Consider the following 56,518-nt stretch of genomic DNA (forward strand, 5'->3'; position numbering starts at 1 on the left):
GTCTGACCAGTTTTTTTTCAACAATTCTCTAAAAGCCTCTTGACAAAAGACTTACAGTCTTAACTTGTCACCAATGGAGCTGTTGAGTTTGACATTTTAACTCTGCGGTGCGTTCCTCAACGCGAATTTCTAATTCTTCTTTAGCTTTTTTTAGGGCAGCTTCTGCTAATTGGCGCTCGACAATTTCCGATGCTAGGAGTCGGTTGGCAAATTCTAGATGTTGCGTTTGAGACTTTAACTCTGCGGTGCGTTCCTCAACGCGAATTTCTAATTCTTCTTTAGCTTTTTTTAGGGAGGCTTCTGCTAATTGGCGCTCGACAATTTCAGCTTCTAGGAGTCGGTTGGCGGATTCTAACTGTGCGGGACTGGGAAGTGCTAGGGCTTGAGGCATTAAGTCTACCAAAAGTATGGCTGTAGCTAATGAAATAAGGGCAGTAATTGCTTTCATTGTTCCTGAAAGCCAATAGTTAGGATGCCAAAGTGTCCAGAGTTCAAATATGTGAGTGATGCCACAGGCGACGATAAAGGCTCCAAACAGGGCAAAGATCCAATCAAAAGGCAAATCTTCGCGTTTGGAAATAAAATAAACCAATGTAATCGGAATGGAAAAATACGCGAGTGCAATGATAGAATCTGAGGCAATGTGAAGCCCGACTAACGGGGTATGCCAGAGATAGCAGTGGCCGTGAGGAATAAATGGCCCGGAAGTAAAAAAAGTTTTCCACATTTCCTGCATAATATTTCCTTTGAGTTGTGAGAAAATGGACTCGGACTGGTGTCAATTAATTTCAACCAGGGGTTTCTTTCACCTGCGGCTTAATCACCTATGCGTTCATATTCTCTGCTAGCTTCAGCAAAAATCAATCTGTATCTGGAAATCATAGGCGATCGCCCCGACGGATATCACGAACTGGCGATGGTACTTCAAAGCATAGATTTAGCCGATCGAATTGACTTGCGCGCGATCGGTACGGACACGATTCGCGTGCGCTGCGATCACCCGCAAGTCCCTCCTGATAAGAATAACCTGGCCTACCGGGCGGCGGATTTGTTGGCGAAGCAATTCCCCGATGCTTTGGCGAAATACGGCGGAGTCGAGATTGCGATTCACAAACAGATTCCTGTGGCGGCGGGGCTTGCCGGGGGTTCTGCAAATGCGGCCGCGGTTTTAGTGGGGATGGATTTGCTGTGGCAATTGGGACTTACTCAGTCGGAGTTGCAAGAGTTGGGAGGAACTTTGGGTTCGGATGTGCCTTTTTGCATTGGGGGAGGTACGGCTTTGGCAACTGGTCGCGGGGATAAACTGTCGCCATTGCCCGATTTGGCAGGCTTTTCTGTGGTGTTGGCGAAGTACCGCAATCTCAGTATTTCTACTGCATGGTCGTATCAAACTTATCGCCAGCAGTTCAGTAGTTCCTATTGTGCAGCGGAAGATTTGGCGTGCCGCCGGGAACGGCTGCATTCGGGCCCGATGGTGGCGGCGATCGCCCAAAAAGATCGATCAAAAATTGGTCAATTGCTGCATAACGATTTAGAAAAAGTTGCTTTGCCCGTGTACCCGCAGGTGTTGCAGTTGCGGGAGGCTTTTGAGTCGGCGGGGGTTTTGGGGACGATGATGTCGGGTTCCGGGCCGACGGTGTTTGCGCTGGCGGAGTCTCCAGAGCAGGCTCAGCAGGTTGTGGAACGGGTTAAAAGTGCGATCACTTCTCCCGATTTGGATTTTTGGGTAGCACAGTTTAGCAATACTGGGATTCGGATTTTTTCGGAGGAAAATGATCTAAAAGCGCCGATTCCGAGGGTGTAACTCGAAGATGGTGCGATCGCGATCGCCCGTTAAACCTGTCTAACAGGCGAGGATCAAGGTTAATCTAACTTTTCGCAGAGTCTATTGAGATCGAGGAACTGATAATATGTGATGCAACACCGATTTTAGTTTTGGTGAATTAACCAGAAATCTAAAATCTAAAATCTAAAATCTAAAATCGCCATGACTGATTTAACTAATCCAAATTCTACTTCTAAACCTCTGAGTTCGGCTGGAGATGCAACCTCTGCATCTTCCACGCCGCCGACGATTTTGCGGTGCGTGATGGGTTCCCTGATCGCGGGCGGCTTTGCGGCGGCTTTGTACGCGCTAACTTTGTCGATCGTCCAAACTTTTGCAAATTCCCCGATTCATTCTGACAATGTGACTGCGATTAATATTGGCGCGGCTGTGCGAACTTTAGTTATGGGGATTGTGGCTTTGGGTGCGGGTGTTTTTGCTTTTGCATCTTTGGGTTTGATGCTGCTGGCTGTGCAACTTTTAATTCAAAAGTTGCTTAAAAAACCCACAGGTTGAAGTTTACAGGTTGAAACCATCTGGATACACAAATTCTCCTCCGCAAGGCAAAGACTGAATAGTAAGATCGAAGCAATGGAATTATTTACTATCGGACACTCCAATCTGAGTATTGAAGCGTTTGTTTTGCTGCTGCAACAACACAGAATTACGGCGGTTGCGGATGTGCGATCGCATCCTTTTAGCCGCTATTTACCTCATTTTAATAAATCCGAAATTAAAGCTTCTCTGTCAAGTTTTGGCATTCAATATGTTTTTTTAGGCAAAGAGTTGGGCGCGAGACCAGAGGATTTAAGCTGTTACGATACTAGCGGCAAAGCTTTATACGATCGCATAGCAGCAACTCCTCTATTTTCCGCAGGAATTCAGCGCCTGCTAAAAGGCGCCGCCAATTATAAAATCAGTTTAATGTGTGCGGAAAAAGACCCGATTACTTGTCATCGGACTATTTTAGTTTGCCACAAGTTGAAAGATTTTAACTTGCAGATTAATCATATTCTGTCCGATGGCAATTTAGAAGCGCACCAGCATTTAGAAGAAAGACTTTTGAGCAAGTTTAACAAAGGAAAAAAAAATAATGAGCCAATTCAGCTAAGCTTGTTTGAATTAGAGCCTCAAGTTAAACAGGAAGTAGTTGATTTAGAAACCGCTTATTATCGTCACGGATTGGAAATCGCTTATGTCACAAAAGAAAGCAATTAATTTATTTACAATTGGTTTTACTCAAAAAAGTGCGGAGGAGTTTTTTGGGATTTTGATGAAAGCGGGAGTCCGCAGGGTAATCGATACACGGCTGAATAATGTATCACAGTTAGCAGGTTTTGCTAAGCGGAAAGATTTAGAATATTTTCTGCGAACCATTGGTAATATTGAGTATGTTCATGTGCTGGATTTAGCGCCGACTCAAGATATTTTGGATGATTATAAAAAGAAAAAGGGAGATTGGGATGTTTATGAAAAGAAGTTTTTGGAGTTGATGGGCGATAGACAAATTGAACACAAGGTTTCCTCGGATATTTTAGACTGCGGGTGTCTGCTTTGTAGCGAACCAAAACCTCATAATTGTCACCGCCGCTTAGTTGCTGAATATCTCAGCGATAAGTGGAAAAATGTCACAATTAATCATCTTTGATTTAGTGAAAATATTAGATAAGTGTGGGATGAATCTAAAATCTACAATCTAAAATCTAAAATCGAATGACTCGGATAATTTGTCTCGCTAATTCCTGGAAACGCGGCGACAGGTGCATCGCCGGAATTAATGAACTTCAAGGTAAGTGGGTGCGTCCGGTTTCCGACTTACCAGATGGCCAAATTCCTAAAGAAATGCGGCAGATAAATAGACTTGAACCCGCGTTGTTAGATGTTCTAGAAATTCCTCTGGCAAAGACGGGGCCGGACTTTGACTTTGAGTGTGAAAATCTTTCTGTTTTACCGGGAAAATGGCGGCAAGTAGGGAAAGTTCCGCCAGCATATTTGCTGAAATATTGCCAGAGTCAAGAATATATTTTGCACAACGATTTGCGATATGTTACGGTGGAATATATGCAGTCTTTGCCAAGGTGCGATCGCCTAACTTTGCAATTAGTCAAAGCAGTAAGATTTACGGTAAAAAAGTTAAGTCAAAGATTTGAAGGGGGTAATAAATGGGAAGGATCTATTGTCACGCATCAGGGTCAAAGATTGACTGCAACAATTACCGATCCGGTGTTTATTAGAAAGTTAGAATTGGGGTATCGACCGCAAAAAGCTTGTTTGGTAACAGTGAGTTTGAGTATGCCTTGGCGGCCCGATGATTGGGAGGGGGATGACCCTTGTTGGAAGTTGATTGCGGGTGTGGTAGAGTTGCCGGAAGATGTTGTTGATGATGAAATTTAGTTTTGACCAAAATGGGCGATCGATTATTTATTTCTTTTTATTTACCGCAAAAACTCTGTTCGTGGTATAATTCTGCGGGACTGTAGCAGGAAGGGGTGCTTTTTGATGAAAGCAGAATTTTATTTTGACTGTCACAAATATATTTGCAGTTTAGTTCAAGTAGATTTTGTCAAAGAATTAAAAATAAAAAATCATCAAGGTTTTGTTTTGGCTGTTAAGCAAGGACAAAAGATTGGACTGTTGGGAAAAAGTCGCCATAATGCTAAACAAGTTGATGTATCTAAGCCGCATTTTTATAATGTAATTAAAGCGGCTATGAGCGCTTTGGAATTAGAAACTAAAAATGAGGTGATATTAGAGAGAAATCGAACTCTTGCTGATGCCGAAGAAATGATTCAGCAGCAAAACCGAGAAATTCGCGTTCTCAACGAACAGATTAGAATGCTTGCAACTAAGGTTGAGGAATTGTCAAGGGAAAAGCAGCAGTTATCCATGCAGCTAGTAGACAAGGAAATCAGAGAAACTGCAATTAGTCAAGAACTTGATGATTTCCCTGCTTTCGAGGAAGATTTAGTGGGGGCGGAAATTGAGCAGGAGCTTGAAGAAACTGAAATTAGTAAAAAAATCGAAGAATCGTCGGTTCAAACTTCTGGGTTGGACGTGCAGTTAATAGAAAATCTACCGGATTATGAGGGAATTGATGAAAAGGAACTAATGACCGAAAGCGATGTTAAAAGTGTCACTGTAGAAATTAGAGAAGAAGTAGAATTTCAAGGAGGCGAAACAGAAATTAAGCGGCTGCCTAAAAGAGGTTCCCAGAGAAGGATGAGAAAGAAATAATGAGCATATATATTTTCTAGAGTGTGAGGCGCTATTTATAGCGAAAATGTGCGCCATATACACGCTAAATATAGAGTTTATGCGTATCTATTGTGCATTTTTTATTCCTCGCTCTGTGGCAAATCTTTTCTAATTATTGTCGGAAACCAACTGACGGCTGCTCTTTGTCCGATTGCCCTGCTTTGTTCAATAAATCCGGGTACTTCTGCGATCGCCAAAAATGGAAAAGCTAAACTTTGAGCAGCACGATTGTATTTTCCATCAGGGCGAACGCATCTAAATTTTATGTTAACAGAATATGGTATATTGGAGCAGAGTTATTGAGCATCTAAAAAATATTCAATTAGAGCTTAGCATTATGAAACTCAAACCTAAAATCACCATTGCCGACCATTTTTCCGACTTAGAAGATCCCAGAATTGAGCAAACGAAGCATCATCAATTAATTGATATTATCACCCTTTCAATTTGTGCTGTGATTTGCGGTGCTGATACATGGGTGGATATCGAAAGTTACGGGCGTGCTAAATACGAATGGTTAAAGAAAATTTTAGAATTGCCGAATGGCATCCCTTCGCATGACACAATTGCGCGAGTATTTTCTCGCCTCAAACTTGAGCAATTTCAGAAATGTTTTTTGAGTTGGATTCAATCTATTAGCTGCTTGAATCCCGGAGAAGTAATCGCACTTGATGGCAAAACTCTTCGCCATTATTACTCACGGGGAGGAGACAAAAAAGCGATTCATATGGTCAGTGCTTGGGCGACCAGTCAAAGATTAGTTTTATGACAAGTTAAGGTTGATAAAAAGTCTAATGAAATCACAGCTATTCCGGCTTTACTCAAAGTATTAGAATTGAAGGGAAGCATTGTCAGTATTGATGCTATGGGCTGTCAGAGATAAATTGTGAAGTCAATTGTCGAACAAGGAGGAGATTACGTAATCACCTTAAAAAAGAACCAACCATCCCTGTATGCCAGAGTAGAAGAGTTGTTTAAACAAGCAATTATACAAGGATTTTCGGGATTTACACATACAGCTCATGCGACGAAGAAAGAGAATAATCACGGTCGCTAAGAAATCAGACATTACAACCATGTTAAGTGACATCAAAGAGCGGATAGATCCCGACAATCAATGGGAGAAGCTTCATAGTATAGGTATGATAGAATCCGTAAAAATAGTGAAAGGAAAAACAACTATTGAAACTCGTTATTATATTAGTAGTTTACCAAATAATGCTCAAAGATTTGGTGAATCAGTCCGCAGCCATTGGGGAATTGAAAATTCTTTACATTGGGTATTAGATGTGGGTTTTCGTGAAGATGATTGTCGAATTAGCAAAGATAATGCTCCGCAAAACTTTGCTATGATTAGACACATCTCGCTTAATCTTTTGAATCAAGAAAAAACCTCAAAAACCGGAGCCAGAAATAAGCGACTTCCAGCCGGGTGGGATGATGACTATTTGACTAAGATTCTCGCTGTTGCAGTTACCTAAATTCTCACAAATAACTCATTAATAACTATTATACAACTTGTAAACAGTGGTTGTAATATTTTTATTGTCTCAAAATTAGCATTAAGTAAAAACCACCATGAATTAGTTCCTATTTTATCTAAAAAGTCATTACAAAGCGTATCGGTAGTTTCTAAGAATGGTGAATTTATCTCAAAATATACTCACCACTGATGAACAGTGTTCAATAAGATGCGTTCCCCCTGGGTCAACCGGAAGTTGAGGATGAGCCGGAAGCTAAATAAGCAGCCTGAATTTTAGTCTTGTTTGTAAGGTGCGTCAGGCTTGAAGCGAGTACGAAATAATTAGGTTTTACCTCTGACGCACCCTACGAAATGCGTAAGTCCTGTTTAAGCGTAAGGCACCGGATCTTTCAGCCCCAATTCCTCAAAAGCCACCAGCCGCAGGCGACAAGAATCGCAAACACCGCAGGCATTTTCCCCGCCTGCATAGCAAGACCAAGTTTGCTCCCAAGGTACTCCTAATTTGTTGCCTAATTGAATAATTTCTGTTTTTTTAAGTTCGATCAAAGGTGTTACAATATTAATAGGTTCTCCTTCTCTTCCCTGCTTTGTTCCTAACCGAAATACTTCCTGCATTGCTTGGATGTAATCGAGGCGGCAGTCTGGATAGCCGGAATAATCTAAAGCGTTGACGCCGATGTAAATGCGATCGGCTTCTAGAGTTTCTGCGTAGGCCAGGGCAAAGCTGAGAAAGATCGTATTTCTGGCAGGAACGTAGGTAATGGGGATGTTTTGAGACATTTCTGCAAGATTGCGCTCGATCGGCAATTCCATCTCATTATCCGTCAAAGCCGAACCGCCCCAAAGCGTTAGGTCAAAGTTTACCACCTGATGTGCCTTAACTGCGGCCGAAAGTGCGATCGCCTTTGCTGATTCCAACTCCCGCCGATGTCTTTGCTTGTAGTCAAAGGAAATAGCGTAACACTCGCAGCCGTCGGCTTTGGCTTGATACAAAACTGTTGAGGAATCCAGCCCTCCCGACAATAAAATAACTGCTTTCACTTAAAACATCCTCACTCGAATTAGCTTTTATATTTATATCAAAATAGTGGCGAATTGACAATATACCAATGCTAAATGCTTTGTAAAACCTACATATTACACCATTGTCAAGAACGGGCATCTTGCCCGTTCCACAAAACTCAATTAACTGTTTCCCGGCTCTGCATACTAACGAGTAGAAAGAAAATTCATCTTTTGTGGAACAGGCATCTTGCCTGTTCTTGATATTCGTACAAAATGTCAGATTTCCGTTGCTAACAAGTCGTCTAGTTCGCGGTAATCGGGCAAAGTTGTCTCAATTTTAATGCCCTGCCGCAAAACTGTGCGATCGCCCTGCGCTCTAGATAACAATTCGCTGAAATTCCGAGCCTTAAACAAAATCAAATCAGCAGGTAAACCCACTGCAATTCGTCCTAAATTCGGCAATCCCATTAAATCTGCTGGAGTCTTTGTCACTGCACAGGGCCAGTCTCCATAAGGCCTATCTAAATGAGCGATACGGACTGCCATATTAAAAACTTCTAAAACATCGTGATCGCCAAATCCGTAAAACGGATCGCGACAATTGTCGCTAGCAACTGCAACGGGAATTCCTGCTGCTTTGAGTTCGTGCACTAGCGTCACTCCCCGCCAGCGCGGTGTATGCTCAGATTCTCGGTCTTGCAGGTAAAGGTTGCACATCGGCAAGCTGACAATGCCAATATTTGCTTCCTTGACTAATTCCATAGTTTCTGTTACTAAATCTGAGGGTTGTACGGCTAAACTACAGCAGTGTCCGCAGATAATTTGACCGGAAAATTTATGGCGGATGGCGGTTTTTGCGACTTCCCGCAGTGTTACTGAATCTGGATCGTCGTTTTCGTCGGTGTGGAAGTCGAGGTTTAAATTTCGTTCTTTGGCTAAGGCAAAAACTCGATCGAGTTGTTTGTCTAAGTCGGGATTCATATAGGCGACGCCGCCGAGAATCCCGCCGATTTGGGCTATGCGATCGGCTAATTTTTCGCCGGCGGGTGTCAGGTAATAGTCGAGGGAAACCAAGGAAACTGCTTGCAAGATCAGCCGATCGCCCCATTCGGCTTGCAGCGCTTCAAATACTCCCAAACTAACAGTTCCCTGTTCGCCCGCGCTGTCGATGTGAGTGCGGATAGCCTTGGTTCCGTGGGCGTAGCTGCACTTTAGTCCGAACTCCATTCGCCGGTAAACATCGTCTGCATTCCAGTTTTTTTGAGCGTCAGCGCCTACGGCTTCGATCGCGCTGGCAAAAGTTCCATCGCGATTGGGCGATCGTTCCCAAATGTGACCTTTGTCTATATGAGTGTGCATATCCACAAAACAAGGCCAAACTAAGCCGCCCTGCAAATCTATAACTGGGATATCTCCAGAGGAGGATACAGGTTTTGTACCTGCTGGAGTAATGTGGGTGATCGTCCCTGCTGCAATTTCCAAATCCACCAAACAAAAATTGTTCTCACTCCCCGTTGTCGCCACAGTAGAAGCTGAGGGCGCGATCGATTTCATCTCTAGAAGAGACGCGGGCACGCGAGCATTTTTGAGGAAATAATTAGATGTACTTGGCAACATTAATTTTGTGAGTTAGTATTTTCCTAAGAATTTAGCGCAACCGCAAAAACGCTACCGACAATCATTGTCTGTTGAGCGTCAGTTGTTTTATCGGTAACAAATGCTACCTTCTCAGTCTAACCATTTAGACATAAAATTGTACAACGCCGATCGATCGGGGGCCGAGCGCCAACAAGCCGAGCATCTACAAACACTGATTTGCAAATAAACCTAGTGTTCGATCTGCTTGCATGGGTGTACTCTACCAGCTCAGCTAATGGTAATAAATTGTGGTAGTTCCACTGCCCTTAGCAACTGTACAAATCATGAAACTGAAACTATGCAAAAATTTACAAATTGCCCAGTTTGCAGCTCCCAAAAAATCAGCTTCCTGTACACAGCGGGGACAGCCCGCCACCCAAAAGAGGCTCCTAAATGGTCAGTTTACGGATGCGAAGATTGTGGCTTAGTATTCGTAAATCCACGCCCGACATGGGATGAACTGAGCGATTATTACCCCGAAGGCTGGCAGTGCTACAATACTTACGTACCAGACGAAGAAGACGTAGTAAAAAAAGCCAAAAAACTCAATGAATACCGACACATTCCTATCCCTGTAGGCAAGCGGCTGTTAGACGTAGGATGCGGGGGAGGTTCCATTATCCAAGTCTTCAAAAAACTCGGAGTTGAGGTGGCAGGAATTGAGCCTAGCTCCTCAGCAGCAGCAGCAGCCAGGGAATGCGGTATCGATGTTTTCACTGGCACTGTAGAAGAATACGTTGCAGAAAAAGGTACTGACGAAAAGTTTGATGTCATACTCTGTTCACACGTTTTGGGAGCAACGCCTTTGCCTGCAGAAACACTCGACTGCATGAGACAATTGCTGGCTCCAAACGGTTACATTTGGGTGGCTGTACCGAACGCGGACAGCCCATACGCGCGGCAACTGGGCTGGCGCTGGCACAGCACCGATTATCCTTACAATCTGATCGGTTACACTCCAAAAACCTTGGCTCTAGCCGGCGAAAAGGCAGGTTTGGCAATTCAGCGAAATTACACCTACTCTTTGCCGGATAGCCTTCGTTACTCTATCTGTTTGTGGCTGCGCTATCGGTGGTTTGTACCGCACAAAGTTACCCGATTCTTCCTTTCTGAAGAACGTGTTGAGCGCATGGCGAAGGAATTGGACTCGCGCGGGGAAGGTGAGGCAATTATAATGGAATTCTGTCACCCTCAAAGCCTGGATTAAGACGTTTTTACCAAAAGTATTTGATTTGAGATTTGAGATTTGAGATTGAGTGCACGTCGGCGGCTCAGAATCTCAAATCTTTTTTTTCGCGCATATCTTAAAACTTCAAAGTTGGCGTTTGGCAGTTGTGCTGGCTTTGGTGTTGGCTATACTGGGAAAGATTGAACTCTGGACTTATATCAAATCCGACGAAAACCTCCTATTATCGTGAAACCCAAGCCGAGAAAAGGTTGTGTGTGGGTAGCGCGATTGTTTCAACCCTGGAGGTGTGTACTGTTGGTATCATAAATCACTGCTTCAAATTGCAATTTCACTTTCAACTAACAGCAGCATCCATAGTAAGAGCCAAAAACAACTGTGTCAAAACCCAAGCATATAGTTTTAACATCCCATCCCGACAGATCCGGCACAAAACCTCATCCCATCCACTGGGGAGAAATCGATCCGCTGAAACGGGGGCCTGTGATTGGTAGCCTTACCAAATCGTCTCACCGGAATGCGATCGGCACTCATTCGGGTTCCTACTCAGTTTATCGCGCGCTAGCAGTTGCTTCTGGCGCACTCCAAGCAGATCACCGCCCCGATTTTACCAACACCTCTCCGGCCGCACACATCGGGCCACACGCGAGTTGGGGCGATCACAATTTGATTGTTTCTCTCGATCCCTTTGGGGGTTTGGTTAGCGAAGTTTATACTTCATTTCTCCAGCAGGGATATGATATTCGACCGACAATTGCTGTCACTAAAGCTCACATTAATATGCCGGAATTGCAAGATGCCATCGCTAAGGGGCGAGTGCAAATTGATGGCAAAATAGTCAAAGCAGGTGGCAATTTAGCAGTAACTAAAGTTGCGATCGACCCGGTTTGGTATTTGCCGGGAATTGCTCGGCGGATTGGGGTTCAAGAAAGCGTTCTCCGCCGTGTTCTGTTCGAGCAAACAGGCGGAATGTTCTCGGATTTAGTGACGCGGCCGGACTTACACGTTTTCTTGCCACCAATTGGCGGAACTACGGTTTATATTATTGGCGATGTCGCGAATATTTCGGACCCGGATAAGCAGTTGGCGGTACGTGTACATGATGAATGCAACGGTTCAGATGTTTTCAGTTCCGATATCTGCACTTGTCGCCCTTATTTGGTACACGGGATGGAAATTTGCATCCAAACGGCCCAATCAGGCGGTTCTGGGGTAATAGTTTACTTCCGCAAGGAAGGGAGAGCTTTGGGGGAAGTGACTAAGTTTTTGGTGTACAATGCCAGAAAACGGCAGGAAGGCGGCGATCGCGCTGATGCCTATTTTACACGCACTGAATGTGTGGCGGGAGTTCAAGATATGCGGTTTCAAGAACTAATGCCAGACGTGCTGCACTGGTTGGGGATCTCTCGAATAGACAGTTTAGTTTCGATGAGCGATATGAAATACAATGCGATTATCAATTCTGGCATTCAGGTGGTCGATCGCATCCCCATTCCTGAAGATTGGATTCCCGCAGACGCACAAGTCGAAATCGTCGCCAAAAAAGCCGCCGGCTACTACACGCCTGACCCTGTGCCAGATGCTACAATTCTTGCAGAAGCGATCGGACGCGATTTAGGAGATTAAGAGGGCAAAGACGCGACCGATGGGACGCGAACAATCGCGTCTTTGCTAAATGAAATTTATTGCTGGTTTTTGATCAGTCAGGGTAGGTTATGGCTAATTTGCGTTCTAGTGTGATCGTAAAAACAGATATTTGTGGATATACCGCCAGAGTCAAAAAATTATCTCAGTCGGACTTAAGTAGTTTGTTAAACGAGCATAAAACTTTTGTTTCAGATATTAGCGCCAGAAATGAAGGCAGCGTGATCAAAGGGGAAGGTGATTCATTTTGGATAATTTTTCCCAGCGTCACAGCAGCGGCAGTAGCAGCCATAGAAATGCAGCAAGAATTGAGAGCGCAACAATCTAGCAAGGCGAACGACGAACGATTGGCTATTCGCGTGTCGATTACATTAGGAGATGTCTTGCATCAAGATAAAGATATCTTTGGCGATACGGTGAATTTAACAGCGCGCATAGAATCTGTAACTCCGCCGGATGAAATATATTTGTCCCAAGCAGCATGGCTGGCGCTCAACAAAGCAGAAGTGCAAACGTCTTTTGTCAACGAGTTTTCTTTGAAAGGGATGAGCGAACCTGAAAAAGTATACAAAGTTGACCAAAGTTACAAAACGCGAATCATCAAGAATCAAGCAATCATTAAAGCAGATTTGAGAGGTTTTATAGCTTATCAAGAATCTAATTCTATCAAAGATGTGGAATATTTGCTCACCAACTTTGATACTTTTGAAAAAACAATTTGCGAAGAATACGGTGGCACCATTCGGAGTATTGTTGGGGATTCGCATTTGTTGACTTTCCCGGAAGCTCACTCAGCCTTAGCGGCAATGGAAAGTCTGTGCGAGAATTGGAAACTTTTTATTGACGCCAATCAAATACCTTGTGGCTTGTCGGTGGGAGTTGCTAAGGGAAATTTATATATATTTCGGTCTTGCACTTACGGAAAAGATATTCACATAGCCGACAGACTGGAAGATTTAAGTAAAATAGTAACTCCGGGTAGAGAAAGAAATTCGGTGATAGTTTCCGATCAAATAAAACGCGAAGTCAGCGGATCGAAGTGGGAATATAAGCTGATAAAAATCGATAAAAATGTGATTTTAGATAATCTTTTAGATTACACTCAGTTTGACTTTTTTCAAGAAAACGATGTTTATCGGTGTTTGGTTACATGAAGTTGCAAAATATTGAACTTGAGATTGTAGAATATCTGAGAACGCCGGCTGCTATTCGCCAAAAGTGCGATCGGCTTTTTGATTTAGCTCGCCAGGACAAACTCCGCTACTTCCGCGTCGATTTATCCCAACTCGACAAAGCAGCAAATTATGTAATTGACACAACGCGCCAACAGTATCCCGATTTTAACATTCCCTTTCACAGTCGCTGGCGACATTTTGAAGCTGGCAACTTGTCGCGACTCGCCGAATTGAATGCAGCTTTAGCAGAATTTGCACTCATAGAGCAAGCTAAAATCAAATTTGATTTAGCAATTATCAGCGTTTTGCTTGATGCCGGTGCTGGTGCAGATTGGCAGTATTGCGAACCTGAAACCGGACAGGTTTACCGCCGTTCTGAAGGGTTAGCAATAGCCAGCTTGCGGATGTTTTGTCAAGGTGTTTTTTCCAGCAATCCCGCTTTTCCTTGGCAAGCTGATTTTCGCGGACTTTCTCAATTAAAACTAGAAACCTTAGCTGCTGGATTTCAGGTAAGTCGAGACAATCCGCTAGTTGGTTTAACAGGCAGATTAGAATTATTGCAGCGTTTGGGAAATGCGATTTGCCAGCATCCATTATTATTTGGCAGCGAAAACCCGCGTCCCGGTAATTTGGCAAAATACTTGCTCGACAGTCGGGTTTATGAAACCAAAACTGTGAATGCTGCGGTTGTGTTGAGCGCTGTTTTGACAGGTTTTGGGGAAATTTGGCCGGGAAGATATGCAATTGGTGGAGTCAATTTAGGCGATGTTTGGCAGCATCCGGCTTTAACAGGAGAAAATCTGGGAGATGAATTCGTGCCGTTTCACAAACTCTCGCAGTGGTTGACTTATTCGCTGTTGGAACCCCTGCAAGAACTTGATTTAGAAGTCACGGGATTGGATGAGTTAACGGGATTGCCGGAGTACCGCAACGGCGGTTTGTGTTTGGATATCGGGCTGCTGCGGGCAAAAGATTCGGCTATTTTTGAACAGAGTTACTTGCCGGGTTCGGAAGTTATAGTAGAATGGCGATCGCTGACTGTGAATCTTTTAGATAAAATTGCCGCAGCTATTCGAGAAAAGCTGCATTTGAATAAGACAGAATTGCCGCTGGTGAAGATTTTGCAAGGAGGAACTTGGGCGGCGGGGCGAAAAATTGCGGGGGAATTGAGGGCTGGTGGAGTGCCACCAATTCAGATTGAAAGTGACGGCACTGTGTTTTAGAGAGAAGAAGGAAGTTCGGCAACGGATTCTATAACGGATGTAACGGATGTCAGGAAGAAGAAAAAGGGAAGTTCGGCAACGGATTCTATAACCGATGTAACGGATGTAACTCACATCTTGCACCATTCTCAAGAACGGGCTCTCCGGCCCGTTCCACAAAGAGTAGATTTTCTTGTGGAACAGGCATCTTGCCTGTTGCTGACAATGGTGCAAGATATCAGATGTAACGGATGTCAGGAAGAAGGAAAAGGGAAGAGGGAAGAGGGAAAAAGCAAGAGGGAAGAAGCAAGAAGGAAGAGGGAAAATGATTCCCTCTTCCAACTTAAAATTCAAAATTCAAACCTGAAAACAATACCTCACACTACACTCCCAACAAGCTGCTTAGCGACAAGTGCGATATTTGACGTGATAAACTAAACCGCGATGGGCCAAATCGAAGGAGTCAACGGTGGCCATGCCGGCACCGCGGGCTGTCATCGAAGCATTTACTCTCATATTTACACTGTCGCCGCAGCGAGACCAAACATTAGCTACAGTGGCTAAGCTATCTCGAACATTGTAGTTAGTTTCGCCGCTGAGATTCCGATTAAAAACTGGGCCACGGGCGCCAGCGAAAAAGTATTCTGCCCGCAGGTTGCCTGTGGTTTTAGGAGCGACGTAGCCGCGGTAATCAGCATCGTAGATAGAAATTTGGTAGCCTTGGGGTACTTTGATGGGAATGCTCAGATTGCAGCTTTTCCGGCTTTCTGTTGAGACATTTCCCAGGGCTGCAAACTTGTCAAATAGGATGGTGAGTTCTTGACCGTCGGGGCTGACGCTGACGCTGGCGGAGCGATCGGGGCAACCGCTACCGCCGTAGCTTGCACCTAAAATTTGAACGGCCGCCGGATTAGCCAAGGTGGGGCTGATAGAAGCAGTCATTAATGCCGTAGCTAGCAATAGTTTTACAAACTTCATGGATGTTCTCCTTAATAAGTTCAGTGGTGTGTTAGGAGCACCCTAAAAAAATAGAACTGAATTTAGGTAATCTGTTTTCAACTTGGATATTGCCGCCTTCATGTTGCAAGATGAAAAGCCAGTCAAGCCAAGCTTATAACCTCATGTGCAGTTCCTATTCAGGTTTTTTCGATTAGTGAATTAATCGAAAAAATAGGTTTTATGTTGATACTTCTTAAGATTCATATCTGTTGGTAAAAGTTCCGGAAGATTTCGGTGCGAAACTCCGGATCTGTGTTATTGGGTTGGGATGGAGTGCGAGACAGCGAAACCAGTGGGGAGGCTTTTGAACCCGGATCTGCGTTCTTAGGAAGAGTGCGGGAAAGAGAGGAAACGAGATAATGACATATTTGCGTATTTTCAAACCTCGCATACTTAGTGTCGCACTGGGCGGATGAAAGGCAATTGTCGGAGCGAATTTTATGCGCGCATTCGTGTTTTTAATAGGGGCTTGATATAAGTATTCCTGGAGGGAAGGGGGGCAGAGACCGGGTTTTTTTCGCGTCAAGAATGCCTCAATGGCTGATAAGTTAGAATTAAGCAAATTAATTATTCAAAAAAATGAGTGCTAAAGTTACTGTCATCGACCATCCTTTGATACAGCACAAGTTAACTCTCATGCGGCAAACTCAAACGAGCACGGCGAAATTTCGCCAACTGCTGAAAGAGATTGGAATGCTGCTAGCCTATGAAGTGACGAGAGATTTGCCGCTAAAATACGAACTAATAGAAACGCCGATCGCCAAAATGAATGCACCTGTGCTGGCTGCAGAAAAGAAAATTGTGATTATTTCGATTATGCGCGCTGGTCAGGGACTGTTAGATAGTATTTTAGAGCTGATTCCGTCTGCGAGGGTAGGACATATTGGTTTGTACCGCGATCCGACAACTCGGATGGTGATTGAATATTATTTCAAAGTTCCCCAGGATATCGAACAGCGAGATGTTTTAATTGTCGATCCGATGCTGGCTACTGGTAATTCAGCAGTGGCGGCAGTGGATAGGCTGAAAGAAGTTAATCCGAAGTCTATTAAATTTTTGTGCTTGCTGGCAGCGCCGGAGGGAGTGGGGCACTTTCACGAACAACACCCTGACGTGCAGATTTATACGGCTGCTGTTGACGAGTGTTTGGACGAGCACGGCTATATTGTACCTGGACTGGGAGATGCGGGCGATCGACTTTACGGCACTATGTGAATTCAATCAAATTATTTTCTGCTGTATATGCCAATACATTCATTTAAAAATAAGTTTACTAACATAATCATTGGTTTGATAGTGCCATACAATGTAAATTGTAAAATTTTAATGTCAGGAAAAGCCTATATATAACAATGGTTGTAGGGCTTTCTTACATTAAATTCGTAAATTGCATAATCTAGATGTATTTACTGCATTTGATGGTTAAATTCTATGCCTTTAGTGTAATTAATTGCCAGAATTAGTTATTAAAATAGATGTATGATGCTAACCGTTTGCGATCGACTACTAACATTTTTTTGACGAGGGAAAAAACAATGGAGACTACAGCACAGAAAGAAGCCCCAACTCAGCCTGTTGAGGAAGTGAAAATTCAGAATATCAACAGTTTGGAGTTTGAGCTTTGGGCTAAAGCAGTGAAACGGCAGATGATTGCAGCACTCTCTAAAAAGGGCGCGATTTGACATCTCTGGGTTTTTTATGCACAGGTTGTGTTAATTAATTAAATTAACAAAATTTTTGTCTGCATTGTTGTCCGAGTTCGAGAGGAGTAAGGGTAAGAGTTTTGAGATTGCGCTGCTTTCGTAGTTGCGGGAGGGGCAAAAGAAATAATTTTCCTTTTTCCTAGTTTTGGACGTACAGGTGGAAGGAAGCCGGGTTTTTTTACGAAAATACTTCTGTTGCGATCGGCAGAAATGGTAAAAAACCCCGGTTTCTTTGTGTCAAGAGTGTCTCCGGGAGTGTTCTATAGCAATCCTTGCAGGAGTCGTAAATTTTTTACCCCACCCCAACCCTCCCCTTATCAAGGGGAGGGAGTAAGAAATTCACAAATGATGCGAGGATGGCTATATCTGCCGAATGCTTTCGACCAGATTACGATCGCTTGTCAACCGCCGCCAGCAAGCGCAGACTTCCGTCTTGAATCTGCACTGCTTTCACCGTTCCCACAGCAACTCTTTGTTGACCGTTAGCCATCGCTACCTCAATTTTAATCTTGGGGTCAGCCTGTAATCCTAGCCGCCCCCAGAGCCACTTGACTTGGGTAGCAGGAAAAGAGCTCACTTCTACATCAGAAAATGGTGAATTAACCCAGCGGCTACCGTCGTAAAAACTCGCTACCTGCACCTGATACCAAACTTGTTCTCCTGCCAATTTTAACTCATTGTTCGGTTCTGGTTCCAGCCACTCAGCGGGATTGACACTGTTAATTAAAGTAGCAGAACCCATAATTTGACTCTTGTGGTCTTCTAAACTTTCCGCCTGAGAAACTGCTTCCTGAAGTTTGTTGACCAAATTCCGAATTCGAGTTCTTGTTTCGCTGTCAGTATCTGATTGCTGGTCGAGCCAATTCATCGCCTCACGAGTTCCGTCTTGAGACGCTACAATCAGGGCGCCCCAAGCCTTGACATCGGCGTCAGCGGCATTTACTCTCAAGGCTGCATCGATGCGGTTCCAGATCCGCCCGCTGTCATTTTTGAGGGTGGTGGCTATTTCGTGACTGTTACTCGGATCGGCTTCAAATACTTGCAAAGCTTCACTCCAGCGGCCGTCGATCAATTCTGCGAGAACTTGTTGACCGGGACTGGCCCAAGATGCGATCGCCTGAGCACGAGTAATTTTAGCGTGAAATTCGATCGTTTCTAGCTGAGCTTGCGCGACAGCCGGCCAATTTTTGCCAGCTTTCCCCTTCGCCACACGCATGACATTTAATGCTGGAGACCACAGACCGCTTTTGGCAAGTCGCAGCCCATTTTTGTAAGTCTCGTCATTGAAGGCAAATTCTTCTAAAGAAATCGCGGTTAACTGAACTGGGTTGGGCAAAAATTTGCGCGGGCCAATTTGATAAAGGGTAAATTGTGGCTCTAAACCAACTGTTTGGTCGATCGCCAACTGCGGGTTTTCGCCCTTAACAATTTGCTGCCAATTCGGCGGTTGTCCAGCCGCACTGGCCCACTCCAACAGCGGCATTAAATGATTTTGGCTGGGGTTGTAGCGAACGACTTGTCCGTAGGGAATTTTCTTTTCGCCCTGCTTTAGTTGACCACTGACATTAAACCAAATGCCGGAGGCGGGGGGCTTTCCGTCAAATCGCCGCAGTTCTGTTAGGGGTAGGGACTGATTGGAGGCTTGATTGTTAGATGTAGAGTCAGCTAAAGAAGCAATGACAAAAGATTCCGCAGGGCCTTCTAGATTCACAGAACTTGCTAGCTGAAAATACTGCTCTTTATCGGAACTGCGATCGGGAAGCTGCACCCGCTTGTACACCCGAAGTTCGACAATTTGACGACAAGGATTTTTGCAAACAGTAGAAGCCTTAACAGTTCTTTCTACCATTACCGGCAATAGCAAATCGGAAATAGAATTATCGCGGGATTGATCGACGGGAAGCGGCAGGGCTTCTCCGGTTACGAATCCCAATTTGCGGATGCTGGCTTTGATTTGATCGAGAGTTTGGATCGAATCTCTACTACCTGTAGGCAGGCGCGACCATTCCGGCACAAACTGAGAGATCAACTTGTTGCCATTGGGATCGACAATTAGCTGATAACTCAGCCAAGCGCCGCCTCCCATTAAAGCTGCACAGCCACACAAGACGCTGAGGGCTGTCAAATTAGTTATCAGTCTTTTCCAGGGATATCTGGCGCGAGTTCGGGGAGTAGGTATTGGACGCTGGGACTCTTGAAGATTTTTGGGGCGTCGGGTTTGGCGACGGCGTCTTGTCGGGGGAGGAGCAACTTTGGGATTTTCTGGGGGTTTGGCTCGATTTTTTGAGGGGTTAATTTTGTGTTCCATCATGCCATTTTAGAATTTAGATTTTAGAATTTAGAGTTTAAAATTGCAATAGCCGATCGTACTGCCGACCTATGATATCCCAAGTGTATTGGCTGTCAACGAGCGATCGAGCGTTGACAGAGATCTCCTGTCTTAGCTGCTGATTTTCAAACAAACTGGCGATCGCCTCAACATACTCGTGAACTTCGTTCGCCCGCAAGGCCCTTGTCGGTTGTGGGCCGCCATCGACGACTAAACCCTCCAAACCTCGATCGCTAGCAACCACGGGAGTTCCCGCAGCCATCGCCTCCAAAGTTTTATTTTTAATCCCAAAACCAATCCGCATTGGCACCACACAAACAGCAGCTTGATGCAAATATTCTGCCACCCTTTGCACCCGACCTACTACTTGAATTCCCGGAAGTTCCCCCAAGGCGATCACTTCCGGGACTGGCGAAGCCCCGACTAGGATGAGGGTAGCATCGGGATACCGCTGCTGCAAAGGCGGCATTATTTGCAAACTGAGAAACCTCGCCGCGTCAATATTGGGCAAATTGTTCATTGCGCCTGCAAAAATTAAGGTGTGTCCTCCCGGATCGATCGATCGATAGGGAAATTGAGTTAAATCCACGCCGTTAGGAATTACATCTATGGGAGGTACAAAAAAATCTTGTTTTCCTCGCACTCGAACCGGAGGCAACAGTAATTCGAGGAGTTGCTCTCTGTCTGTGGATGTTGTCGCGACAATGCGGGAGAATTTGGCACAGTAGCGTTTTTCGTAGCGGGCGAGTAGGGGTAAATTTAGTCGATCGCGCAGGGGTTTTTCGGAGGTGCCGGTTGCTAACATTTCCCTGCAAGTTCCCCAAACGGAACTGTGAATGTTTGCTACTGTCAACAGTTTTTGCCGCCATTCTGGACGCACGTAAATCTCGTTAACGCTGTGTTCGCAGGTGACAGTATCGCATTTGCCTGCTGTTACCAATTCGTCTGCCCAATTCTGCATTGCTTGGGAGTAGCTTGAGAGTACGTTTGGAGGTGTCCCGGACAACAAAAATCGACTGAATCTGTGGAATTTTCCTATTATTTCAGAGAACCCCCCCTCAGTCCCCCCCTTATTAAGGGGGGGAGGTAAAAATCCTTCCTCAGTCTCCTGCTGGAGTCTTAGCCCCCCCTTAGCAAGGGGGGGTTGGGGGGGTGTCTGCGGATGGGGAAAAACTGCCAATTCTGCAACTTGCTGGCGCAATGCGTCGATTTGTGCATTGGTGACATCGGGCGATCGTACAGTGCCGAGAATTACCTCATGCCGCTGGCTCAAGTATTGTAATAAATTAAACGTCCTTACCTGAGTTCCTCCGCGGCTTGGCGGATAGGGAAAAGTCGAGGAAAGCATCAAAATCTTCATGGGATGTGGAATAAATAAAGTTGCCGCTTGCGCGATAAAATTAATTGATAAAATCTTTTTAACAATCTTCGCACCTATGGACGAATTATCTGTTAAGGCGCTGCTCGAAGACTTGAAAAAGCCCGACGAAATCGTGCGCGATCGGGCAACTACAGAACTCTGGCGCACTTGGTTTAACCAGAAGGGTGAGTATGGGATGCAAATTCTCAGGCGATCGCAAGTTTCGCTGGATGCAGGCGATGTTCACCACGCTTTGGATTTGCTGACGAAATTGATTGCGGAAGCGCCGGATTTTGCGGAAGCTTGGAACCGACGCGCCGTACTTCACTATACTCAAGGAAATTATAAAAAGTCGATCGAGGACTGCGAAATTGTCCTCAAACTGAACCCGGTACATTTTGGGGCGTTGCACGGTCTGGGTTTGTGCTACGCTGCCTTGGGAGAATACCTAAATGCTATTCAAGCTTTTCGTCGCGCTTTGGAAATTCAACCTTTTGCTTTGGTGAATCAAAAGTTAATTCTCGAATGTACGGCTCGTTTAAATTAAAATACATAGGGCATTGGGCATTGGTGGTTTATTTCCCTGGACTGAAGTGCGAATTTTTTCCACAATCTAAAATTGAAAATAGTCGTAGTGCCGAAAATTAGCGTTTGCATTCCTACTTACAATCGAGTGCATCTGCTGGCTTGTGCGATCGCCAGCGTGCTAGCTCAAACTTATACAGATTTTGAATTAATTATCTGTGATGACGGTTCTACTGACAGCACTCCTTTGTTGATGTCGGAATTTGTCGATCGCGGGATTCGTTACATTCGCCACCCGCAGAATATCGGCAAAAGTAATAATATGCGATCGGGCTTTGCGGCAGCAAGGGGCAAATATTTTATCAAGTTTGACGATGACGATCGCCTGAGCGCGCAATTTTTAGAGCGGACATCTGCTATTTTAGATAAAGATCCCAGCATCGATTTTGTCAGTACAGATCACTGGGTGATTGACATTAACAATTATATTGATGCAAACCAGACGAAACTCAATTCGCAGCGGTGGGGGCGCACCGAGTTGTCGGCTGGAATTATTGAAGATTTGCTATCGGCAGTGTTTCTGAGACAGAGTTTGCAAATAGGGGCAACTTTGTTTCGCCGCCGCGCGCTGGAAGAAGTAGGATTTCTGCGGCCGAATTTGCAAAATTGCGAAGATAACGATTTGTTGGTGAGACTTGCGATTGCGGGCAAAAAGTGCTATTACTTGCCGGAGCTGTTGATGGAGTATCGATTTCACGCAGGACAGCAAGGAGTCGATCGGGCAATTCCGTATTTAAGCGATAAATTGCGCTATTTAACAGGCTACGAGTTTGAGTCGGAGACGTTGGAAACTGTCAGGCTCAAAAGGATTGCAGAAACTCAATTAGCGCTAGGTTTGCGACTGATTGAGGTGGGTGAAACTGCAAAAGGACGCCTGATGGTGCGAGCTGGAAAGTCGGTTTCTGCGGCGAAAATGTGGGCGGGTTTGGGATTGTCGTTGCTGCCCGTCGAGTTGCGTCCCAGGGCGTTTGAGCTTGTGCGAGAGTTGATGAAATAACCATCAATAATAATTATTCATTATCAGCCGCGGATAATATATTAATTTTAATTAGAGTACGGGGTTTTGTCTGGCCTTGAGATTTGATCAGATTATGCTAGAGCAAGAACTTGCCGGGGATTGTTCCGAGAGTTTGCAAAAAATAAAAATTCGATATGACACGTTTTACATTAAATTAAGAAATTAAGAAATACTGAAAAATTAAGTATTTACGAGTTTGACATCGATCGGGCACGACTACAGACCTTTCCTTGGGTCTGCCCTGCTTGTGCTATCTGTCAGGGGATTAGGAAAAACTTTTGCCCTGACACTGGGGTTAAGGAATCAAAGTCAGCATTGTTAAATTCTGTCTAGTTTATTAATGCACCACTCATGTCAATAACTAATCAGATTCGTTTTAATAATCTCAAGGGCGACATCTTCGGCGGTGTCACGGCTGCCATCGTCTCGCTGCCCCTTGCCCTCGCCTTCGGGGTCGCTTCGGGAGTCGGGCCGATCGGGGGACTGTACGGTGCCATTTGCGTTGGCTTCTTTGCGGCGCTGTTTGGTGGCACCCCAACACTGATTTCTGAACCCACCGGGCCGATGACTGTGGTGATGACTGCGATCGTCGCATCCCTTACCGCCAGCAATCCCGAACAAGGGCTAGCAATGGCATTTACCGTTGTGATGCTGGCGGGGCTGTTTCAAATCATCTTTGGTATTTTCAAGCTAGGGAAATACATCACCCTGATGCCCTACAGCGTGATTTCCGGCTTTATGTCGGGAATTGGCGTGATTTTGATCATTCTGCAAATTGCACCGTTTCTGGGTCAAGCCCCTCCCAAGGGCGGTGTTTTGGGCACTTTTATGGCAATTCCGCAGTTGCTGGCCAACGTAAATCCGCCGGAAGCAATTCTCGGTGCCTTGACGGTGGCAATTATTTTCCTGATGCCCAAAAAGCTGAAGAAAATTGTGCCCCCGCAATTGATAGCGCTGATTGTCGGCACGGTAATTTCCATGACTGTGTTTCAGGGCACCGATATTCGCCGGATTGGGTCAATTCCGGTGGGACTGCCCCCCTTGCAATTGCCGACTTTTTCCCCCGGTCAAATCACGGTGATGTTTGTGGATGCGGTGATGCTGGGGATGCTGGGCTGTATCGATACCTTGCTGACAGCGGTGGTGGCGGACAGTCTGACGCGGACCGAGCACAAGTCCGATAAGGAGTTGATCGGTCAAGGAATTGGCAATATCGTGTCGGGGATCTGCGGTGGCTTACCGGGCGCCGGGGCAACGATGGGAACTGTGGTCAATATCCAAACAGGCGCGACTTCGGCGTTGTCGGGTTTAACTCGGGCGTTGGTGTTGCTGGTGGTGGTTTTGGGGGCGGCGAAGTTAACTGAACCGATTCCGATGGCGGTGTTGGCGGGGATTGCGCTGAAGGTGGGGATTGATATCCTTGACTGGAGTTTCCTGAAAAGATCGCACAAAGTATCTGTTAAGGGTTCCCTGATCATGTACGGGGTGCTGTTTTTGACTGTGTTTGTGGATCTGATTGTGGCGGTGGGTGTGGGCGTCTTTATTGCCAATATCCTGACTATCGAACGGTTGAGTAGTTTGCAGTCTGCAGGAGTGAAGCTAATTTCCGATACGGATGATGAGGTTCTCCTCAGTCAGGAGGAGAAGCAACTCTTGGATCAGGGTAAGGGGCGCGTGTTGCTGTTCTGCTTGAGCGGCCCGATGATTTTTGGGTTGTCGAAGGCGATTTCCCGCGAACACAATGCTATGAAGGATGCGGATGCTTTGGTGATGGATTTGAGTGCTGTGCCGATGCTGGGGGTGACGGCTTCGCTGGCGATCGAAAATGCGATCCGCGATGCCTGTGATAAGGGTTTGCAGGTTTACATTGTCGGTGCGAGCACGAAAATTCAGCAGCGCTTGCAGAAGTTGGGATTGTTGGATCTGATCGCGCCAGAGCATTTCCTGAACGATCGTACCGCAGCCTTGCGACAAGCCGTCGCTGTGGTGGACAACAAAGGTATTCCCTTGGGAGTGCCGGTGTAACAAGGCGCGAATTCGCCAAAATAGTAGTGGTTTAGCAGGAGTGCCAGTTTCTCCTGCTATTTTTATGGCTCGATCGCCCCTTTCATATCGTTTCCGGTTGCATCAGTATTGTTCAAATGTCGAAACAGTCAGTTGTCCCGAAAGCATAATTTTAGTCAACAGCCAACAGCCAACAGTCAATCGATTTTAGATTTTAGATTTTAGATTTTAGATTTTAGATTGAAGCCTTGACCCCACGGATAAATTCGGGGGTTTGTTTATCGGATACACGTTTTTTATTTCTGGACGGATGAATCCGGGGGCTTGTATCCTGGATGCTTTCGGTCAACAATCAGGTCTGAGTGCAACCGGAATTGATATCAATTCTTGATTTTCGTCAGTCCCCTCTGGTGGGATCAGAGGCAAGTTTAGACGAGATTTTAACCGCCGAGTCTTCTGGCGTGTCGCTTTACAACAAGAAATTATCCGATTGATATAGCGGGTAGCCACGGAATATCTGTAATGCCTGGGTTGTAGCCAAGTTGTTTGAGTAGTGTGGTAATTTGCCCTCTATGGTGAGTTTGATGATTGAACATATGTGTCACCAAAACCCACGTCGGTAGCACGCGGCATTTATTATCTACATTGCTTGTGTACTCAAAGGGTTGACTCAACCAGTCAGAATTAAGGTGTCTAGACCATTCTATAATTTGCCGATCCATTGTCTCCCGTTCGGCTCTCAAAACCTCAAATTCAGCATACAGTTCTTGCCCGATAACGGTACCCGAAAATGGGTTAAGAGTGAAACGCCCCATCCATGCTTTGTCACCATACAGTAAGTGATTCAGAGTGCCATGAATCGATTTGAAAAAAGCACCCATATCCTGTTTGCGCTGTTCATCAGGAATTGCCGAGCAGACAGAATATATATTTTGGTTCATCCAGCAATTGTACTCGGCCATTAGCTGGTAGTAGCTACCGTCGTACATACTCAAAACTTCACCACCTAGTTTGAACAACTTACATTATACAAATATGTCTTTCACAAGACTCCTGACTCTAATTGGTCTAGATAAATAAATTCAGGAGCTTTAACTCCCGCTTCCTCTCTAATTTTAACCAGTGCAGGCGACTCAAAGAACGCTCTGGCATCTGTTGTTGATGTCCACGCGGAGAAATGAACGATTTTGTTGGGTTCATTGTCATACTTCAAGACCTGATAGGAGCGCTCGCCAGCTTCTTTTCGGATGCTTTCAGCACGATCGAATACCTGTTTCCAAGCTTCATAATTTTCTACTTCATGAATAATTAAGACATACTGCATAGTAATCAGCTTCTCGGATAATTTCAAAACTTCAATGGTTCGGTTTACTCCTCCTCTTCCTCAGCATTTTCCTCTTTAAATCCCAACCACAAAAGTATTACCTTTTCTACTTCGAGCATTTTCTCGGATGTCAGAATTCCCAATTTGCGTAGAAGCTTTGCATGAGGAATTGTAATCATATTTTGTACGTCAAATACTCCTTCTCGGAGGAACTTATTTTTGACTTTCACCTCAAATCTTGAACCGCGTAGACTTGTTGTATGTGGCACTAGAGTGGCTAAGGCCCGGTCTTGATTTAGAGCAGGAATACTCACGACCAAACATGGTCTGACTTTCGCAGTATAACCGAGATCGACTAACCAGATTTCACCACGCTCTGGACTATTCATATACGGATTCTTCCTCATCTAGCTCTAGGAAAAGTCCCTCAGCATTTAGAACTAAATCGTCATCAGATAGGGGCGGAAAGTCTAAATAAACAGTCCGTTTCAAAATTTCCAATACCAAATCTAACCGCTCTGAGTCTGTTAATCGCTCAAAGGTATTCAAAAGTTCTTCTACTAAAATAGTCATAGCTTTTTTCCTAGACTTGCTTATAGCATAGCACAGGTTTTAAGTAGACCAACCTCAAAAAACATAACAGCCGGCTCCCCGCAGCACTTTAAGGCTGCGGGGTTCTAACATTGATCGCGCTTTCCACTAAAGTAGTAAACAGTGCCCGATCTAAGTTTTTCCTAAATATCGTGTCTATATTTTCTGAAATTCCGACTGTGTGGCTGCAAATTTCCCTCGTGGGAGTCTGGCTGGGCTTGATTTTATTGGTAGCTGAGGGGTTAAATCGCTTTACTTCTGTCGATGCTGAGGTATCGCGGAAGGTTGTTCACATCGGTACTGGAAATGTGATTTTGCTAGCGTGGTGGCTGGAAATACCCGGTTGGGTGGGGATTTCGGCGGGGGTTTTAGCAGGCGCGATCGCCCTAATTTCTTACCAAGTTCCGATTTTGCCGAGTCTTAACAGTATCAACCGCAAGAGTTGGGGGACTTTTTTCTATGCTGTTAGTATCAGCGTTCTCGTGGCTTGGTTTTGGCCGCTGCAACGTCAGGAATACGCTGCTTTGGGCATTTTAGTCATGACTTGGGGCGACGGATTGGCTGCTGTCATCGGGCAGAAATACGGCAAACATATTTATCGAGTTTGGGGAATTCAGAAGAGTTGGGAAGGTTCTGCAACTATGTATTTGGTGAGTTTTGCTATTAGTAGTTTGATTTTGCTGGCGGTTCAAGGCAATATTTGGCAAACTTGGGCTGTGTCGGCTGTCGTAGCTTTAGTTGCTGCTACTTTGGAGTCGGTTTCCAAGCTGGGAATTGACAATCTCACTGTGCCGATTGGCAGTGGGGCGCTCGCTTTTTTCCTAAATCAATTTTTAATTGGTAATGTGTAATCTGAACTTACCCCCAGGCGTTCCTGAATAGAGGTATGAATTCAAGATTTCTCAATTGCTATAAACCCGCTTGAGGGTAAGTTTTGTAACTGCCGCTCAAAGGTGATTCATCCCGTGAATCAGCAACGCCAATTATCAATTATCTAAGTCTCGTTAAAGCAACCGACGTGCTTGTAAAATTTATTGTTGCCATTGCTCGAAAGCGGGGATTTTTGAGAGATAAGCTGCTACGCATTTAAATTGAATCCAGAGACGGGAAGGATGCCCGTTCCACAATAATTGTAGAAAAATTGACTGTCAAATTAGATGCACAACAGCTTAGTCTGGGGGAAACATCGCCCTGATTTGCTCCATAAGCTCGATCGCCACCAATACACCAAGCTGCTAGCCATTAGGGTGACGATCGCACCTCGTCACTCGTTCATCTCCTCACCAAATAAGGTGAAGAGTGCGATCGCTATCTTTCACTTTTTTAAATTATAGACAAGGCACGCTTGAACGCTCTACAATAGAATGCGTTTTGTCTTTTAATCCGTAAAGGCATTTTAGAGGTTATTTTTAATGAAAACTCAATATTACACCTCCGCCAGCTTAGATGGTTTTATTGCTGATTCACACAACTCTCTCGATTGGTTGTTTCAGTTCGGCGAGGCGGGAGACAGCTATCCTAATTTCATCCGCGAAGTAGGGGCAGTAGCAATGGGAGCAACTACTTATGAATGGATTCTGACCCATCAGATGGATGAAGGTGCCGATCGTCCCCAAGCATGGCCTTATGAACAACCGGCTTGGGTATTTACCTCTCGGACTATGCCTGCGATCGAGGGTGCAGATATTCGATTTGTGCAAGGGGATGTCTTACCTGTCCATCAAGAGATGATCGCGGCGGCAGGAAATAAGAATATTTGGCTTGTAGGAGGTGGCGATCTGGTCGGTCAATTTTACGATCGTGGGTTGCTTGATGAGGTAATTGTGTCAATTGCATCGGTGACACTTGGTAGCGGAGCACCGTTGCTACCGCGCACGATCACAACACCCCCGCTAAGACTTTTATCCGCGAAGGTTCATGGAGAAGCCTTTGCGGAGTTGCGCTATGAAGTTCCTGTGCGGGCGGATGACACAACTGCTTAATCTTTAAAGCAGCCGACGCGCTTGTAAAATCTGTTGTTGCCACTGCTCAAAAGTAAAGACTTTTGAGCTACCATCTCTCTCAACGATCGCCTTTATTTGCTCCATTAGCTCGATCGCCAGCGGTACACCAAGCTGCAATTGTTCCAAGACATCCCGCTGAGCAAAAACGCTTTCCGGTGTTCCTTCTAAAATCAATTTTCCTCGATCCATTACAAACACCCAATCAGCCCAGCGGTAGATGAAATCGAGGTCGTGACTTGCTAAAAGGATAGTAGTTCCAGCGCTGTGAATTTGTTGAAGTAAACCGATCAGTTGTCGGGTGTGACGCGGATCGAGATAGGCGGTAGGTTCATCTAGCAGCAGCAGTTTCGGCTCCAGAACCATGATATCGGCGATGGAAACCCGCTTTTTCTGGCCCAAACTGAGATTGTGAATAGGTTCGCGGGCGAGTTCGCTTAGATCGAATTGCTCGATCGCTTGTTGCACCTGTTGAGCAATTTCGGATTCTCTTAAGCCTAAATTGTACAATCCATAGGAAATATCTTCTTCTACCGTCGAAGCTACTAATTGATGTTCGGGATTTTGAAAGACGAGTCCGATTTGTTGGCGCAGTTGCATCAAAGATTTGCGATCGTAGCGAAAGGGTTCACCTTGCCAGCTAATGATTCCCTGTTGCGGTTGATACAAGCCATTTGCTAACAGAAAAAAGGTGGTTTTGCCACAGCCATTTTGACCGATCAGCCCACACCGTTTGCCAGCGGGGACTTTTAGATTTAAACCCTGAATTGCCACTCGCGAACCGCAGGGATAGGAGTAGGAAGTGCGATCGAATTCGAGAATCCATTCAGACATATTCGTTATTTTTTATTTTTTATAGCCTTGTTCCCAGGCTCTGCCTGGGAATAAATACCCGGAGGCTGTGCCTCCAATTACCGATTACCGATTACCGATTACCGAGACCAATCTCCATTGTATTTGTGTCACCCTTCATCAGATTTTGACAACTGCCAAAGTTGAATTTCATAACAGAGATGCTGCTCAAAAAGTTGACCCGCCTCCAATCCTTCAACCACCAGCTTCTTGAACCAGCGACGAAATATCCAGCGCAGGAATTTGTGGAGGGGTGGAACTGTTATCGCAATTAAATCTGCAACATAGATCATTGTATTCAGTCCATATCTGCGGAAAGTATCGACATACAAATCGATTGTTGGCAAAATATGAGCGGAAATATCCTCAGTTTTTACTAAAGTGAATCCAGCCTGCTTTAATGCTGCATAAAGTTCCGTAACCACATGACAATTAGAGAACATTCCCTCTTTATAATTAGCATCAGATCGCAGCATATCAGCCAGCAAAACGTAACCACCCTGATTGAGGATTTTGGCGGCACCGTTAGCAATATCAACAGCCGACATATACTGGCTACTTTCGCTAAAGAGAATAAGATCGTAGAAATGGGTTGCTTTGAAGTCTTCAAACCTCGTGAGGTGGAAGATTGCCCGATCGCCCGTACACTTAAGAAAGCGCTGTTGTTGGAACGGATCGGGTGCGAGCCCTTCCACTGCAAAACCTCGATCAAGCAAATAAGCCGCATTGCCACCAATCCCGCAGCCCACATCCAGTATCGTATGAGTGCCGTTGGGGATAGCATCTAACAGTTTTACAGTATAAGCTTGCTGAGCGAGGCGCAATCGTGCGATCGTTAGTTCGTCAGCGGGCACAGGTAGGGTTTCCCAATAGCCGTAGTGAAGGTAGGGCGAATCTGTCAGACCCAAATAGTAATTAAGCGCTGCATTTTGGTAGCGAGTTACTTTGGAAATTTCGATTGATTTTGGCTGCGGCATTCGGAAAATTTAGTAAGTTTTAGGATTTAGGGCAGAGTTGAAATTCTTCCCAGCGCTTGCATACTTGTTCATAGCACTCAACAGGAGAAATTGCCAACTTTTGCAACAAATTGATATCAATGTGACCGCTGGCGATCGACAAAAAAATAATTGCTTCCTTGGGTTCATAACTAGCAATGATTTGCAGCAGATTGGAAACAGTATTTTCCTCTATTTCTAGTTGCTGTAAATAAACGGTTGCCTCCAAGTCGGAAATAAATTGCAAATCGTACTTTATAGTATCTACGCTCCAATCCACCGCGCCATTAATGGGAGTATTGATTTTGCAAGCAACCAAGCCTCGTCCTCGATGCAAAAAACCATTCCAAGCAGTATGCCCGATCGGCAAAATATTTTGGTGAATAAACAAGTTTTGCCAGTAGCCAAAGCTACCCTGCCAAACACTATCTTCAATTCGCATTTGTTTTCCATTAAAATAATATACGCTTCAGAACACAGATCCAATTACATCAGCGTTCATCTGTGTTCATCTGCTTATATCTGCGGTTAAAAAACCCCAATCCAATAATAAAAAAAATAATAAACTCACCATCATCCATACCTCGCAGATGAAAAACATGATTGTAAACAAATCGGCGGGCATCCTGACTCAGAGATGCAATGATCTCATTACAGTTGCGGGACAGCGCCGGATTCGCACCGAACTTTCCCCCTTACGTCTGATAGCTGTTCTCCATCAGAGCCGATCGATATACGGGGATATTACCACTATTTGGGATATTTGACAAAAAACCGTCCGCCTATTCACCAAACTCAATATTTTCATACAAATCTGCCAGCGAAATTTCCACAGCAACAGATGTTAAACTCAGCCGATCGCCCCCACAGCTATATTCCGAAAATATCCACTTATTCGCATCAGTTTTAGAATATTGCTCGACCTGTAGCCGATATTGGTCGATTAATAAATACTCCTGAAAACTAGGAATACTGCGATAAGCAGCAAACTTTTCATCGCGGTCATAAGCTTTGGTACCTTTAGACAGCACCTCAGCAATTAGCAGCGGATTGGTAATTGTATCCGTCCGTCCAGATTGCAACTCGATCGGGCGCGCTACCACCATCACATCCGGGTAAGTATAATTATTAAGCTGCGGAACCCAAAGCCGCTGATCCGAAGTAAAAGTCCGATAGGGTTTCCCTTTTAACGCCAGTTTCAGCGCAACAACTAAATTAGTGGTAATTTCATTGTGATCCGGTGTGCCGCCAGCCATCAGAACAATCTCCCCATTGATAAATTCATGCCGATCCAGAGAATTGATTTCCAATTCTAGATATTCCTCAGCGGTGTAGGTTTTGGTTTCAACTTGCGCGATCATACACAACGCTCTCCTTTAATCTACTCATTTCAGTTTATCTTGAAAATTCTGCTAATTCAACATAAAAGGAGAATTTAATCATGCTAAGAAACAGGCAAGATGCCTGTTCCACAAAGAGGAAATTTTCTGTTGGGGCGTTAGTTTGGCATCAAGAACAGGCAAGATGCCTGTTCCACAAAGATTGAATTTTCTTGTGGGGAGTAGGGGTTGGGCCGAAGAGCCCGCCCGTGCGATCGCACTTAACCCACTTACCGCAGCGGGACAAAGTTATAGCCAGTGCTTCCTCCTTGTTTAACTTGCACTAAAATCGGCTTACCAGCCCGATCGCCCGTGGGCAAAAACATCACTTCTTCGCTTGCTCCCGGTGTCGAAAAACTCGGATTTCTGAGTGCTTGTTGCAACCCTTCCCGCGTATTGCTTTGCCGCAAGCCTGCGATGACAGTTTGAGTCGCATCAAAACTCATTGCGGTTCGCCAATTTACTACTCCTCCCCAACGGCGGCTGGCATTTTGTGGAAAAGTGCTACCGGGATTAGTTTCAGGATGCCATGGAACAGGCAAAACAAGCCCGTCAACGTCCTTTTGCCCATCTTTTAAACTTTGAAAGGTGTACATTGTTGTGCTGCCGTAGAGTGGCAATTTGCCTTGATTGATGCGTGCCAGAGAGATGGCACGGTCAATGCGATCGACGTGGGGGGCTACCATCAATCCTTGTGCTCCTTTGCTGACAGCATCGGCGATCGCAATGTTGGGATTAAAAGATGGTATTGAAAAGTCGCAAACAGTGGGAACTAATTTGCCGCCAGCAGCAGTAAGAGCTGCCACAAATTCATCTTTAAATGATATATTATCCGGTGCTTGGGAGTCGTAACAAATAGCAATATTAGTTTTGCCTGCTGTTTTGACTGCATATTCTGCTAGGGGAGCAGCCATGACGCTAATATTGGGTACTGTCCGAAAGATGTAGCTACCAAATCCTGATAGATTATTGGCAAAGCTCGTCGGTGTCACCATTACCAGTTTTTCTTGCTGATATATCGGAGCAGCTTCGAGAGATGCGTTACTAGCATTGTGTCCAATTACTGCTAGTATACTTGCATCGTTTGTTAATGCTTTTGCAACATCTCTGACCACCTCTGGACTGTTGTCATCGTTGACAATTTCTACTTGCAGTTTTGCACCGTTGATGCCACCGCTATTATTGACTTCATCCTGAGCTTGGGCGACACCTCGGAGGATTTCTTGCGCGACATTGGGGTTGCTACCAATGGGGACGCTGACAGCAATTTTTACGGCAGAACTATTGCTGGCTGTGGCATTATTCAAATAGATAAGGGTTTCCGGGTCGTTGCGATTTTGTTTCAGCGAAGCCTGAAAATTCTGAATCGCAATTGAGTAATCTCCGTTCTTAAAAGCTTCAACGCCTGCTTGTTTATCTGGTGTGGTTTGGGATGTCACCAATATCTGATTTCCTAAACTGATACGATTGGCGATCGTTCCGGGTGCGATCGTTCCCGATGGACTCGCACCCGATGGGCTTGCACCAGATGTAGGTGTAAAAGTAGAAGTAGATATATCTGAACTTTTGGATGCCAATAAACCGGGAAGGAACTTGTACCCGCCAAACGCAATTAAGCCGAGAGCAACAATAAAAAAGATGGGCGGGGGGCTTTTTCTTTGGTTAGTCTCTTGGGACATAACTTTTTCTCCTGATATAATTTATACAGACTCTACAGAAAAGCTGTTAACAACAATCAGTATTCAAGATATTTTTGTTAAAGTCAATTCATTAAATTCACTAATTAAGTTCATAAAAGTCATATTTTTATTTTTAGGGCGGGCAGGATGCCCAGCCCACAAGAGTTTCATCGCGCGTTAGCTGTAAAATTTAGAGGCGGGACAATCTGAACCTAAATTTCTGAAACAGTCAGTAGTTAGTATGTCGGGTTGAAAATGAGTGTTACCAGACAATCCGAACAGTTCAATAAATTTCCAATATATTCGGATATTGGGAAAACAAAGGGATGCGGGTACCAACAGTTTTGATCCGCACTTTTTTACCAGATTGTTTTGCTTGAATGAGCTTACTTTTAACGTCGGAACTGTTGAATTTGAACCACCAAAACGTGTCTGAATTCCTAAACACGCCGGAGTTGGTGTGAATTAGTCGGAGTTGGCTGGACTCGCCGGAGCGCAGACTTTCCAAATCAATCACTTGAACCTCTTGTTCTTGCACGTTGGTGTAGTTTAACACTGCCACAGGAAGGTTGCAGACAACAACCCACATTAACAATGAGTTGTGAAAAAACAAATTAGACAGAAAATTTGCTCTAGTGTTACTGCGTTGAAAATAATTGTTGCGGTTCATAAAATACCCTCATAAATTCAAAATGAGATTTGATTGCATGACAAGCTTGAATTTGTGCTGTCAGTCAATGATATTCTCCAGAACGTCCCCTTCAAAATTTGGCAATTATTGTTCTAACTTCAACAAATTTTTAATTCGCGCCTGTGTGGAAGGGTGAGTAGAAAATAGACTTCTATACCAATCTCCACCCGAAAAATTTACAATTAACAGCGGTGCAAAAGCGGGATTGCTTTGAATTGGTATTTGTCGTGCGCTGGTTTCTAAGCGTTGCAAAGCATTAGCTAAAGCGCGCGGGTTTCCAGTTAATTTTGCTGCACTTGTATCGGCAGAAAATTCCCGCGTGCGCGAAATTGCTAACTGAATTGCTGTAGCAGCAATGGGAGCCAAGATGACAGTTAAAATCAACCCGAAAGGATTGCGATCGCTGCGATCATCTCCTCCCACTCCAAACCACATAGCATTGCTAGCCATCCGCGCTAACAGCGAAATTGCACCTGCAACCGTAGCTGCTACCGCTTGCGTCAGGGTGTCGCGCTTCTGGATGTGGCTGAGTTCGTGCGCGATCACCCCTTCGAGTTCGTCGTCTGACAGCAGATTCAGAATGCCATCAGTAAAAGCGATCGCTGCGTGTTCCGGGTCGCGACCAGTCGCAAAAGCATTGGCAGCCGGAGTCGCGATCGCGTACACTGCTGGCACGGGCAAACCCGCGCGTTGGCAGAGTCTTTCCACCATGCTGTAAATTTTCGGCGATCGGCTAGCAGTTACAGGTCGAGCACCGTAAGTTGCTAGCGCAATTTTATCTGAGTAATACCACACACTGAAATTCATCGCAGCGGTCAAGACAATACCTATAATCGCACCACCTGTACCGCCGATTACTCCATAGCTAATGGTAGTTAACAGAGCGCTCAGCAGAGCTAACAAAGCAACTGTTTTAATTTGATTCAGCATCTCAGATACTCCTAAGTTTTCTACTTTTTTAACTCCCAAAATACCCGACTTATCGCAGAAATAGCGTGTTTAATGTCTGTTTCGTGATTTGATATTTACTCATTTTTAAGTGAATAATGTTAACATAATCAAACAACCGGTGAAAGTCAATTCATATAATTCATTAATTTATTTCATAAAACTCATGAACTTCGAGTTCATAAAAGTCATATTTTGAAAATTTGTTGCAATATCGAGAAAAGCAAATATAGGACTTACGCAGTCAAAGGACAAAGAGTCCTTATTGACAAAAAGCTTTCAGAGAGGACAGTCGTCCTCTCTACAAATTGCACTCAGCTCAAATATCTAACAATTCACCAAACGCCGAATCAATATCAATCTCAGCAACAGCCACAGACTGAGCAACTGGTGAATGATTAGGAGACTCCGGCGACTCCAGCGAATGCACATTTACTACTGGTGATTCGGCCACAGGTTCCACAACAACAGACTTAGATTTTTTGACATTAATTACAGGTGATTGTGCTCCATTTTCTCCATTTTTACTGTTTTCGTTCCGCAGCAACATTGCCATCAAACCGTCCAACAAACCCCCACTACCGCCATTACCATTGACTGTGACATCGGGAACAACGCGAACGCTACCATCCGAAACCGCTTGCATCAATTGCAGCAGCGTGTAACTTTGCGTACCCAAAGCGTTGACACCAACTTGATAAGCATCCGCTTTTGCTTGTCCCATCAGCCGAATTCCTTCTGCTTCACCGCTTGCGTGTTCGATCGCAGCAGTTGCACTCAGTTGGGCAATTTTCACCCCTTGTTCTGCCGCCACCACCTGATTTTGAATGTTGGCGATCGCAGTTGCGCGCACCAATTCTTGACGCTGCGACTCTGAAATGCGCTGTACGTCGTAAGTTTTTTCTTGTTCTTGAGCAATTTTGCGATCGGTCAATGTTTGCATCAACTCTGGTGGTGGCGAAATCAAACCGATCAGCGTGTCCACAGCTTGCACGTCGTAGGCCCGCAGGGCTTGACGAACGTGTTCTGCCGCCTCTGCTTGGCGCTGGCTGCGCGCGATCAGGAAATCGAGTATTGTATATTCTTGAGAGGAGTTGCGAAAATAATTGCCCACAATTGGACGCAGCACTTGGTCGATCAGATTCTGCATCGAACCTTGCCGCGAAATCACTCTCGGTGCATCCAAAGTACCGACATGAATGATTTGAAAAACTTCTAACTCAAACGTAAATCCGTCAAAAGAAAGCAATTTCAAAGCACTTAACTTGGAGTCGTAGCCGTGTTCTCCGCTGAACCGCGATGTGAAGTTTAAAACAACATCGGTAGTAGGAACAAGTTCTACTTTCATCACTTTTGTATTGATCGGATGTTTGCCTGGATAAAGCGGTTCGATCCACACACCTTTATCGCCTTTATTAACAAGATTGCCGTGGGTAAAAGCCACACCGCTTACGTCTTGCTGCGATTTTCCTACATAGGAAATTACTACACCTACATAGCCGATCGGCACTTCGGTCATTTTTACCTGTTCAACTTGCACAAACCAAGGATTCAAATTCCAAGAACCCGATAAAATCACCTGTTCTTGCAAGCCCCTGCGCCCGCCACCTTTGATGAAAGATTGCGCTTTTTGGAAATTGTCGTGACCGGGAATTATCGGCCCGGCAATTTCACCTTCATCAATCGGAATCCCGTCTAGCACGTTCGCAATTCCCACGCGATCGGGAGCAAGTTTGTATAGTTGAAGTTCCGCAGGTTCCATACCCTTTGCAGCGGCATTAGCTGAAGTAATCACCTCAAATACAGCCGTATTGATCCGATAAGTACCAGTGGTGATGATGGCTAGTTGCCGTCCTTTTTCTCCACCGTCGGTGAGGAATTTGCGGGCATTTTGAAAATTGTCGCAATCGACGACTTTGCCTAAAATGCGATCGGAAGGAATGGTGGCTCCGTCATTGGCAATAATTAAACCAATTTCATCTTGAGGAACGACAACAACTGGTTCTTTGCGAATGCTATATTGCCAGGGAAAATAACCAAAATGCCAGCCGGGAGGAAGGGTATCTGCTTGCAAACCTCCTTCGCCATCGAGAGCAATTAATCTATTGGAGGGCAAATTTTTGCGGGAGAATTTCTTAGTAACAATTCCCACTTCTCGTTCGCCGATCGCAATTAATCCCAAAGTCCAGCCAATCTTGGGTATAAAGATGAAAACTAGGAACATTGCTCCTACGGGATAGATCCAAATCGGAATGCTAAATCCTTCTGCTTGGGCTGGTTGAACTTCCTGGGCTGGCGGCGGCGGATTGGTTTGAGCGGAAGTTGGTGGGGCAAAAGCGGATGCTGCTGCGATCGCGGTTGCGAAAGATACTGCTAGGGGTAGAAGTTTGGGAAGCCAACGTAATTTAGTCATAGTTTTTAACCTGTTTTAAGCTCAAATGTACTGAAAAGTTGTTAACTACAATTACTATTCAATAGATTTCTTTGAACGTCAATTCATTAAATTCATTAATTATGTTCATAAAAGTCATATTTGGAATATGATTGGGCAGGAAGTGCGATTGGTTCATCTCAAAATGAGTGACTAGAATTTCCATCCAATATTTACAAGCGATCGTACAATCTGTAAGAAAGTGCGATCGCCCTTATTCAATTCCTGCCCGCTAAACTAACGAGAATACGAAAATTATCAACAATAGTCCTGGTCGCGCGGGTAGTCAGAAACCGGGTTTTTGGCGAGAATACTTGGTTATAACCCGCAGATTCGGTAAAAACCCGGTTTCTTTGCTTGTGATGCGTAAGCCCCGTTGATATTAACCACCGCCACCGCCACCACCGCCACCACCGCCACCACCGCCACCACCGCCACCACCGCCACCACCGCCACCACCACCGCCACCGCCATCACTGTCATTGCTCAAGATTGGCATTACTACTTCATACTTGTGATGGTAAGAGCAGTTTCGACATTTGCAGGTAACTTCCTGCTTTCCTGCACGGGTATATGTAGGCTTAAACAAAACTTTATAAGTCCGTTTGAGTTTGAGTGTTTGGCACTCAGGGCAGCTTCGATTCTTGATTTCATTTGTGGTCATTAATAAAATCACTAAAATAGGAACAGACACCCAAAGAAGGCACATAAATAAAAATTCAAAAGGCTCAGAGTCAAAAAAGACTTGTTCTTCCGAAGAAGATTGAGATTGATTGCCAGCTTGTTGCCAGCGAGGTTCAGGTACATTGAGAATTTGCTGGGGAAATGCAATCTGCACTTCTAATTCTTGCAGCGGTTGAACAGGCTGACTTGCCACAAACTCAAATGTTTTAGCATCTACTTTGCGAGGAATAGCTGGCGTACCAAAATTCCTAAAAAGCAGAACTTTACCTGACAAAGTTTCTGGTAATTTTACTCTAACTTTTGCGGCATTAATTGGGGCTTTGCGACCTGATGAAATGGCTTTCCAATAAACTTGAGTATCCTGACCATCTAGCTGCAATCCACCTACTACTCGATATTTTATAACAAAAGTATGTGATTCTGGCGCTTTTAATTGATGTTGCCAGCGAATCCAAAGTTGATTGTTTTCAATCCCGGTCGTACTGGCGATTTTTTGATTATTTTCGGTAACGGTCACATCTTTAATTTCATCGACTTTATCTAAAGGAATATAGCGATATCGTTCATTGGTGTAGTCTGCTGTGAATACATATTTTTGCGTTTCGGTAACTAACATATCTCCGTTGGTCTGAACGTCGATGATGACGTTGATGTTATCCCAGTAGAAGGGTAGTTGTTGGGCGGCTGCATGAGTCACTGTTACCAACAAGAGGCTTAATGAAGCCATTAACAAAAAAACTATTTTTTTGATGAGTCGTTGATTTATCATAGGATTTCCACAAGATAAGTGTTGACTACAATAATTCAACAGGTTTCTTTTGAAGTCAATTCATTAAATTCATTAATTATGTTCATAAAAGTCATATATTAAGTCCGGCGGCAGGGAATTTGACTGGTTCCTAAGCTCTGCCTGGGAACCAATTTCCAGAGGCTCTACCTCACGTGGCGAAAGGGAAATTGGAGGCAGAGCCTCCGGTTCTGCATTACCAGGCAGAGCCTGGGAACGAGTAGTTTAATGTTGTAATAGCACGTTTAACCAAGTTAAAACTGTACACCCAAACAAAGCTTCAAATATATATCTTCGCGAAGGCTTGTAAGGGTAAGAATTCCAAACGCGCAGTTCTCCATTAAAGCCTCGCGAGGCTAAACTCAAGGAAACTTGACGGTAGTTTTCCAAAGTTCGCTGAAGCAATTGCCCGATTAAAATGCTTAAACTCTGCATTCCCCGCTTCCAAGTGCGGTAGCCACAGCGCGAGTTTTGTGCTATCCAAAGTTCATCGGCGATCGCCAATAAGCTAAAAATAAACCGATACATTAGTAATAGCAGTTCTGTGACTAACTCTGGACAGCGTAGTTGTCTAAGAATCTGCAAGATTTCGGTAAAGGGAACCGTCAAGAGGATGAAATACATACAACTTGTGGATGCGAAGGCGCGGGCAAATAGCAAGCTCACTTGGTATATTCCAGTGCGGCTCACATACAGATAAAAAGTGCCGACGCTAATCCCCCAACCTTGCCAAATATCCCACCCAATTGCAGGGATACGATCGCCCGCAACCGCACCCATAGCCAAAGCAGGCAAACTTGTCAGCAAAAACATCAACGGTAGCGACAGCAACCGCAAATACAGTTTCCCCGGAATACCCGCATAGACGACGATCCAGACTGCCAACCAAAGGCTGATCGACAATTGGACGATCGCCCCAGAAACTAGAGACAGAATTAAAAGGGCGATCGCAAAGGATAACTTGTGAGATGGCGGCAACCCCCGCAAGCGATTTGTATAAGCGAGACTATCAATCTGATGGTTCATTCCGACGATTTATGATCAGACTGCTGCCGAGATTGCGATCGGCCTTTATACAACCCAATGACGTACCCAACTACGCCAGCCCCGATCGCCGCTTGAGACGCAAACAATAGACTTGAAATTTCGCTGCTAGCGGGTTCAAACAAGTGATTGAACCAAGGTTTATAACCCGGTTTAATTTCGGTGATTGCTTTCTTAGCTTGGTCATCGGCACCGCCATATTCACCCCGCACAAAAACGAGAGGAAACGCTGCCAGAACAATCACAGCGCCAGCCAAAAGCCAATTTTGTCGCGAAGTAGATTGGTGATTTTTTGTAGTTTTTTGACTCACGGCGCCTCACTCCTGTCTCAATAATTTCAAAGTTTCTAACTCCGGCTTCCCGTAAGAATGCAGCCAGTTCCAGACCAATAGAGTCAGCAATCCCTCACTGATAGCCAGAGGTACTTGAGTGATAGCAAAGATGCCAGCAAACTTGAGAAACGAAGCCATAAAACCGCCACTAGCTGCTGGGAAAGCTAATGCTAATTGAATCGAAGTCGTCACATAAGTCAGTAAATCTGCCAAAGCCGCAGCACAAAAAATTGCCGCCCGCTGGCTACCAGTTCGCAACAGCAATTGATAAATAAAATACGCAGCGAAAGGGCCGACAATCGCCATCGAAAACATATTCGCTCCCAGCGTTGTCAAGCCACCATGCGCTAACAGTAACGTTTGAAAAAGCAGAACTAAAGCCCCCAGTACCGCCATCACCGAAGGGCCGAACAAAATTGCACCCAAACCGGTACCCGTTGGGTGAGAACAACTGCCCGTTACCGAGGGAATTTTTAAAGCAGAAAGCACAAAAGTAAACGCACCCGCCAAAGCCAACAATAGTTTAAGTTCGGGGTGTTCTTTTGTAATACGAGTAATCGATCGCAAACCTACTGCAAAAAAAGGCAACGCCACAATCCACCAAAACCCCGCCCATTGCACCGGCAAAAAACCTTCCGAAATGTGCATCGCTGCGGCGGGCGTTGCCGAACCCAGGACAATATAACAACTCAAGCCAGCCATCAATCCCAAGCTGACCAATTTCCGATTTCTGGTCTTCACGCTGAACCTCGCAGATGAGACTATGTAAATTAACACATCGGCGGGCATCCTGACTCAGAAAGCGACATGACTCTCATTACAGTTGCGGGACAGCGCCGGACTTGCACCGAACTTTCCCCCTTTCCTCTAACGGCTGCTCCCCATTAGAACCGACTGGTTAGACATAGTTTAGTCGATCGCGTAAATCTCAGCAAATATTTTACAAAAATTACTTCAGATTAACCAAGTCAAAATTACCTATCATCTTCTCTTCTCTTCCTTCGCGTCTTCGCGGTTCGTTCAATAAATACTATTGCCAAACAAATCAAAGGTATAATGTTAGTGAGTTTTGAGGAAAGCCGCCATGTTAGATTACAAATTTCCGAGGCACTGGCCCTCAGCCGATGAACTACCAGACTCAGATGAAACGCCTGTGGATAACGAACTGCAAGAACTAATACCAGGCTTGTTAAAAGCAATATTGCTCATACTTTGGGCAGAACGCATGGACTGGTTTTTTGGCATAGATATGGGTATTTATCATCACCCTGACGAACCGCCAATTGTCCCAGATGCTTTCTTAAGTTTAGGAGTAGAACGATTTTACGACGAAGAATTGCGTCCTAGTTACGTGCTGTGGGATGAAAATGTCATGCCACTTTTCGTCCTAGAAGTTGTTTCCCCAACTTATCGCAAGGAATACAGCACAAAATTAGACACTTATCAAGCTTTAGGCGTACTTTATTACGTCATTTATTCTTCCCGCCGCCGTCGTAAACCTCATTTGGAAGTACACAAGTTAGTCAATGGGAAGTACGAGTTACAGCCAGGACATCCAGTTTGGATGCCTGAAATTGGTTTGGGAATTGGTTGTGAAAGGGGAAGTTATTCTGGAGTGACAAGAGAGTGGTTGTATTGGTATGATGCCGATGGAAAACGTTATCTGACTCCTGAAGAACAGGTGAAAGAATCAGTCCAGCGCGCCCAACAGGAATCGCAGCGCGCCCAACAGGAATCGCAGCGCGCCGATCGATTGGCCCAACGTTCCGATCGACTAGCTCAGCGATTGCGGGAGTTGGGGATAGATCCTGATAATCTGACCTGATGGCAATCAAGAGTACCAGACTGACCGACTCTAGACGCTCAGAAACCGGGTTTTTCAACAGAGTTCGATCGTCCTCAACCGAGGATTTTTTGGAAAAAACCCGGTTGCTGCCTCCAGAAAAGTGTGAATATTTATCGCAAAAATCAGGAAATATCGAGCTAGATTTTGGAAAAACAGAGAGTTGGACGGCAAACATTGCGATCGAGCTCGAAAACATGAAAATCAACAGAGGTTATTAAATAATGGTCATGAATCTGCGTTCTTACGATATCATCTGTTTTGGTGATGAAGTTCCAGGAGTTCTAGCTGTTATCTCTGCCTCCAGAGAATATCTTCGCCGAACAAAGCGTTATCCGCGAATTCTACTGATGTCGAAAGCAAGCTTGCAAGAAGGAATTGGCGGGCATTTGGTAAGAGGCGGTCTTGCTTATTTAGATAGAAGTCAGATTAGTGAAGAACTTCAACAATCTTTAAAGTTAGATACCTTTGGTTCACCAGCGACAATCTATAAAGAATTCTTACAAAAATCCGGCGTTAAAGCAATTGCACTCGACCCCCGCAAAGCCAGTGCAGCGCTGAAAGAAATGCTGGTAAAAGCTGGGGCTGATCTCCTCAGCAAAGTAGAAATTAAATCAGTCAGTAAAGAAGGTCAAAAAATTGTCAGTATAACCACCTCTCAAGGCCTAGTTTATGCCGGCAAGCAATTTATTGATGCCACTGTCAATGCCGAATTAGCTCAAGCTGCCGGTGTGAGAAAGCTGAAGGGATTTGAAACATTTGGTCTGCCTAACTCAGAACTTCCTGTCACCCTCGTTTTTGAAACTCAAGGACTCAGTGCAAGAGCACTGAAAGAATTCGATTATATTTATCTAAAACGCTTCACAAACCTGGCAGATTCAGAGGGTCAAAAATTTTTGCTGCACGCTGCCGCCAAGGATGCCAAACTAGCAGGAGAACTCCGCCTGGAAATGACCGACACTAGAGGCAATCTCAAAACTCTGTGGGCGGGAAACGATCACATCGATGTTCGCTCCCCGGCTCTGTCTGTAGCTTACCACTCCTTTAGAGGAATAAAACTATCTTTTCCTGAAACTGGCGTAATTTTAGATGAGGGAAATATAGCAATACTTCCCAATGATAGACTTTCGTGGAATGCGCTGTTATTTGCAGTCACCGCCAGCGAAGCAGAAGCCTTAGCGAGAAGCGGGAGCAAACCCACGGCTAATATGCAAAGAGAGATGTTATTTATTACAAGTTGGCTGAGGAGTTTGGGGGCTACTTCTGTTACTTATGCCTCAGAACTTTATATCAGACACGCCGGCAATGTGACGGGAGTTGTAGAACCTTTAACTGGCACACAAATGCTGTTAGGTGGCGTACCTGCTAATGAAGCCCTGGCAACATTTAGCTATCATTTTGATGTCCGCGGAGGCATTCCGGGTATTCGCGACAAAGCAACTAGCGTAGGATGGTTGAAAAGTCTGAGTTTTAAACAGCCTATCTTGAATATTGGCATCCGCCACGCATTAATTAAAAACGTTCCTAACTTGGCAGTGGTCAGTCCGTGTTCTGGATTTGAAGGGTTTGCTTGTTCTGTCGGCAGAATTGTGGAATTCAACGCAGCAGTGGGTCAAGGTGTGGGTATCGCTGCGGTTAATGCCATTCTAAATAACAAGAATCTAGCTGATGTATCTAATCGAGAAGTGAGACAAGTTCTCGCTGAAACAGGCCAGTTACCTAAAATTTTTGGAGTTCCAAATAATGGTGAGGCAATGCTATTGGCGCAATTTGAGAATCTTGCCAGTTCGGATGCTATTGCGTAATATAAATTCCGGTTGCACTCCTCATGACTGTTGGCTGTTGACTGTTGACTGTTGACTGTTGACTGTTAGCTGTTGGCTGTTGACTAAAATTATGCTTTCGGGATAACGGACTGTTTGGAAATTGGAACAAATACCGATGCAACCGGGAACGATTTAATAGCAACTTCAATAAACAATTCAGTAGTAGGTTGGGCAGGTGGAACGAAACTCAACCCAAAATTTTTTAGCAAGAAATGAGTGAAATTGCTATTAATATTATGTCCCTTCGATCGACAACAATCACGTTGGTTTGTAGTGAGGAATTTAATCCGCATAAAATTCTGAGCACTTCCGTCGTCACTACAAACCTATAACGGTGATTTTACCGGAAATTATATAATAGCTCGATCGCCTGCACCGAATTATTGTGCTGCGCGGCACTAACCGGTGAAACAACTTTTCAACTTGAGACTTCGCTTGATTTTTCCAGCTTGGTTTCCCGCACAAACAAGAAAAGCGGGAAAGCACAGGAAAACGAAACAAGCACACCTAGAAGTAGGTACAGCCCTACAAAACTTATATCCAATCGTTTTGACTCAGCGTACATCCAAGTGCTTCCTGCTACAGTTGCGATAAACAAATCTAAACTTACCGATTTCGCAGCCAGATTAGCCGAACTCTCCTTTACAAAGTCCAGCAAGCCAGCATTGCTAAAAAACTGCAAGTTATAGTACCAAGGCAGCACCAGCCCCAAAATTGCTAAGATGAGATAAATGGTTCGCTTAACGCTCATAATTACCCTACCTGTTCTTTGAGCGACTGTATTACCCTACTCGCTAACAACCAATCCTTACTTCTTCTGCGGGCACTTCGGATGAATTCCCCCCTGCAAACAAATGTAAGCAATTTGAGTTTTATCTAAATTTTTAGCTTCCGCAAAATCAACTCCTAGGAATCGACCGGATTTACTACCAGTCGGATTTTGAATAAATTGATCCGAAGTTGCCTTCCCCAGAAACACAGCGCCTTTAAAATCTGCTCTAGCTAAATTCGCGCCCCTAAAATCAACCGAACTCACCTCCGCATTCCGAAAATTCGCATCTTGCAACTGAGCATCTTTTAAATTCACGTTGGCGAGTTTAGTCGAAGTCAAATCTGCCTTTTGTAAGTTGGCGCCGCTCAAATCAGCACCGGACAAATCAGCACCTTGCCATTCCGATTTAGACAAATTTGTCAAGGACAACTGAGCACCTTGAGCCTTCACTTTTGCCAAACGCGCGCCTGACAAATCCGCTCGCGACAAATTCGCGCTTCCTATATCTGCCCCGGTAAAACTTGCATTTTTTAACAGTGCTTCCTGTAAATTTGCTCCAATTAAAATAGCACTGCTGAAATTAGCTGAATTCAAATTGCCGTTTGACAAATTAGCTTTGTTCATGACAGCGCGCACAAAAGTAGTGCGGTTCATTACAGCACTGTTCAAAGATGCCCCGACCAAATTTACTCCTTCCAAATTAGCGCCACTCAAGTCAGAAATCCAATCGTCAAATGTACCCGGACGCCTGTCTTCGCCGGTGCCGTAAAAGCGAGCTCCCTGCAAGCTGGCATTGGTTAAATTGGCATTTCTCAACTTAATTCCCGACAAGTCAACTTTGTTTAAAACTAAAGTAAACTGAGACGGGCCGGCAGGACTTTGAGCTAAATCGGTGCGGCTGAGATCCGCGCCGTTGAGCTGGCTGCTATACACTGTGAGAATTTTGCCGATCGCCCTTTGTACTGTTCGCTGGCGGGCGGCCGCTAACTCGCGTTCCGGGGCCTTGCCGCCAAAGCGCAGGGAATCGAGATCGTTACTCAGGGCTTGATTCAACCGTTGCAACTCAGGCAAAGCTTTCGGCCCGCTACTGACTAAAGCTTGCTGGATCGCGTCCAGCATGGCGCGGTTGTCTTCTTGAGCTAGCAAATCCGCTAGCAGGGGTACGGCGCGGGAGTCTTCCACGGCCCCCAAAGCCAAAATAGCCGATCGCCTGCCGGATGCCCCGCTAGCCGATGTGGGAGACAATTTGCTGACTAAAGCTACAAATAATTCGTCGTTCCGCTGCCGGGAATCCCGCAAATTTGCTTGACTTTGAGTGTAGATGAGAGTGCCGACAAACAAAGTTAAAATCAATCCCGCGCTGCCGACGGTAACTATCACTAAAGTTGTGCCTGGGTGTTGGCGCATCCAATTCCACAAACTGGCATTTGTTTTCAGGCCGCTTTGTGGAGTCACCACCAAAGCCGCAATCTGCGCGTCTTCCTCCGTCCAATCTGGACTCTTGACAGGATCGGCAGACAGTTGATTTGATCGAGCATTGACCACCAAAGTATTCGCGAGGCGATCGTGTCCCGCTTGCCGTTTGTAACGCCATGCAACCGCCCCGTCTGCGAGCACTGCCAAGCCGCTCAGCCCCCCTAAAATCAGCAAATCAGGAAACGCACCGCTCAAGCGCCAAATGGCGTAAGCGACGCCCAGAGGCACTCCCCAGCGCCCCAAACTTTCGCGAATTAGCACGGGTCCAAAACCCGGAGGAGTACCCGACGCTGTGACAACTTTGACGCCGAACCAGCGTTTGGGGAGAGTTTGACCTGTTCTGGCGAGCAAAAACAGTTGCCACCCCGCTAAAACTGCCGGTGCCAGCAGTGCCCCTGACCAGAATAGATTAGTTAGGGGTGCGACTCTGGGGCTGCGATCGCGCACGGGTATGCCCAAGGTACGGGCGACGGTTTCGGATGCTGCTGCTATGGAGGAATTGAGCGGCACGGTTTGAGATTCATTGTTGACTAATGCCCCGATACTGAAGGGAACGAGGGCGCTGGCCGCAATTAACGAAATTTCCACTGCCCAAGCGCCGCACCTGCGAACCAGCAGTGGCATTTGCTTGGATTGTGTTTGCCAAGACGGATCGGGTTGATTGATGCCGCTGGGCGCGGTGGGGTTAGCCATATTTAGAAATTCCTATTATTTGTCGTTAGTATTTGAGGACTGGGGGGAAATTGCCAATTTATACGCTATGTAGATTAGCACTCCGAGAACGGCAAGAGTCATCAGCGCTGAAATTAGCTGTACGATGCTATTGAAGACTGTCAGGACAATTATCGCTCCGACGGCAAAGGCTGCCACCTGCCCAGGTTTGGGGAGTCTTTGAAAATTGTCCAGTAATTGATTGTAGAAGGTTCCGACGGCTTGATAGCTGTCTGGATTTTGTGTGATGAGTGGCGATCGTTCTACTTTAGCTTTTAGTTCTCCCAACGCTTGCTGCCAATTGAAATTATTTTGAGGATTCATAAAAAAATTCCGAAGTTATTTTAGATTAATGTGTTTGGAACCGCCATTATCCCCTACCGTCAAAGAACTAGAACCAAATGCCATTGTGTGAGGAAACATGAAGATCCATTACCTGGGCGATCGCGGCAAACTGTGGTTTAGCTCGATCGTGACCCTAGCCTTGGCAATGATTTTAGCGGATGCGGGTGCTGTTCGGAGCCAACCGCTACAAATTGCTCCCGGATTTCCCGAACCGCTGGGAGTTTCTGGAGTTTCCGGCGGCCCGAACAATAGCGGCGACTGCGGTTTTGTCTCTCAAGGGCCGAACCACGTCATTGAAGTAACGCAGGATTTGCCTTACTGGCGGATTGCAGTACAAACCGCTGGAGCTCCGAGTTTGATGATTCAGGGGCCGAGGGGGCGTTTCTGCGTCCTGCCGGCGAATGCTGCGGCGGGGAATGTAGAATTTTCCGGTTATGGGGACAAGGGGACTTATGTTATTTTTGTGGGCGATCGAGCTCAAGGTCAACACCCTTACTCTCTCTCTATTTCCCAAAAGCGAAATTAAAAATACAACGGAATTAGGACGCTTGCTGTGAGAAAATGGCTTTTTGGCGATCGTAAATAAGCCGGATTTCTAACAGCCCGTGCGTGGAATAGCCATTTCATATCAATTTTGTATTTGTTCTCTAACCCACTTCCGAAACAATCTGAGAGTTGGACTCGTGCCCACTGTTTGGCTTTGTTCGCAATATTGAGAAATAGCTTCAATAATTGGCAGATTGGGAAAAGTTGGACTAATTTCCGATTCAACATATTTCCCATCTTGAAGCACATTAATCTGAAGCTTGTTATTTTCATAGCGCCAGATTTCAGGTACTCCCAAAGCTTCGTAAGCATCGAGTTGAGTTTTGGAAGTTAGATCGACTTCAATTGCTAAGTCAGGTGGCGGATCGACAGTTAAGTCTATCCGCTTTTTGCCATTGGTGACAAGTTAAGACTTAATTGCATTTGTCAATCAGTAATATTACTCAAAAAAATTGCTGTTTTAGGAGTGGAAAATTCACGATTTAAGAGGGAGTAAGTATAAATATCACCCTCGGCACGATCGCACGATCGCCCAAATCTCAGTTTTATGCCCAAAATCCGAGTAAATGTTGAGCATAATTGCTGATTGACAAATGCTTTCTTAGCTTAACTTGTTACCAATGGCTTTTTGCCAATCATTAGAGCGTGATTCTGAATGTAAAAACATTCATCAGGCTCAATTCCTTGTAACATACTTTTTCGCTGGAAAGTCGTCGAACCAAATGGTTCAAAGTCGATTTCTAGTTCCTCAAACAGAATTTTAACTAAATAGCTAATAATGATTTTAGCTTTCTCATGTTCTGGTAGTGGCATCCTAATCTCCAAAGTTCCTTGACTGTAAGCTATTCTAGACCCACGGTGTTCTCCCAACTCTTCTAAAATTGCTTCAAATTCCTGCCAGTTGACATCATTGAACAGCACTCTATGTCCTGGGGGTACACTGATTTGTCTTAATTGCAGCGTTACCATTTCAACCTCCGATTTATTTAAGTTTATTATAACTGATACCATCTTTTAACTTGAGGGGTTGACAGCGCTATCTCAACTTAATTTACTGTTAACTATAGCCAAAAATCGAGCTGTCTAATCTGCGTTTTTTTGCTGCGTGTACAGTTCCTTAAACTTGCGCTGCTGCTCGTTGTGATCTACGATCGGAGAGGGATAATGAAGAAGTCTGCGTTCTAAAGACGAAATATTTCCTGTTAGCAAAACTTTAGTATCAACACGGCGCAATTCTGGAACCCAGTGCCGAATATATTCCCCCTCCGGGTCAAATTTCTGAGCTTGACTCGCGGGATTAAATATTCGCAAAGGTTTCGGGTCCATACCGCTCGATGCGCTCCACTGCCAGCCGCCGTTATTAGCAGAAAGGTCGGCATCTATTAATTTTTGCATGAAGTATTTTTCACCCCACTGCCAGTTAATAATTAAATCTTTGGTCAGGAAACTGGCGACTATCATGCGGCAGCGATTGTGCATCCAACCTGTCTGGTTTAACTGTCGCATTGCTGCATCGATAATAGGATACCCTGTTTTGCCTTTACACCAAGCTTGAAAAAGTGTTTCATCATTCTCCCAAGGAAAGTCTTTGAATGCTTGACGGTAGGGGCCGTCTGCTACTTCTGGGAAATTATACATGGCGTGTTGATAAAATTCCCGCCACGCTATTTCCTGTTGCCAAGTGCGGATGCTTGTACACGCTTCTTCGCTGCGGCAAGTGTCCATTACTATCTGGGTAGCTTGCCAAACAGTGCGGATGCCAATTGCACCAAATTTGAGGGCTGCGCTGAGTTGGGATGTGCCGTTAATGGCGGGGAAATTGCGCTGTTCTTGATATTGGTAAATTGCCCGATCGCAAAATTCTTCTAATTTTTGTTGCGCTGCATCTTCTCCGGGTTCTATTACTAATGGATTTTCCCAAATAAATCCCAAACTCAACGCTGTTGGCACTGTTTCCATTGCACCTGCTTGGTTGGCGATTGCTTGTTCTTCGGCGGTTAAGCCGGTCATTAATTCCAGATAAGTTATCGGCAGTGTCTCTACTGGTTGAGCTTTAGGTTTACTGTTCCATTTTTTCCAAAATGGTGTATAAACTGTGTAGGGAGTCCCTGTACCGCTGCGAATTTCATCTGGGGCGTGCAGCAGTTGATCCCAGAAATTTTGAACTTGAATTCCTGCTTGTTGGAGGGCGTTTGATACGGACTGATCGCGCTGTTTTGCGTAGGGTTCTACATCCCAGTTCCAAAATACTGCTTGAGCATTTATAGCTGTTGCTAATCTTGGTATTCCTAGGATCGGATCATCTTGAATTATCAGCAATTGGCTGCCTGCTTCCCTGTAACGCGAGGAGAGTTTTTGCAAGCAGCCGATCATGTAGGTGACTCTAGCTGGCGCTACGTCATCGCGATTTAGGATATTGCGATCGAGACAAAAAATTCCGACAACTTTCGGGCTTTGCTGGCGCGCTGCTGCCAGTCCGATGTTGTCAGAAATACGCAAGTCGCGGCGGTGCCAAAATAAAATGAGATTGGATATATCGGACATTCGATTTTAGATTTTAGATTTTACAGTCCTGGACACAAGAGGGTTCAACAACCCGGTTTCTAAGTTAACTTTTATCGGTTTGACGCAGGATTTTTATAAGAAACCGGGTTTGTCTGTCAGTCCTATTTAAGTCAAAAATGGACGGGCTAAGAAAAAGCTAGAAATGGATTTTGCGTCAATTGGTTCCCCAGCTAAAATAGCTTTTTCTAATTCTTCAGGGGTGAATAAAACTGTTTCAATGTCTTCATCATCGTCTTGTGCTGGCGGCTTTTCCAGTTTTTCCAAATCTTGGGCTAAGAAAGCATAAATGATTTCGTCAGAATAACCGGGGGCGAGAAAAAATTGCCCTAAGTTCTGCCATTTTCCAGCGCGATATCCGGTTTCTTCTTCGATTTCGCGTTTGATAGTTTCGGCGGGGCTTTCATTGATTTCTACCGTACCAGCGGGAAATTCTAAAATTCGCCCTTTTGTGGCAAAGCGGTATTGTCGCACCAAGACGAGTTTACCTTCGGGTGTGACGGGAACTGCCAGTGCTCCGCCTGGGTGGCGAATACATTCCCACTCGCCTTCGGAACCGTTGGGAAGACGGAGGGTAGCCACGTCAAAATTAAATTTGCGCCCTTGGTAAAATAGGCGTTGTTTGAGGAGTTGGGGTAGTTCTTGACCGATCGACATAAGCGACAAGCGAATAATGTTTGAGTGCACCGATTTAAGACATCATAGGCGATATCATAGGATTTTAGATTTTAGATGGGGAATGACTGATAATTATCACAGTTGGGAGCTTACCTACGGTTGCATTTTTTTACTGGTACGATCCGTGAATTTTGCTCCATTTTTACAAAGGAAATTTTTGCACTCCGGAACAGTCTGCGGTTTGCAGGAGTTGGACGATCGCATTTTTCGTCACCGGATGCACCCAATCCGGAGCAATTTCTGCTAAAGGTACTAATACAAAAGCTCTTTCGGTCATCCGGGGATGAGGTATAGTCAGTGTCGGAGTTTCTAGGACTAAATTGTCGTACAGCAGCAAATCTAGGTCTAGGGTTCTTGGCCCCCATTTTTCTCGGCGAATTCGATTAAATTTTATTTCAATTTCTAATAATTTTGCTAGCAATTGTTCGGGTTCTAAAGCAACTTCTAGGATGGCGCAAGCGTTGATGTAATCGGGTTGCGGCGGGCCAACGGGGGCGGTTTGATACCAGCTTGAATGAGATTTTACTGCTATTCCTGGGGTGTTGTTGAGGGTTACGATCGCGCTTTTGAGTGTGGCGAGGGAGTCGCCTAAGTTGCTACCAAGGGCGATCGCACATTTTGTTGATTTCATAAAGAAGAAGGTTCGGCAACGGATTGTGTAACGGATGTAACGGATGTCAGGAAGAAGGAAGAAGGAAGAAGAGTAATGCGGGGGCTGCTTGAGCGATATCCTTTACTACCGACAAATATTTCGAGTAAAACCAGACCCTAAAAGCCTAATTTTTGGTGGTAAATTGAGCCTACAGGACATTTTTTTAGGGAAATGTGAGGACACAAAATATTATTTTAATCAACTATTAACCAAGTGTTAAATTTTATTAACTATCATTGACAAGTGTTAGTATTTAGTTTCAAACATAATGAATTTGTACCTACGCTTATTGTCGGCTGTCATTCTAGCAATTATCAGTTTAACAGCAAGTATATCAATAGGTTTGGCTCAAACAAAAGAGCGCTACCTTACCCTAGATTCGGACGGCAGTCAATCTTTTGCGAGTTTAGTGCAGCAGGCGGAAGATTTAGCGAAAGAGTCGATCGCCCGCGAGTTTCAAGAAAATCCGGCATTAACAGAAGTTACAATCATCATTACAGCCGATCGCAGCCGACAAAGAGTTCCAGTTTTGCGATCGAGAGTATCCCGCCACGACTGGCAACAAGATGCGAGAATTGAACAGTGGACTAGATATTTTGCCGATGCTCAATTGCTGCTGGGATTCCGAAACGGCAATATTTCGTCCCCAAATTCTGGGTATTCGCAAGTGATGAATGCACCTGCGCCTAGTCGATCGACATTCCGAGAAAATGATCCGGGTTTTCGAGATGATTGAAATCGGGCATCGGGCATGGGGCATTGGGCATTGGTAGCAAACAACAAATAACCAATTATTAACCCAAATATAATTCCACTTTAATTAACCTTCAGGTTAACTTCCCTTAATTGAACAGTGATAGAGTTTCATACGGAATCATCAGATTAGGGAAGTTGGGTTGAATAAGGAATTTATGTCTAAAATAACTCGCCGACAACTGTTAATTTTCTTCGGCAGCAGTGCAGCTACCACTGTGCTTGCCCCTCAACTAACTCAAACACTGTTTGGCATCAATTCCACCTCGACCGAAGCTGTGGTAGGGCCGCTCTCTTTCACTCCGTTAAGACTTCCCCACCCGCTGCCGGTTTATCAAGAATTGTCTAGCTTTATGCCGACGGGCTTAAACGGACAGGGAACCGTGATGGCGGCCTCGCAGAATACTAAATTAACCAGCTACAACGTTGTTGACGATGTGGTTGTACCGCCGGAATACGAACGGTATGTGATTCTCCGCTGGGGCGATCGAGTTTTCCCCAATCCAGCAGACTATTTCGGCTACAACAACGACTACACTGGCTTCGTAGGCCTTCGCGGCAGCAGTGACGACGGTTATCTTTGGGTTAACCACGAGTATGTAGGCTTTCCGATGTCGAAAGTGACGCCGGAAGCGCCGTCTGATCTGGCACCATTTCCCACCACCGATCGCGCCGTCCTCGGTATAGACTTATCGGTAAAAAATCGCGATACCCTCGGCGAATTTCTGTACAATCTTGGTGGTTCGATCGTTCGCATCACCAAACAGTCTAACGGTAGATTTGGGGCGATCGCCGGCGACCCCCTCAACCGACGCATTCACGGACTTTCAGGGCTAGGAATCAACAGCCAGCGTACCGACAAATACAAAGATGTCACCTCCTGGGGAACCAGACAAGGGGATAACGAGTACCTCACGGGCACGGGCCCCGCAGCCACCCAAGTCTTCGCGCAAGTCAACACCGACGGACTCGGCAACCGCATCATCGGTACAGCTTACAACTGTTCCGGCGCCACAACCCCTTGGGGAACAATCCTCTCCGCCGAAGAAAACTTCCAAGGTAGCGAACTATTCTTCGTCGGAGTTCAGGAAAACATCAAACCCAACGGTGGCCAAACGGGCTACGCCAAGGGCACTATCGGTGAGGAATTCGGCTTAGTCGGCGAAAAATACGGCTGGATGGTAGAAGTCGATCCCCAAGATCCGAGTTTCCGCCCCCGGAAGCACACATGGTTGGGCCGTTTCCGCCACGAAAACGTCGGGATTCGCGCTGAAGCAGGCCGCAAGTTAATAGGGTACATGGGGGACGATCGGCGCGGCGGACACACCTGGAAATTTGTCAGCAACGGTACTGTCACCAATCCCGCAGATAAAACCAACAGCCGATTGTTTGAAGACGGCGTTTTGTACGTTGCCCAATATAACCGCAACGGTACTGGAAGATGGCTGCCACTGGCATTAAATACCCCGACCAATCCGGTGCGTCCTTCTAAAGTTGGCGAGGCGGAATTAGCAAGTTTTGGCAAAGCTCAAAGAGATGCAAATACTCGCTTACCCAAACGCGCCGGAATTGCTGGTCAAACCGAAGACGGCGGTTCTTTTGTAGTAGATACAACCAATGAAGCAAATGCAATTCCGGGCTACCAAAATAAAACTCTGGCTAATTTCTACAGCAGCCAAGGTGCGGTGTTAGTTGATGCTTTCTTAGCTGCTAATTTGATTGGTGGCACTCCGACGGCGCGGCCGGAAGATTTGGAAGTTAATCCTACTACTAAGGAAGTTTTTATTGCTTATACGGACGCCGCACCCGGAAGCGACGGCTATCCAGATTCTCGCATTTTTACTGTTGCTAAATACGGTAGCGCCGTCAACAGCACCCAGCAGTCGGGAGGACTTTACAAAATAATTGAAGACAGTCCAGACGGTGCAGGTTTGACTTTCCGCTGGCAGCGTTTGGCCCAAGGTGGAGAAGCGGGTTCGGTAGCTGGGGCGGGATTTGCTAGTGTAGATAATTTGGCTTTTGACCTTCAAGGCAATGTTTGGGGTGTGACTGATATGTCTACGAGCACGCATAACGGTTTTGATGTGGGTGCGGCTGGAAAGCCAACGACGATCGACCACAAGAAGACTGGAAATGTGTCAGATTTTACTGGAGTTTTCGGCAACAATTGGCTGTTTTATATTCCTAGTTCTGGGCCGAATGCAGGAACAGTAATTCCGTTTGCTTACGGCCCGAATCGGTGCGAAATGACGGGGCCGACTTTTGTGGGAGATACGCTATTGCTTGCGGTGCAGCATCCGGGGGAAGATTGCCCGATCGATGATGGTACTGTACTCAGTCGGCAAATTGAAATGTTGGATTTGAACGGTGCTGTTTTCAATCAGACTCGTAGTGTTTCTCGCGGGAGTTTGTGGCCGAGTAATATTGAGAATGATCGGCGTCGTTCGCCTATGCCGTCGGTGATTGGAATTCGTCGGGTGCGATCGACTCCAACGGGTCAGTTTGTTTAAATCTCACATCTTGCACCATTCTCGCTTAACAGGCAAGATGCCTGTTCCACAAGACAATTCACTCTTTGTGGAACAGGCATCTTGCCTGTTCATAAAAGCTTATTGAGATGTTGCTGCGGTTGCCCCAAGTGATGGGGACGGGTACTCTTGGGGGTTGCGTACTTAGTGTGCTTAAATATTAGTTTAAGTAGCCAAAAACTAAACTACGTCTGAATTGACGGAAAAGCTGAATTTACCTCGCCATCTTAAAGCCGATATCAGAGGTTTGGATTCCTCTGATTTAGATATTCCTCAAGCCTGCTGAGTCTGACGGGTTGTCAGCCTGTCAGGGACTAAATTCCTCTTGTAAGCCACTGTAATTGATTAAGTGCGATCGTACCAACTTTGCAGCGCCAAGCGGTGAACTTCCCGCCAGCTAATATTTTTAAGTCGGGCAATTTCCGCGCAATCTTCGTATTCCGGCTGTACATTAACAATCGTTTCTCCAGACTTCGCAACTTTTATCTTAACTTCGCCGTATTCTGTTTGAACTGTCTGGATTTCTCGGTGCAAAATCGTTCTTTGTTGAGTCGATCGCCTAATCCCCAGAGTAGTAGTCTCGCGAAAGATCACAGCTTCGCAAGCATCCTCAAATTCTGGATGACAAATCGCAGTTAACAAAACCCCCAGCCGCGACTTTTTCATCACAATTGGGGCAGTGAAAACATCCAGAGCTCCGGCGGCAAACAAAGCATCAAAAACATAGCCGATCGCCTGCGGACTCAAATCATCAATTTGCGTTTCCAACACCGTAATAGTTTCTATGGAATTGGGCATTGGGAATTGGGCATTGGGCATCGGGAATGGGGAATTGTTTAAAAACTTCTCTCTTCCTTCTTCCCTATTTCTTCTATCAGTTACAGAATCCGTTGCCGAACTTCCTTCTTCCCTATTTCTTCTATCCGTTACATCCGTTACAGAATCCGTTGCCGAACTTCTTTCTGACTTCTCCCCAATCCAGAGGCGCAAAATATTAGGAATTGCCAGATTTCGAGAACCTGCACCCAAACCGATCGCCTGAATTTGCATCGGCGGTGGCGGGCCGAAAGCAGAGGCGAGAGTACAGGCGATCGCAGTTCCCGTAGGAGTACACAATTCGCGATCGATCCCGTTGCTGTAAACCGGCACTCGGTGCGTTTCCCACAACCGCATCACCGCCGGCGTCGGCACCGCTAATCTGCCGTGTGCAGCCTTCACCGTACCGCCACCAGTCGGCATCGCCGAAAAGTAAAACTCCTGAATATCCAACCAATCCAAACCCAAACAAGTAGCGACAATATCAATAATTGCATCGGTTGCCCCCACCTCGTGAAAGTGAACCTCGCTTGCGGGGATACCGTGTACGGCACCTTCTGCCTCTGCTAATTTGCCAAATACGGCCAAACTCCAAGCTTCCACGCGCGGAGGCAATTTTGCAGAGACGATGATTTGCTCAATTTCGGGTAAATTGCGGTGATGAGTGTGACTAATTTCTGCATCTGCTTCGCCGTGACTGTGAGAATGTTCTTCCCCGTGATGATGGTGGTGGCGGGCGTCAAAAGTCGGGGATTCGGTTTCCGAGGGATCGAGTTCGGTAGCGGGATTTTTGGGTTTTAACGACAAATCCGCAGCTAAATCGACATAAAATTTAGTGGCTTGTTGAGTATTCCGGTGGACT

At 45.3% G+C, this 56,518-nt stretch carries 56 protein-coding genes and 2 riboswitches (1 of these 58 cut by a window edge); of the genes, 25 read left to right on the forward strand and 31 right to left on the reverse strand.

Going from position 1 to position 56,518, the window contains the following annotated elements; all coding sequences use genetic code 11:
* Positions 1-67 precede the first annotated feature (67 nt).
* Positions 68-736, reverse strand: a complete 669-nt coding sequence (locus tag Q5691_RS13410; RefSeq protein ID WP_333345188.1) for a hypothetical protein — start codon at positions 734-736, stop codon at positions 68-70.
* A 90-nt stretch (positions 737-826) separates the two neighbouring features.
* On the opposite strand from Q5691_RS13410, the gene ispE reads away from it, so the two are divergent.
* From ispE to Q5691_RS13450, 8 genes are all read left to right on the forward strand, one after another.
* Positions 827-1,804 (forward strand): 4-(cytidine 5'-diphospho)-2-C-methyl-D-erythritol kinase, encoded by a 978-nt coding sequence (gene ispE / locus Q5691_RS13415; protein ID WP_333345190.1) that lies wholly within the window; start codon positions 827-829, stop codon positions 1,802-1,804.
* Between the two features lie 183 nt (positions 1,805-1,987).
* Entirely contained in the window at positions 1,988-2,341 is a 354-nt protein-coding gene (locus tag Q5691_RS13420) for a DUF3082 domain-containing protein (protein WP_333215012.1), read from the forward strand.
* A gap of 75 nt (positions 2,342-2,416) precedes the next feature.
* Positions 2,417-3,043: a DUF488 domain-containing protein gene (locus tag Q5691_RS13425; protein WP_333308898.1), complete on the forward strand. Its 627-nt coding sequence runs from the start codon at positions 2,417-2,419 to the stop codon at positions 3,041-3,043.
* Positions 3,021-3,473, forward strand: coding sequence for a DUF488 domain-containing protein (locus Q5691_RS13430; RefSeq protein ID WP_333215009.1), 453 nt, complete (start codon positions 3,021-3,023; stop codon positions 3,471-3,473). Before Q5691_RS13425 ends, Q5691_RS13430 begins: the two co-directional genes overlap by 23 nt.
* Positions 3,474-3,538: 65 nt before the next feature.
* Entirely contained in the window at positions 3,539-4,219 is a 681-nt protein-coding gene (locus Q5691_RS13435) for a dual OB domain-containing protein (RefSeq protein WP_333345192.1), read from the forward strand.
* A 105-nt stretch (positions 4,220-4,324) separates the two neighbouring features.
* Complete coding sequence (locus tag Q5691_RS13440; protein ID WP_333345194.1) at positions 4,325-5,059, forward strand: hypothetical protein; 735 nt, start codon at positions 4,325-4,327, stop codon at positions 5,057-5,059.
* 298 nt (positions 5,060-5,357) lie between these two features.
* Positions 5,358-5,849: an ISAs1 family transposase gene (locus tag Q5691_RS13445; RefSeq protein ID WP_333345196.1), complete on the forward strand. Its 492-nt coding sequence runs from the start codon at positions 5,358-5,360 to the stop codon at positions 5,847-5,849.
* Positions 5,850-6,102: 253 nt separating this feature from the next.
* Positions 6,103-6,561, forward strand: coding sequence for an ISAs1 family transposase (locus Q5691_RS13450; protein WP_333345198.1), 459 nt, complete (start codon positions 6,103-6,105; stop codon positions 6,559-6,561).
* Positions 6,562-6,929: 368 nt separating this feature from the next.
* Here the strand turns inward: Q5691_RS13450 and queC are convergent, their stop codons facing one another.
* Both queC and Q5691_RS13460 read right to left on the reverse strand, forming a co-directional pair.
* The gene (gene queC / locus Q5691_RS13455; RefSeq protein ID WP_333308906.1) at positions 6,930-7,604 is read right to left on the reverse strand and encodes a 7-cyano-7-deazaguanine synthase QueC; all 675 of its coding nucleotides are present in this window, start codon (positions 7,602-7,604) and stop codon (positions 6,930-6,932) included.
* A gap of 240 nt (positions 7,605-7,844) precedes the next feature.
* The gene (locus Q5691_RS13460) at positions 7,845-9,185 is read right to left on the reverse strand and encodes a cytosine deaminase (protein WP_333215001.1); all 1,341 of its coding nucleotides are present in this window, start codon (positions 9,183-9,185) and stop codon (positions 7,845-7,847) included.
* Positions 9,186-9,504: 319 nt separating this feature from the next.
* Here Q5691_RS13460 and Q5691_RS13465 point away from each other — a divergent pair, with 319 nt between their 5' ends.
* The 4 genes from Q5691_RS13465 to Q5691_RS13480 all read left to right on the forward strand — a co-directional run bounded on the left by Q5691_RS13465 (position 9,505) and on the right by Q5691_RS13480 (position 14,434).
* Entirely contained in the window at positions 9,505-10,413 is a 909-nt protein-coding gene (locus tag Q5691_RS13465; protein ID WP_333345200.1) for a class I SAM-dependent methyltransferase, read from the forward strand.
* Between the two features lie 357 nt (positions 10,414-10,770).
* Positions 10,771-12,018, forward strand: a complete 1,248-nt coding sequence (locus Q5691_RS13470) for a GTP cyclohydrolase II (protein ID WP_333214996.1) — start codon at positions 10,771-10,773, stop codon at positions 12,016-12,018.
* Positions 12,019-12,107: 89 nt separating this feature from the next.
* A complete protein-coding gene (locus Q5691_RS13475; protein ID WP_333345202.1) occupies positions 12,108-13,190 on the forward strand; it encodes an adenylate/guanylate cyclase domain-containing protein in 1,083 nt (360 codons plus the stop codon).
* Positions 13,187-14,434 (forward strand): URC4/urg3 family protein, encoded by a 1,248-nt coding sequence (locus Q5691_RS13480; protein WP_333214992.1) that lies wholly within the window; start codon positions 13,187-13,189, stop codon positions 14,432-14,434. The genes Q5691_RS13475 and Q5691_RS13480 overlap by 4 nt, the downstream gene beginning before the upstream one ends.
* A gap of 381 nt (positions 14,435-14,815) precedes the next feature.
* Here Q5691_RS13480 and Q5691_RS13485 read toward each other — a convergent pair whose 3' ends face one another.
* Positions 14,816-15,391, reverse strand: a complete 576-nt coding sequence (locus Q5691_RS13485; RefSeq protein WP_333214990.1) for a DUF4360 domain-containing protein — start codon at positions 15,389-15,391, stop codon at positions 14,816-14,818.
* 600 nt (positions 15,392-15,991) lie between these two features.
* Between Q5691_RS13485 and upp the strand changes: the two genes are divergently transcribed.
* Positions 15,992-16,627, forward strand: coding sequence for a uracil phosphoribosyltransferase (upp, locus tag Q5691_RS13490; protein WP_333214988.1), 636 nt, complete (start codon positions 15,992-15,994; stop codon positions 16,625-16,627).
* A 260-nt stretch (positions 16,628-16,887) separates the two neighbouring features.
* Complete coding sequence (locus Q5691_RS13495) at positions 16,888-17,094, forward strand: hypothetical protein (protein WP_333207029.1); 207 nt, start codon at positions 16,888-16,890, stop codon at positions 17,092-17,094.
* A 409-nt stretch (positions 17,095-17,503) separates the two neighbouring features.
* Here the strand turns inward: Q5691_RS13495 and Q5691_RS13500 are convergent, their stop codons facing one another.
* Positions 17,504-19,426, reverse strand: a complete 1,923-nt coding sequence (locus Q5691_RS13500) for a hypothetical protein (protein WP_333216537.1) — start codon at positions 19,424-19,426, stop codon at positions 17,504-17,506.
* A 34-nt stretch (positions 19,427-19,460) separates the two neighbouring features.
* The gene (locus Q5691_RS13505) at positions 19,461-20,804 is read right to left on the reverse strand and encodes a glycosyltransferase family 4 protein (protein ID WP_333308915.1); all 1,344 of its coding nucleotides are present in this window, start codon (positions 20,802-20,804) and stop codon (positions 19,461-19,463) included.
* 76 nt (positions 20,805-20,880) lie between these two features.
* On the opposite strand from Q5691_RS13505, the gene Q5691_RS13510 reads away from it, so the two are divergent.
* The 3 genes from Q5691_RS13510 (at position 20,881) to bicA (ending at position 24,432) form a co-directional block, all read left to right on the forward strand.
* On the forward strand, positions 20,881-21,351 hold the full coding sequence (locus Q5691_RS13510) for a tetratricopeptide repeat protein (protein WP_333216533.1): 471 nt from the start codon (positions 20,881-20,883) through the stop codon (positions 21,349-21,351).
* Positions 21,352-21,438: 87 nt separating this feature from the next.
* Positions 21,439-22,386 carry a glycosyltransferase gene (locus Q5691_RS13515; protein ID WP_333345234.1) on the forward strand — a complete coding sequence of 316 codons (948 nt, stop codon included), beginning with the start codon at positions 21,439-21,441 and terminating at the stop codon, positions 22,384-22,386.
* A 372-nt stretch (positions 22,387-22,758) separates the two neighbouring features.
* The gene (gene bicA / locus Q5691_RS13520; RefSeq protein WP_333216530.1) at positions 22,759-24,432 is read left to right on the forward strand and encodes a bicarbonate transporter BicA; all 1,674 of its coding nucleotides are present in this window, start codon (positions 22,759-22,761) and stop codon (positions 24,430-24,432) included.
* Between the two features lie 461 nt (positions 24,433-24,893).
* Here the strand turns inward: bicA and Q5691_RS13525 are convergent, their stop codons facing one another.
* Genes Q5691_RS13525 through Q5691_RS13540 form a run of 4 tightly spaced genes read right to left on the reverse strand, consistent with a single transcriptional unit; the run spans position 24,894 to position 26,308 of the window.
* Complete coding sequence (locus Q5691_RS13525; RefSeq protein ID WP_333345204.1) at positions 24,894-25,400, reverse strand: DinB family protein; 507 nt, start codon at positions 25,398-25,400, stop codon at positions 24,894-24,896.
* Positions 25,401-25,453: 53 nt separating this feature from the next.
* Entirely contained in the window at positions 25,454-25,735 is a 282-nt protein-coding gene (locus tag Q5691_RS13530; RefSeq protein WP_333216526.1) for an antibiotic biosynthesis monooxygenase, read from the reverse strand.
* Positions 25,736-25,779: 44 nt separating this feature from the next.
* Complete coding sequence (locus Q5691_RS13535; protein ID WP_333308920.1) at positions 25,780-26,124, reverse strand: type II toxin-antitoxin system PemK/MazF family toxin; 345 nt, start codon at positions 26,122-26,124, stop codon at positions 25,780-25,782.
* Positions 26,117-26,308 carry a hypothetical protein gene (locus tag Q5691_RS13540; RefSeq protein WP_333144515.1) on the reverse strand — a complete coding sequence of 64 codons (192 nt, stop codon included), beginning with the start codon at positions 26,306-26,308 and terminating at the stop codon, positions 26,117-26,119. The genes Q5691_RS13535 and Q5691_RS13540 overlap by 8 nt, the downstream gene beginning before the upstream one ends.
* Positions 26,309-26,478: 170 nt before the next feature.
* On the opposite strand from Q5691_RS13540, the gene Q5691_RS13545 reads away from it, so the two are divergent.
* The 3 genes from Q5691_RS13545 to Q5691_RS13555 all read left to right on the forward strand — a co-directional run bounded on the left by Q5691_RS13545 (position 26,479) and on the right by Q5691_RS13555 (position 28,308).
* On the forward strand, positions 26,479-27,177 hold the full coding sequence (locus tag Q5691_RS13545; protein ID WP_445304756.1) for a diacylglycerol/polyprenol kinase family protein: 699 nt from the start codon (positions 26,479-26,481) through the stop codon (positions 27,175-27,177).
* 306 nt (positions 27,178-27,483) lie between these two features.
* Positions 27,484-27,660, forward strand: a complete 177-nt coding sequence (locus tag Q5691_RS13550) for a hypothetical protein (RefSeq protein ID WP_333216521.1) — start codon at positions 27,484-27,486, stop codon at positions 27,658-27,660.
* A gap of 78 nt (positions 27,661-27,738) precedes the next feature.
* On the forward strand, positions 27,739-28,308 hold the full coding sequence (locus Q5691_RS13555) for a dihydrofolate reductase family protein (protein ID WP_333308922.1): 570 nt from the start codon (positions 27,739-27,741) through the stop codon (positions 28,306-28,308).
* 3 nt (positions 28,309-28,311) lie between these two features.
* Here Q5691_RS13555 and Q5691_RS13560 read toward each other — a convergent pair whose 3' ends face one another.
* The 12 genes from Q5691_RS13560 to Q5691_RS13615 form a co-directional block, all read right to left on the reverse strand.
* Positions 28,312-29,160, reverse strand: coding sequence for an ABC transporter ATP-binding protein (locus tag Q5691_RS13560; protein WP_333345206.1), 849 nt, complete (start codon positions 29,158-29,160; stop codon positions 28,312-28,314).
* Positions 29,161-29,288: 128 nt separating this feature from the next.
* Entirely contained in the window at positions 29,289-30,155 is an 867-nt protein-coding gene (locus Q5691_RS13565) for a methyltransferase domain-containing protein (protein WP_333345208.1), read from the reverse strand.
* 19 nt (positions 30,156-30,174) lie between these two features.
* Entirely contained in the window at positions 30,175-30,615 is a 441-nt protein-coding gene (locus Q5691_RS13570) for a hypothetical protein (protein WP_333345210.1), read from the reverse strand.
* 157 nt (positions 30,616-30,772) lie between these two features.
* A riboswitch (cobalamin riboswitch) is annotated at positions 30,773-30,917 on the reverse strand.
* A 38-nt stretch (positions 30,918-30,955) separates the two neighbouring features.
* Positions 30,956-31,534, reverse strand: coding sequence for a Uma2 family endonuclease (locus tag Q5691_RS13575; protein ID WP_333345211.1), 579 nt, complete (start codon positions 31,532-31,534; stop codon positions 30,956-30,958).
* Positions 31,535-31,782: 248 nt separating this feature from the next.
* Positions 31,783-33,231: an ABC transporter substrate-binding protein gene (locus Q5691_RS13580; protein WP_333345213.1), complete on the reverse strand. Its 1,449-nt coding sequence runs from the start codon at positions 33,229-33,231 to the stop codon at positions 31,783-31,785.
* A 283-nt stretch (positions 33,232-33,514) separates the two neighbouring features.
* Positions 33,515-33,901: a DUF1523 family protein gene (locus tag Q5691_RS13585; RefSeq protein WP_333212793.1), complete on the reverse strand. Its 387-nt coding sequence runs from the start codon at positions 33,899-33,901 to the stop codon at positions 33,515-33,517.
* A gap of 105 nt (positions 33,902-34,006) precedes the next feature.
* On the reverse strand, positions 34,007-34,852 hold the full coding sequence (locus tag Q5691_RS13590) for a M48 family metalloprotease (RefSeq protein ID WP_333212795.1): 846 nt from the start codon (positions 34,850-34,852) through the stop codon (positions 34,007-34,009).
* Positions 34,853-35,189: 337 nt separating this feature from the next.
* On the reverse strand, positions 35,190-37,283 hold the full coding sequence (locus Q5691_RS13595; protein ID WP_333212797.1) for an SPFH domain-containing protein: 2,094 nt from the start codon (positions 37,281-37,283) through the stop codon (positions 35,190-35,192).
* A 400-nt stretch (positions 37,284-37,683) separates the two neighbouring features.
* Positions 37,684-38,754, reverse strand: coding sequence for a DUF2207 domain-containing protein (locus tag Q5691_RS13600; protein WP_333345216.1), 1,071 nt, complete (start codon positions 38,752-38,754; stop codon positions 37,684-37,686).
* Between the two features lie 243 nt (positions 38,755-38,997).
* Positions 38,998-39,798 carry a cobalt ECF transporter T component CbiQ gene (cbiQ, locus tag Q5691_RS13605; protein WP_333345218.1) on the reverse strand — a complete coding sequence of 267 codons (801 nt, stop codon included), beginning with the start codon at positions 39,796-39,798 and terminating at the stop codon, positions 38,998-39,000.
* Positions 39,795-40,127 (reverse strand): energy-coupling factor ABC transporter substrate-binding protein, encoded by a 333-nt coding sequence (locus tag Q5691_RS13610; RefSeq protein WP_333212802.1) that lies wholly within the window; start codon positions 40,125-40,127, stop codon positions 39,795-39,797. Before Q5691_RS13610 ends, cbiQ begins: the two co-directional genes overlap by 4 nt.
* Positions 40,128-40,133: 6 nt before the next feature.
* Positions 40,134-40,850: an energy-coupling factor ABC transporter permease gene (locus Q5691_RS13615; protein ID WP_333345236.1), complete on the reverse strand. Its 717-nt coding sequence runs from the start codon at positions 40,848-40,850 to the stop codon at positions 40,134-40,136.
* Positions 40,851-40,911: 61 nt separating this feature from the next.
* Positions 40,912-41,058: riboswitch (cobalamin riboswitch) on the reverse strand.
* Between the two features lie 174 nt (positions 41,059-41,232).
* Between Q5691_RS13615 and Q5691_RS13620 the strand changes: the two genes are divergently transcribed.
* Both Q5691_RS13620 and Q5691_RS13625 read left to right on the forward strand, forming a co-directional pair.
* Entirely contained in the window at positions 41,233-41,973 is a 741-nt protein-coding gene (locus Q5691_RS13620) for a Uma2 family endonuclease (protein WP_333345220.1), read from the forward strand.
* Positions 41,974-42,221: 248 nt separating this feature from the next.
* Positions 42,222-43,796, forward strand: a complete 1,575-nt coding sequence (locus tag Q5691_RS13625) for an FAD-dependent oxidoreductase (RefSeq protein WP_333308937.1) — start codon at positions 42,222-42,224, stop codon at positions 43,794-43,796.
* Between the two features lie 439 nt (positions 43,797-44,235).
* Here the strand turns inward: Q5691_RS13625 and Q5691_RS13630 are convergent, their stop codons facing one another.
* The 3 genes from Q5691_RS13630 to Q5691_RS13640 are packed head-to-tail and all read right to left on the reverse strand — an operon-like array spanning position 44,236 to position 47,100.
* Positions 44,236-44,568, reverse strand: coding sequence for a DUF2834 domain-containing protein (locus tag Q5691_RS13630; protein WP_333212810.1), 333 nt, complete (start codon positions 44,566-44,568; stop codon positions 44,236-44,238).
* Between the two features lie 57 nt (positions 44,569-44,625).
* Positions 44,626-46,758 carry a pentapeptide repeat-containing protein gene (locus Q5691_RS13635; protein ID WP_333345223.1) on the reverse strand — a complete coding sequence of 711 codons (2,133 nt, stop codon included), beginning with the start codon at positions 46,756-46,758 and terminating at the stop codon, positions 44,626-44,628.
* A 15-nt stretch (positions 46,759-46,773) separates the two neighbouring features.
* Positions 46,774-47,100 (reverse strand): hypothetical protein, encoded by a 327-nt coding sequence (locus Q5691_RS13640; RefSeq protein ID WP_333212814.1) that lies wholly within the window; start codon positions 47,098-47,100, stop codon positions 46,774-46,776.
* Between the two features lie 97 nt (positions 47,101-47,197).
* On the opposite strand from Q5691_RS13640, the gene Q5691_RS13645 reads away from it, so the two are divergent.
* Positions 47,198-47,647 carry a hypothetical protein gene (locus Q5691_RS13645; protein WP_333085546.1) on the forward strand — a complete coding sequence of 150 codons (450 nt, stop codon included), beginning with the start codon at positions 47,198-47,200 and terminating at the stop codon, positions 47,645-47,647.
* Between the two features lie 102 nt (positions 47,648-47,749).
* Here Q5691_RS13645 and Q5691_RS13650 read toward each other — a convergent pair whose 3' ends face one another.
* The 5 genes from Q5691_RS13650 to folK form a co-directional block, all read right to left on the reverse strand.
* Complete coding sequence (locus tag Q5691_RS13650) at positions 47,750-48,049, reverse strand: Uma2 family endonuclease (RefSeq protein ID WP_333345238.1); 300 nt, start codon at positions 48,047-48,049, stop codon at positions 47,750-47,752.
* A 224-nt stretch (positions 48,050-48,273) separates the two neighbouring features.
* The gene (locus Q5691_RS13655) at positions 48,274-48,636 is read right to left on the reverse strand and encodes a Uma2 family endonuclease (RefSeq protein WP_333345225.1); all 363 of its coding nucleotides are present in this window, start codon (positions 48,634-48,636) and stop codon (positions 48,274-48,276) included.
* A gap of 114 nt (positions 48,637-48,750) precedes the next feature.
* Positions 48,751-50,202: an FAD-binding domain-containing protein gene (locus Q5691_RS13660; protein WP_333212872.1), complete on the reverse strand. Its 1,452-nt coding sequence runs from the start codon at positions 50,200-50,202 to the stop codon at positions 48,751-48,753.
* A gap of 135 nt (positions 50,203-50,337) precedes the next feature.
* On the reverse strand, positions 50,338-50,886 hold the full coding sequence (locus Q5691_RS13665; protein ID WP_333136399.1) for an NUDIX hydrolase: 549 nt from the start codon (positions 50,884-50,886) through the stop codon (positions 50,338-50,340).
* A 163-nt stretch (positions 50,887-51,049) separates the two neighbouring features.
* Complete coding sequence (folK, locus tag Q5691_RS13670) at positions 51,050-51,538, reverse strand: 2-amino-4-hydroxy-6-hydroxymethyldihydropteridine diphosphokinase (RefSeq protein ID WP_333345226.1); 489 nt, start codon at positions 51,536-51,538, stop codon at positions 51,050-51,052.
* A gap of 289 nt (positions 51,539-51,827) precedes the next feature.
* Here folK and Q5691_RS13675 point away from each other — a divergent pair, with 289 nt between their 5' ends.
* Positions 51,828-52,295, forward strand: a complete 468-nt coding sequence (locus tag Q5691_RS13675) for a hypothetical protein (protein ID WP_333212818.1) — start codon at positions 51,828-51,830, stop codon at positions 52,293-52,295.
* A gap of 175 nt (positions 52,296-52,470) precedes the next feature.
* Positions 52,471-54,822, forward strand: coding sequence for a PhoX family phosphatase (locus Q5691_RS13680; RefSeq protein WP_333212819.1), 2,352 nt, complete (start codon positions 52,471-52,473; stop codon positions 54,820-54,822).
* Positions 54,823-55,185: 363 nt separating this feature from the next.
* Here Q5691_RS13680 and larC read toward each other — a convergent pair whose 3' ends face one another.
* On the reverse strand, positions 55,186-56,518 hold the 3' portion of the coding sequence (larC, locus tag Q5691_RS13685) for a nickel pincer cofactor biosynthesis protein LarC (RefSeq protein WP_333212821.1). The gene runs 152 nt beyond the window's last position; the window shows 1,333 of its 1,485 coding nt (coding positions 153-1,485); the start codon falls outside the window, past its right edge — the gene reads right to left on this strand; it ends in the stop codon at positions 55,186-55,188.

Source organism: Microcoleus sp. w1-18aA5 (assembly GCF_036701705.1).
GTDB lineage: Bacteria > Cyanobacteriota > Cyanobacteriia > Cyanobacteriales > Microcoleaceae > Microcoleus.

What these genes read in the sequence shown, in the direction of transcription:
- Q5691_RS13665 (WP_333136399.1), bottom strand. Translation starts at nt 50,886, where the DNA reads ATGTCGATCGGTCAAGAACTACCCCAACTCCTCAAACAACGCCTATTT.
- Q5691_RS13525 (WP_333345204.1), bottom strand. Translation starts at nt 25,400, where the DNA reads ATGTACGACGGTAGCTACTACCAGCTAATGGCCGAGTACAATTGCTGG.
- Q5691_RS13635 (WP_333345223.1), bottom strand. Translation starts at nt 46,758, where the DNA reads ATGGCTAACCCCACCGCGCCCAGCGGCATCAATCAACCCGATCCGTCT.
- Q5691_RS13645 (WP_333085546.1), top strand. Translation starts at nt 47,198, where the DNA reads ATGAAGATCCATTACCTGGGCGATCGCGGCAAACTGTGGTTTAGCTCG.
- Q5691_RS13630 (WP_333212810.1), bottom strand. Translation starts at nt 44,568, where the DNA reads ATGAGCGTTAAGCGAACCATTTATCTCATCTTAGCAATTTTGGGGCTG.
- Q5691_RS13585 (WP_333212793.1), bottom strand. Translation starts at nt 33,901, where the DNA reads ATGAACCGCAACAATTATTTTCAACGCAGTAACACTAGAGCAAATTTT.
- Q5691_RS13430 (WP_333215009.1), top strand. Translation starts at nt 3,021, where the DNA reads ATGTCACAAAAGAAAGCAATTAATTTATTTACAATTGGTTTTACTCAA.
- Q5691_RS13500 (WP_333216537.1), bottom strand. Translation starts at nt 19,426, where the DNA reads ATGATGGAACACAAAATTAACCCCTCAAAAAATCGAGCCAAACCCCCA.
- Q5691_RS13555 (WP_333308922.1), top strand. Translation starts at nt 27,739, where the DNA reads ATGAAAACTCAATATTACACCTCCGCCAGCTTAGATGGTTTTATTGCT.
- Q5691_RS13655 (WP_333345225.1), bottom strand. Translation starts at nt 48,636, where the DNA reads ATGGTAACGCTGCAATTAAGACAAATCAGTGTACCCCCAGGACATAGA.
- Q5691_RS13570 (WP_333345210.1), bottom strand. Translation starts at nt 30,615, where the DNA reads ATGCGAATTGAAGATAGTGTTTGGCAGGGTAGCTTTGGCTACTGGCAA.
- Q5691_RS13485 (WP_333214990.1), bottom strand. Translation starts at nt 15,391, where the DNA reads ATGAAGTTTGTAAAACTATTGCTAGCTACGGCATTAATGACTGCTTCT.
- Q5691_RS13615 (WP_333345236.1), bottom strand. Translation starts at nt 40,850, where the DNA reads ATGGCTGGCTTGAGTTGTTATATTGTCCTGGGTTCGGCAACGCCCGCC.
- Q5691_RS13420 (WP_333215012.1), top strand. Translation starts at nt 1,988, where the DNA reads ATGACTGATTTAACTAATCCAAATTCTACTTCTAAACCTCTGAGTTCG.
- Q5691_RS13600 (WP_333345216.1), bottom strand. Translation starts at nt 38,754, where the DNA reads ATGATAAATCAACGACTCATCAAAAAAATAGTTTTTTTGTTAATGGCT.
- Q5691_RS13535 (WP_333308920.1), bottom strand. Translation starts at nt 26,124, where the DNA reads ATGAATAGTCCAGAGCGTGGTGAAATCTGGTTAGTCGATCTCGGTTAT.
- Q5691_RS13590 (WP_333212795.1), bottom strand. Translation starts at nt 34,852, where the DNA reads ATGCTGAATCAAATTAAAACAGTTGCTTTGTTAGCTCTGCTGAGCGCT.
- Q5691_RS13640 (WP_333212814.1), bottom strand. Translation starts at nt 47,100, where the DNA reads ATGAATCCTCAAAATAATTTCAATTGGCAGCAAGCGTTGGGAGAACTA.
- Q5691_RS13550 (WP_333216521.1), top strand. Translation starts at nt 27,484, where the DNA reads ATGCACAACAGCTTAGTCTGGGGGAAACATCGCCCTGATTTGCTCCAT.
- Q5691_RS13410 (WP_333345188.1), bottom strand. Translation starts at nt 736, where the DNA reads ATGCAGGAAATGTGGAAAACTTTTTTTACTTCCGGGCCATTTATTCCT.
- Q5691_RS13565 (WP_333345208.1), bottom strand. Translation starts at nt 30,155, where the DNA reads ATGCCGCAGCCAAAATCAATCGAAATTTCCAAAGTAACTCGCTACCAA.
- Q5691_RS13480 (WP_333214992.1), top strand. Translation starts at nt 13,187, where the DNA reads ATGAAGTTGCAAAATATTGAACTTGAGATTGTAGAATATCTGAGAACG.
- cbiQ (WP_333345218.1), bottom strand. Translation starts at nt 39,798, where the DNA reads ATGAACCATCAGATTGATAGTCTCGCTTATACAAATCGCTTGCGGGGG.
- Q5691_RS13620 (WP_333345220.1), top strand. Translation starts at nt 41,233, where the DNA reads ATGTTAGATTACAAATTTCCGAGGCACTGGCCCTCAGCCGATGAACTA.
- Q5691_RS13465 (WP_333345200.1), top strand. Translation starts at nt 9,505, where the DNA reads ATGCAAAAATTTACAAATTGCCCAGTTTGCAGCTCCCAAAAAATCAGC.
- Q5691_RS13510 (WP_333216533.1), top strand. Translation starts at nt 20,881, where the DNA reads ATGGACGAATTATCTGTTAAGGCGCTGCTCGAAGACTTGAAAAAGCCC.
- Q5691_RS13560 (WP_333345206.1), bottom strand. Translation starts at nt 29,160, where the DNA reads ATGTCTGAATGGATTCTCGAATTCGATCGCACTTCCTACTCCTATCCC.
- Q5691_RS13425 (WP_333308898.1), top strand. Translation starts at nt 2,417, where the DNA reads ATGGAATTATTTACTATCGGACACTCCAATCTGAGTATTGAAGCGTTT.
- upp (WP_333214988.1), top strand. Translation starts at nt 15,992, where the DNA reads ATGAGTGCTAAAGTTACTGTCATCGACCATCCTTTGATACAGCACAAG.
- Q5691_RS13440 (WP_333345194.1), top strand. Translation starts at nt 4,325, where the DNA reads ATGAAAGCAGAATTTTATTTTGACTGTCACAAATATATTTGCAGTTTA.
- bicA (WP_333216530.1), top strand. Translation starts at nt 22,759, where the DNA reads ATGTCAATAACTAATCAGATTCGTTTTAATAATCTCAAGGGCGACATC.
- Q5691_RS13540 (WP_333144515.1), bottom strand. Translation starts at nt 26,308, where the DNA reads ATGACTATTTTAGTAGAAGAACTTTTGAATACCTTTGAGCGATTAACA.
- folK (WP_333345226.1), bottom strand. Translation starts at nt 51,538, where the DNA reads ATGAAATCAACAAAATGTGCGATCGCCCTTGGTAGCAACTTAGGCGAC.
- Q5691_RS13680 (WP_333212819.1), top strand. Translation starts at nt 52,471, where the DNA reads ATGTCTAAAATAACTCGCCGACAACTGTTAATTTTCTTCGGCAGCAGT.
- Q5691_RS13595 (WP_333212797.1), bottom strand. Translation starts at nt 37,283, where the DNA reads ATGACTAAATTACGTTGGCTTCCCAAACTTCTACCCCTAGCAGTATCT.
- Q5691_RS13475 (WP_333345202.1), top strand. Translation starts at nt 12,108, where the DNA reads ATGGCTAATTTGCGTTCTAGTGTGATCGTAAAAACAGATATTTGTGGA.
- Q5691_RS13450 (WP_333345198.1), top strand. Translation starts at nt 6,103, where the DNA reads ATGCGACGAAGAAAGAGAATAATCACGGTCGCTAAGAAATCAGACATT.
- Q5691_RS13505 (WP_333308915.1), bottom strand. Translation starts at nt 20,804, where the DNA reads ATGAAGATTTTGATGCTTTCCTCGACTTTTCCCTATCCGCCAAGCCGC.
- Q5691_RS13460 (WP_333215001.1), bottom strand. Translation starts at nt 9,185, where the DNA reads ATGTTGCCAAGTACATCTAATTATTTCCTCAAAAATGCTCGCGTGCCC.
- Q5691_RS13495 (WP_333207029.1), top strand. Translation starts at nt 16,888, where the DNA reads ATGTATGATGCTAACCGTTTGCGATCGACTACTAACATTTTTTTGACG.
- Q5691_RS13445 (WP_333345196.1), top strand. Translation starts at nt 5,358, where the DNA reads ATGGTATATTGGAGCAGAGTTATTGAGCATCTAAAAAATATTCAATTA.
- Q5691_RS13575 (WP_333345211.1), bottom strand. Translation starts at nt 31,534, where the DNA reads ATGATCGCGCAAGTTGAAACCAAAACCTACACCGCTGAGGAATATCTA.
- Q5691_RS13435 (WP_333345192.1), top strand. Translation starts at nt 3,539, where the DNA reads ATGACTCGGATAATTTGTCTCGCTAATTCCTGGAAACGCGGCGACAGG.
- Q5691_RS13580 (WP_333345213.1), bottom strand. Translation starts at nt 33,231, where the DNA reads ATGTCCCAAGAGACTAACCAAAGAAAAAGCCCCCCGCCCATCTTTTTT.
- ispE (WP_333345190.1), top strand. Translation starts at nt 827, where the DNA reads ATGCGTTCATATTCTCTGCTAGCTTCAGCAAAAATCAATCTGTATCTG.
- Q5691_RS13625 (WP_333308937.1), top strand. Translation starts at nt 42,222, where the DNA reads ATGAATCTGCGTTCTTACGATATCATCTGTTTTGGTGATGAAGTTCCA.
- Q5691_RS13675 (WP_333212818.1), top strand. Translation starts at nt 51,828, where the DNA reads ATGAATTTGTACCTACGCTTATTGTCGGCTGTCATTCTAGCAATTATC.
- Q5691_RS13530 (WP_333216526.1), bottom strand. Translation starts at nt 25,735, where the DNA reads ATGCAGTATGTCTTAATTATTCATGAAGTAGAAAATTATGAAGCTTGG.